This window comes from Streptomyces sp. NPDC048671 (assembly GCF_055587045.1).
On the sequence record NZ_JBVJHB010000007.1, the window covers coordinates 56,642 to 106,821 of the forward strand.

The window sequence follows — 50,180 nt, forward strand, 5'->3', positions numbered from 1 at the left end:
CGACGTCCGTCGCGTACATCGAGGAGCGCGACGCCTCCGGGGCGGCGGTGAAGCCGACCTGGTTGTTGATGACGACGTGCACCGTGCCGCCGGTGCGGTAGCCGCGCAGCTGCGACATGTTGAGCGTCTCGGCGACGACGCCCTGGCCCGCGAAGGCCGCGTCGCCGTGGAGCGCGACCGGCAGGACCGTGAAGTCCGTGCCCGCCTTGTTGATGATGTCCTGCTTGGCGCGGGCGATGCCCTCCAGGACCGGGTCGACCGCCTCCAGGTGCGAGGGGTTGGCGGCCAGCGAGACCTTGATCTGCTCGCCGTCCAGACCGGTGAAGGTGCCCTCGGCGCCCAGGTGGTACTTGACGTCGCCGGAGCCGTGCATCGACCGGGGGTCGAGATTGCCCTCGAACTCCCGGAAGATCTGCGCGTACGACTTGCCGACGATGTTCGCCAGCACGTTCAGCCGGCCGCGGTGGGCCATGCCGATGACGACCTCGTCGAGGCGCGCCTCGGCCGCGGAGTCGATGACCGCGTCGAGCAGCGGGATGACGGACTCGCCGCCCTCCAGCGAGAACCGCTTCTGGCCGACGTACTTGGTCTGCAGGAACGTCTCGAACGCCTCGGCGGCGTTGAGCCGGCGCAGGATCCGCAGCTGCTCCTCGCGCTCCGGCGCGGGGCGCGGACGCTCCACCCGGTCCTGGAGCCACCTGCGCTCCTTCGGGTCCTGGATGTGCATGAACTCGATGCCGGTGGTGCGGCAGTACGACTCACGCAGCACACCGAGGATGTCGCGGAGCTTCATCAGGGTCTGCCCGGCGAAGCCGCCGACGGCGAAGTCCCGCTCCAGGTCCCACAGGGTGAGGCCGTGCTCGGTGATGTCCAGGTCGGGGTGCTTGCGCTGGCGGTACTCCAGCGGGTCGGTGTCGGCCATGACGTGGCCGCGGACCCGGTAGGAGTGGATCAGCTCGAAGACCCGCGCGGCCTTGGTGACGTCGTCGTCGTGCGAGGCGTCGATGTCCTTGAGCCAGCGGACCGGCTCGTAGGGGATGCGCAGCGCCTTGAAGATCTCGTCGTAGAAGTCGTTCGAGCCGAGCAGCAGCTGGCTGAGGACCCGCAGGAACTCGCCGGAGGCCGCGCCCTGGATGACCCGGTGGTCGTACGTCGAGGTCAGGGTCATGACCTTCGAGATACCGAGCTTGTTGAGGGTGTCCTGCGACGTGCCCTGGAACTCCGCCGGGTAGTCCATCGCGCCGACACCCATGATGAGGCCCTGTCCGGGCATCAGGCGGGGCACCGAGTGAACGGTGCCGATGCCGCCGGGGTTGGTCAGCGAGGCGGTGACGCCGGTGAAGTCGTCCATGCCGAGCTTGCCGTTGCGGGCCCGGCGGACGATGTCCTCGTAGGCCTGCCAGAACTCGAAGAAGTTGAGCGTCTCGGCCTTCTTGATGGCCGCGACGACCAGCTGGCGGTCACCGTTCGGCTTCACCAGGTCGATGGCCAGGCCGAGGTTGACGTGCTCCGGCTTGACCAGGGTCGGCTTGCCGTCCTTCTGGGCGAAGGAGTAGTTCATCGCCGGCATGGCCTTGAGGGCCTGCACCATCGCGTACCCGATGAGGTGCGTGAAGGAGATCTTCCCGCCCCGGGCCCGCTTGAGGTGGTTGTTGATGACGATGCGGTTGTCGAAGAGCAGCTTCACCGGGACGGCGCGGACGGATGTGGCCGTCGGCAGCTCCAGCGAGGCGTTCATGTTCTTCGCGACCGCGGCCGAGGGGCCTCGCAGCGTCACGTACTCGGGCCCGGCGGGGGCCTCGGTGGCCGGAGCGGCGGCGGCCTTCGCGGCCGGAGCCGGTGCTGCCGGAGCCGCCGGGGCGGGGGCGGCCTTCGCCGGAGCCGCCGGAGCCGCCGGAGCTGCCGGAGCCGCCGGTGCGGCGGGTGCCGGAGCGGCAGGAGCGGGCGCCGGTGCGGCGGGTGCCGCCGGGGCCTGGGCCACGGGCTGCGCGGGCGCGGCCGGAGCGGTGTGGTTGGTGGCGGCGGTCGGTGCGGTCACGGCCGGAGCCGCTGGCACCGCAGCCCCCGCGGCTGCGGCGCCGGGAACGGGCTTGTCCGCCGTGCCGGACGTACCCGGCTTGTAGTCGGCGAAGAAGTCCCACCAGGCGCGATCGACCGAATTGGGATCTTGGAGGTACTGCTGGTAGATCTCGTCGACGAGCCACTCATTGGGGCCGAAAGCAGCAGCCGGGTTCGAACCCGGGCTGGCTTGGTCGGTCGAGATGCTCGAGTTACTGGGGGACTGAGACGACACGGCGGCAACCGCCCTCTTCCGCTTCACAAGGTGGTGGACAGCGGAAATCAAGGCTACGCCTCCCGGACCGTTCCATGCGGACCGGGCCGGTCTTCGTCGTGCAAGTCACATCGAAAGTCGGGTTTCGGCGCAGGAAATGGCGGGAAACAACCTTGGTTCCGCATTGCTCCGGGTACGCGAGGCCGCAGTTGCGGCCCCTTGGACCGTACCCCTTGAACAGAACACGCAGAACGTGCCCTTCCGGTTCGAACCCTATGTCAACCGCGCGGTTGATGGATCCCCGGAAGAGTGACGCGGATGCGGCATCCGCGAACTGATTCGGCCACACCGATCCGTCCGCCGTGCAGATCCACCGCCCAGCGGGCGATCGCCAGGCCGAGACCCGTGCCGCCGTCGCTGCCCGGACCGTGCGGCGATGTCACCTCTCCCCGGTTGAAACGCTCGAAGACCCGGTGCCGCTCGGACTCCGGAATACCGGGGCCCTCGTCCAGGACCTCCAGATCCAGTGACTCCGGCAGCGCCCCGCGCCGCGCGAGCACCGTCACCCGGCCGTGCGGCGGGCTGTGCTTCACCGCGTTGTCGATCAGGTTCGCCACCACCTGGTGCAGCCGCTCCGCGTCCGCGTGCGCGGTCAGCTCCGGCGGGGACACGTCCAGATGCAGATGGACGTCCTTGCGGGTGGAATTGCCGGAGCCGGAGGAGAGCCGGCGGTGGCCGGCGGCGAGGTTCGCCTCCTTCAGCACCCCCGACAGATACGGCCACACCTCGAAACGGCCGGCCCTCAGCGTCACCACGCCGTTGTCCAGCCGGGACAGGTCAAGGAGCGTTTCCACCAGCCTGCCGAGCCGCTCGGTCTGCTTGAGGGCCGTGCGCATCGTCTCGGGGTCGGCCGAGGACACCCCGTCCACGACGTTCTCCAGTACGGCTCTCAGCGCCGCGATGGGGGTGCGCAGCTCGTGTGAGACATTGGCCACCAGCTCCTTGCGGTGCCGGTCCACGGCCTCCAGGTCATCGGCCATCAGGTTGATCGTCTGCGCCAGGTCGCCCAGCTCGTCACGCCGGTCGGCGCCGCTCACCCGTCTGGTGTAGTCGCCGTGCGAGATCGACCGGGCCACGGCCCTCATCTCGTCCAGCGGCGCGGTCAGACCGTGCGCCACGAACTGGGTGATCAGCAGGGTCGCGATGACCGAGAACACCGTGATGAACCGGAGTTCGGTACGGGTGCGCAGGGCCACCATCAGCAGTCCGGTCGTGATGAACACCGAGACCACGACGAGCGTGCCCAGCTTGGCCTTGATCGAGAACGGCCGCAGCCCCGGTCCGGGCGCGGTCATGGCGCCGGAGTCTCCAGGGCGTAACCGACGCCGTGCACGGTACGGATCCGCTCCGCGCCGATCTTCCGGCGCAGCGCCTTGATGTGACTGTCGACGGTCCGGGTGCCCGAGGCGTCCGCCCAGTCCCAGACCTCGGCCAGCAGCTGTTCCCGGGAGAGCACCGCGCGCGGCGTGTTGGCCAGGCAGACCAGCAGGTCGAACTCGGTCGGCGTCAGATGGACGTCGTCCGCCCGCACCCGCACCCGGCGCTGTGCGTGGTCGATCTCCAGCTCGCCGAGGCGCAGTATGCCGCTGCGCGGCGTCACGGCGGCCAGCGCGGCCCGCTCGACCCGGCGCAGCAGGACGTGCACCCGGGCCGCCAGCTCACGCATGGAGAACGGCTTGGTCATGTAGTCGTCGGCACCGACCCCGAGGCCGACGAGCATGTCGGTCTCGTCGTCCCTGGCGGTCAGCATCAGCACCGGCACCGGGCGCTGGGCCTGCACCCGGCGGCAGACCTCCAGCCCGTCGAAACCGGGAAGCATGATGTCGAGCACCATCAGGTCCGGCTGCCAGGCCTCGGCCGCGTCCACGGCCGCGGGGCCGTCGAGCGCGGTCTGCACCAGGAAACCCTCGGCCCGCAGCCGGGCGGAAATGGCATCGACGATCGTCGCGTCGTCCTCGACCACCAGTACCCGGCGCTGCGCGCCAGGGGTGGCCGCGACACCGTTGTGGGTGGTGTGTGTCTGTTCCATCGCCCCGCCCCTGCCCGTTCTCACGGGGGACATTCCCCCGGACGCACGGTTATCGCTTGTGAATTTCGCGGGAGATCCCGTCATCGGTCAGCAGCGTAAAGGCAGCGGGCGGCTCCCGGCTACGCAGGGTGCAAGGGCGCGGGAGCGCGTTGACCGCGCGGAGGAGGCGGAGTGTCGCTCTTGTGGCGCTTGGCCCCCGGGCGTCCCAGGGGCCCGCATACCCGGCGGGGGGATCTCAGGCCGCACGAATTGCGAGATGGACCACGTCGGGCACACCTCGGGCAACGCCTACTTCTTCGGTTCGAACCCCATGGAATCCGGCATCGCGCAGGGCTTCTTCGAACTTCTCGGACGGCTGCGCGGACCACACCGCGAGCACTCCGCCGGGTGTGAGCCGCTGGTGGCAGTCGGCGAGACCGGCGGGGGAGTAGAGGTTCGCGTTGTCCTCGGTGACCGTCCAGTCCGGCCCGTTGTCGATGTCCAGACACAGCGCGTCGTAACGTTCCGTAGTCGTACGGAGGTGGGCGACGAGATCCGTCGTCAGGACCGCGGTCCGCGGATCGGCGAGCGCCACCGCCGAGATCCCGGCCAGCGGTCCGCCCAGGTGCCAGTCCACGATGGCCCGCTCCCGCTCCACCACCGCGATCCGCCCCCAGCGCGGCTCGGCGGCGGCCCGCGCGAGCGAGAACCCGACCCCGAGCCCGCCGATCAGCACCGCCGGGGCCGGCCGCCCGGCGGGCAGCGCGGCGAGCGCGGCGTCGATCAGCAGCCGCTCGGAGCGCCCGTCCGAGGTGTCCATCAGGAAGCACCCGTTGGCGATGATCTCGAAGTCGTCGCCCCGCCGGCGCAGGACTACCTCTCCGTACGGTCCCTCCCGGCGGTCAAGGGTGACGGGGGCGAGGGCGTCGGGGCCGTCGGTGTGGTGCATGGCGCGGGTCTCCGGTGGTTGGTCGACGGCTGGGTCACCGCCGGTCGGTGTCCCGGCCATCCTGGCCCGCCGCGCCGCGTCCGGGCCAGCGGATTGCCCGAACGGGCAGCGGTCCGCCCCTTTCGGGGACGGACCGGGCGCGGGCCCGGTCAGGGGGAGGGCCCTCCCGCGCGATCGTGCCGTCCCGCTCCAGTCCCCGGTCACCGCTCATGCGGGCACGCTGCCCTGCCCGCGGGCAGCCCGCGGGCAATGCTGTTCGGGCATCGGTGCGCGGGGCCTGAGCAAGCCCGGGGCCTCAGCGTGCCCGTGGCGGCGCGGCGAACGTCATGAAGGAGGGGGGACTACCCGGACCCCGTACGGCGTTGGACACGGGGCAGGCAGAGGCAGGCTCAGCGGTGGCCGCCACCTGATCGCTCACAGCGAACACGCCCCGGGGAACATTGAGCGGCTCAGAAGCATTGAGTCTTCATAGCTCAACTTGACTGCCGAAGGGGAGATCATGGCTACTGAGTCCAATGCGGTCACACCGCTCACCCTGCCTGTGCTGCCGCTCGACGACGAGGTCGTGCTGCCCGGGATGGTGGTGCCTCTGGACCTGTCCGACAACGACGTACGCGCCGCGGTGGAGTCCGCCCAGGCCGCGGCCCGCGAGGGCGGCGGCAAGCCCGAGGTGCTGCTCGTTCCGCGCATCGACGGCACCTATACCGGGATCGGTGTCATCGGCACCGTGGAGCAGGTCGGACGGCTCTCCGACGGAGACCCCGGCGCGCTCATCCGCGGCCGGGGGCGGGTGCGCGTGGGCGCCGGGACCAGTGGGCCCGGCGCGGCGCTCTGGGTGGAAGGGACGCGGGTCGACTCCACCGTCCCCGATCCCCTTCCCGGAGCCGCCGCCGAGCTGGCCAAGGAGTACAAGGCGCTCGCCACCAGCTGGCTGAAGCAGCGCGGCGCCTGGCAGGTCGTGGACCGGGTCCAGCAGATCGAGGACATCTCCACGCTCGCCGACAACTCCGGATACTCCCCTTTCCTCACCGTCGCCCAGAAGGTGCGGCTGCTGGAGACCGTCGACGCGGTCGCCCGGCTGAAGCTCGCCATCCAGTGGCTCGGTGAACACCTCGCCGAACAGGACGTCGCCGAGTCCATCGCCAAGGACGTCCAGGAGGGCGTCGACAAGCAGCAGCGCGAGTTCCTGCTGCGGCGCCAGCTCGACGCCGTACGCAAGGAGCTCTCCGAACTCAACGGTGACTCCGCTTCCGGCGACGAGTCCGACGACTACCGGGCCCGCGTCGAGGCCGCCGACCTTCCCGGGAACGTGCGCGAGGCCGCGCTCAAGGAGGTCGACAAGCTGGAGCGCTCCTCCGACCAGAGCCCCGAGGGCTCCTGGATCAGGACCTGGCTCGACACCGTCCTCGAACTGCCGTGGACCGAGCGGACCGAGGACGCCTACGACATCCGCGGCGCCCAGGAGATCCTGGACGCCGAGCACGCGGGCCTCCAGGACGTGAAGGAGCGCATCACCGAGTACCTCGCGGTGCGCAAGCGGCGCGCGGACCGCGGTCTGGGCGTCGTCGGCGGGCGGCGCGGCGGCGCGGTGCTGGCCCTGGTCGGACCGCCCGGCGTGGGCAAGACCTCGCTCGGGGAGTCCGTCGCGCACGCCATGGGCCGCGAGTTCGTCCGGGTCGCGCTCGGCGGTGTCCGGGACGAGGCCGAGATCCGCGGCCACCGGCGCACCTACGTCGGCGCGCTTCCGGGGCGCATCGTCCGCGCCATCAAGGAGGCCGGTTCGATGAACCCGGTCGTCCTGCTCGACGAGATCGACAAGGTCGGCTCCGACTTCCGGGGCGACCCGGCCGCGGCGCTCCTCGAAGTGCTCGACCCGGCCCAGAACCACACCTTCCGTGACCACTACCTGGAGGTCGAACTCGACCTCAGCGACGTCGTCTTCCTGGCCACCGCCAACGTCCTGGAAGCGATCCCGGAGGCCCTCCTCGACCGGATGGAGCTGGTCAGGCTCGACGGCTACACCGAGGACGAGAAGGTCGTCATCGCCCGCGACCACCTGCTCCCGCGCCAGCTGGAGCGGGCCGGCCTGGAGAAGGACGAGGTCACCCTCGACGAGTCCGCGCTGCGGAAGCTGGCCGGCGAGTACACCCGCGAGGCCGGCGTACGGAACCTGGAGCGCGCCGTGGCCCGGCTGCTGCGCAAGGTCGCGGCCCAGCACGAACTGGGCGACCGGGAGCTGCCGTTCACGGTGACCGACGAGGACCTGCGCGGCCTCATCGGGCGGCCCCACCACGTCCCCGAGGCCGCCCAGGACCCGGCGGAGCGCCGCACCGCGGTGCCGGGAGTGGCCACCGGGCTCGCGGTGACCGGAGCAGGCGGAGACGTGCTCTTCGTGGAGGCGTCGCTCGCGGACCCGGAGACCGGGGCGTCCGGACTGACCCTCACCGGCCAGCTCGGCGACGTCATGAAGGAGTCCGCCCAGATCGCGCTGAGCTTCCTGCGGTCGCACGGCGCGGAGCTGGAACTGCCGGTCGCGGACCTGAAGGACCGGGGCGTGCACATTCACTTCCCGGCGGGCGCGGTCCCCAAGGACGGCCCGAGCGCGGGCATCACCCTGACGACCGCGCTGGCCTCGCTGCTCTCCGGACGGCAGGTCCGTACGGATGTGGCGATGACCGGTGAGGTGTCACTGACCGGACGGGTGCTGCCGATCGGCGGCCTGAAGCAGAAGCTGCTGGCCGCCCACCGCGCGGGCATTACCACCGTGGTGATCCCCCAGCGCAACGAGGCCGACCTGGACGACGTCCCGGCCGAGGTGCTGGAGAAGCTGGACGTCCACCCGGTCACCGACGTCCGCCAGGTGCTGGACATCGCCCTCGCCCCGGCCCTGGCCAGGGCGGAGCGGAGGATCCCGGCCGCCGCGTAGGCGTCACGCAGTGACGGGCGTGGCACCACGGGCACGGCCGGTACGGACGGTCCGCCTCCCCGGCGACGGGGGAGCGGGCCGTTTCGCGTACCCGGACGCGGGGCGGCTCGGGTCGGTGGATCGCCCTCCGGGGCCCGCCCAGGGGGCCGCTCAGGGGCGGTAGATCGTGCCCGGGACCGGCTCGGCGGGCGCCATCAGCTGGGGCACCGTCACGAAGGTGTAGCCGCGCTTCTTCAGCTCGTCGATGATGCCGGGCACCGCGGGTACCGAGCCCTTGTAGATGTCGTGCAGCAGGATGATGCCGTCCTTGCTCGCCTGGTCCAGAATCCGCTTCTTGATCAGCGCGGAGTCCGTCGTCGAGTAGTCCTTGGCGGTGGCGCTCCACAGGATCTGGGAGAGCCCCAGATCCTTGCTTATCCCGGAGACGGTGTCGTCGGTGCGGCCCTGCGGCGGGCGCATCAGCCGCGGCTTCTTGCCGGTGATCGCCGCTATCGCGTCCTGCGTCTTCTCCAGCTCGGCGCGTATCTGCGCGGGCTTCTTGTCCGTCAGGATCTCGTGCGACCAGGTGTGGTTGGCCACCTCGTGCCCCTCGGCCTCGATCCGGCGGACGGTGTCGGGGTGCTTCTTCACATGGTTCTTGCCCAGCAGGAAGAAGGTCGCGTGGACCTTCTCCTCCTTGAGGATGTCCAGCAGGTGCGGCGTGTCCTCGGCCGGGCCCGCGTCGAACGTCAGGGCTATGCACTTGGCCTTGCGGCAGTCCACCGGGCCGAACGACCCCTTGGAGTCCGAGCCGGCGTCGGCGCGGGCGGAGCCGGGGGCGGTGGTCTCCATCGAGCAGCCGCTGAGCGTCAGGGTGAGGGCTGTCACAAGGGCGACGGCCAACCCCGCACCGATCGACTTCGTCCTACTGGGCAAGGCGGGTCACTCCCTCGTGGCTGAACGGCGCACACGGCGTGCGTCCGGGAGGACTATACACATCACGTATACATGCGGTGTATAGAGGGGGTGCCCGACTCTCCCGAAGGCTTGACGCCTGGTCAGGGGTGCGGAACGGGAAGAACCCGGCGACGGGGTGCGTCACCGGGCTCTCCTGCTGGAACGGCGTGCCGGGCGGCTTCCGGCGCGGCGGCTCAGCCGTTGGCCAGCGCCTGTACGCGGTCGAGGGCGCCGTTGAAGTGACTGTGGTCGCCGACCGTGGGGCCGGTCGAGGTGTACTGCCACATCGTGTAGAAGCCCCAGCCGGCCGGGAGCGCGCCGACCGTGCTGTCGTAGCGGGCCACCCAGAGCGGGTTGGTGGTGCCGAAGCCCGCGTTGTTGCCCGTGCAGGTCTGCCACCAGCTCGTCGCGGTGTAGATGACCGCGTCGCGTCCGGTGCGCGCCTTGTAGGTGTTCACGAAGTCGCGTATCCAGGAGACCATCGCGGCCGGGGACTTGCCGAAGCACTGGTCGCCGTACGGATTCCACTCGATGTCGAGCGCGCCCGGCAGCGTCTTGCCGTCCTTGGACCAGCCGCCGCCGTGGTCGACGAAGTAGTTGGCCTGGACGGCACCGCTCGTCGTGTCCGGGGTGGCGAAGTGGTACGAGCCGCGGATCATCCCGACGTTGTACGAACCGTTGTACTGCTGGGCGAAGTCCTCGTTGGTGTAGTACGTGCCCTCCGTGGCCTTGACGTAGGCCCACTTGACGCCACTGCCCCAGAGGGCCGCCCAGTTCACGGCGTTCTGGTGACCGCTGACGTCCACGCCCTCGGTCTGGACGGCGCGGGTGCCGACCGGCAGTGCGCCCCGGCCGTCGTGGGCGGCGACGCCCATGCCCATGGTGGCGGAACCCCGGGCGGGCTTCGTGGGATTCCCGGTGGCCGGGTTGCCCGTGGCGCCGGCGGCGCCGGGCAGGGCTATGAGGAGGGAGAGTGCTGCGAGCAGAGTTCCCGCGGCTGCGAGGCGCGAGCGGCGGACTGTTTTGGAGCCGGATCTGTGCACGGGCATTGCGTGCCTCCGAGGCTTCAGTGGGGGGATCTGCTGACTCAGGGACCGGCGAACCCACCCCTGATGGAACGACATGGTGTGAACATGCCATGCATGACGCTACGCACGTAGACCCGCACTGCGGAAGAGGGCCTGGGCGGTGCCGTTGGTCTACTCCTGCGAAATACTGACGGAGCTGCGGCGATGACCAGCGGTGAAAGAAACTTTCAGCGGCAGGAAAGCTCATGAGGGGTGTTGACGTGCACGGGAGCGAAAGCGGGAGTGAACCCGGCGCAGCCGGGGGGAGTGGTGTGGACCACGAATTCCTTGCCCTGGAGCTGGAGTTGGCGGTCTTCCTGCGCCGCGCTCGGGCCAATTCCGGCGAAATGGCGCGCGAGGTGCACCCGGAGCTGGAGGCGGCCGCCTACGGACTCTTCGTACGCCTGGAGTCGGCCGGCCGGCAGCGGGCCACCGACCTCGCCTCGTACTTCGGGGTCGGCAAGGCCACCATGAGCCGTCAACTGCGCGCCCTGGAAGGTCTCGGACTGGTGGCGCGCGAGCCCGATCCAGCCGATGGGCGGGCCTTCCTCGTCCATCTCACCGACGAGGGTCTCGACCGCTTCCGGCACGTCCGTGACGCACGCCGGGACCGGTACGTGCGCAAGCTCGCGGACTGGGACCGGGCCGAGGTGGCGGAACTGGCCCGGCTGCTGCACCACTTGAACGCCCGTGCGGAGGACTGACGGCGGCGCACCCCCGGGCGGGCCTCACAGCTCCGCGTAGAGCGCCGTCGCGTCGTCGTGCGTCTTGCCCCGCCGCAGCCGCGTGCGGTCCGTGTCCGCGTCCTCCAGGGCCCGGACCCGGTCGATCAGTCCCTGCGGGCCCTCCTTGCGCAGGACCCCGAGGCAGGCCGTCCAGTCGCCCTCGCCGAACATCTCCGTCCAGCGGCTCGCGCCGTCCGTCATCGCGGCCACGGCCCGCACCTCGGCGCGGGGCGTGCGCCCCGTCACCGCCCGGTGCGCCACGGCCGGATCGGCGGCGGCGGTGAAGAAGCCGCCCTCCTTGTTCCGGAACCCGTCGGCGATCTCCTCGGAGGCGAGCGAGCCCGGCGGCAGCCGGTCGAGCCGGTCGTCCAGCAGGGCGCGGACGGTCCCGTCGGGCGATTCGAGAAGCAGGACGGAATCGGACAGGATCAGGTGTTCGATCTCGGTTCCGTCCCAACGCACCAGGACGACGGTTGCCTGCGGTGTGCGTACGTGAGAAAGGTCACACAGGGAACGGTGCGTGTCGGCGGTGCGCCGGATGGACTCGGCCAGGATCTCCCGCAGGGTCAGATCCCGTCGTGAACCCGACAGTTCGACCAGGGCGCCGCCCAGCCGTGCGGTGAACCACGGGACCGAGTGCACACAACCGTCGTCCCCCGGCGGCGGGGTGACCCCGTCGAGCAGCACCAGCCCCCCGCCCTGGCCGGAAGCGGGCAGGGCGGCGGCGGCCCAGTCCTCGTTCGAGCGGCCGGGGATGCCGGCGGCGGTGGCGAGCTCCATACGCATGCGGCCAGTCTGCACGACGCCTTCACGAGGCCTGCACGGGGCGGGGTCGCCCCGTACCAGCAGGTCAGAAGGGCGGCTGGAGCGGAAGTAATCACTCCGTCAGGTGTGCGGGCGGGCATCCTGCCAAAGCCTGCCCGGAAGTTCCAGCCAGGCGTCCAGGTGTGCCGTCGGGGCCCCGCGGGGAGACTTGTTCGTCAACTCGGGAGTGTTGTTCACTCCTTCGAGTGGCGGAGCGGTTGATGTGCGCCCCCCTCTCAAAAGCACTGGAATGGTCAGAAGCCGTACCAGGGGTCGGGGCGCTCCTTCAAGTGGCCGTGCGTCACCTCTGCTTCAAGGGCGGACGAGTCAAGATTGCGAGCACCGGTGCAGAAGAAGCGGCCTCGGAGCAAGGGCGGCAAGAACAGCGGTTCCGAGGTGGCGCCTTCGGCGCCGGCTGAAGGCGGGCGCCGCGTGCGCGTACGCAGTCGGCTGGTCGCGGGAGTCGCGGTCGTCGGGATCACCGTCATAGCCGCGGGGGCCCCGGCAGCCCTCAGTGCCTCCTCCGATCTGACCGACTCACAGCGGCTGGTCACCCTCGCGGAGCTGAACCAGCAGGCCATCGCGCTGGCGCACTCCCTCGCGGACGAGCGCGACGAGGTCACCGCGTACATCGCGGCCGGCCGGCAGGGAAAGCCCGGCGGGACCGGCGCCACCGGGAGCCGGAGTGCCCGCGTCGACCAGCAGGTGGACGAGATCGGGGACGCGGCCCCGGACGTCCTGCGCCGCGACCTCTCCACCATCCCCTCGCTGCGCCGCGACGCCGTCAGCGGCAAGGGCTCCGCGCTGGAGGCCCATCAGTCGTACTCCGAGGTCATCGCCAAGCTCCACGGCCTCGCCGACGAACTCGCGGAGAAGACCCCGCCGCGCGCCGCCGGCTCCGGCCGCGCCCCGCTCGCCCTCGGGCAGGCCACCGAGCACGCCTCGGCCACCCGGGGGCTGCTGCTCGCCGCGCTCGCCGTGCCCCGCAAGGAGCCGGTGACGCAGACCGACCCGTTCACCGGGCTGCCCGTCCAGGTCCAGGACGAGGGCGACACCAAGGACGACCGCACCCGTGACGAGCTGAGCGCCGCCGCCCAGCAGTCCCGGGTCGGCGAGCTCTCCTCGCTCGCCGACTTCGACCAGGCGGCCGGGGCCGCCGCCCGCGACAAGCTCGCCTCCACCGTCACCGGCCCCGAGGTCAACAGCGCGGAGAAGTACCTCGCCGAGCTCACCGACCGCCCCGAGCTCTCCGACTCCGACCAGAAGGCCGACAGCAAGAAGACCGGGGCGGCGCTCTCCGCCCGGATCGACCGGATGCGGAGCGTCGAGTCCGCGCTCGGCACCGCGCAGGTCCACCGGCTCGAACAGCTGCGCGACGACGACGTCACCGCGCTCGAACTGCGGATCGCGCTGCTCGGCGGCTGTCTGCTGATCGCCGTCGGCGTGTCCACCGCCGTGGCCCGCACCCTCACCCAGCCGCTCGCCGTGCTGCGGATCGGCGCCGCCCGTCTCGCCGCGGAACCCGACACCGCCGAACCGGTCCGCTACACCGGCCGCAACGACGAGTTCGCCCAGGTCGTACGGTCCATCAACACCCTGCACGGCCGGCTGTACGGACTGCTCCACGAGTTCAACGGACGGTTCGACAGCCTGGAGAGCGAGCGCGCCGAGCTGATCGCCGGCCGCGAGGCACTCACCGTCCAGCGTGCCGAACTCCAGGTCCACACGGCCGATCTGACGGCCCAGCTGGAGAAGCTGAAGAACACCGTCCACCACACCTTCGTCAACCTCTCGCTGCGCAACCTCGGCCTCGTCGAGCGCCAGCTCGGGGTCATCGAGTCGCTGGAGGACCGCGAGCAGGACCCGGACCGGCTCGCCACCCTCTTCAAGCTCGACCACATGGCCACGGTCATGCGCCGTCACGGCGAGAACATGCTCGTCCTCGCGGGCGCCGAGCACGGGCACGGGCACCCGGGTCCGATTCCGCTGGTCGACGTCCTGCGCGCGGCGGTCAGCGAGATCGAGCGGTACGAGCGGGTCACCATCCAGTCCCTGCCGCCGCACGCCCAGATCGCCGGATTCGCCGCCGACGACCTCAGCCACCTCGTCGCCGAACTCCTGGAGAACGCAACCTCCTTCTCGCCGCCCGACTCCCGTGTCGAGCTCTCCGGCTGGCTGCTGGAGACCGGCGAGGTGATGCTCTCCGTGCAGGACGAGGGCATCGGCATGTCGTCCGTGCGGATGGGCGAGCTGAACACCCGGCTGGGCGACCCGTCGCTCTTCGAGGCGGGCGAACAGAACGCGGACGGGGCAGGTCTCGGCCTCCAGGTGACGTCGCTGCTGGCCGCGCGCCACGCCGTACGGGTCCAGCTGTGCGAGCAGAAGGGCAGCGGGGTGACCGCGGTTGTCGTACTGCCCAAGGCCCTGCTGCCGAAGGGGCCGCCGGCCGCCACCCCGCCGCCGGTCACCGCACACGGCGATGTACCCGCCCTGAATCTGCCGGGATCGGTCGCCGAGGCCAACTCCAACGCACTGCCGAGCCGCACCCCGGCGCTGTCCGGCGACCCGCTGATCGCGGCGGCCGAGCAGACGATCGCGGCGGCCGAGCGGACGATCGCCGAGTCCGGGGCCGCCGACGCGCGCTCCGCCGAGAGCCGTCCCCGGACCGTCCCCGACCACGCACCCCCCGCCGCACTCGCACCGGAACCGGAACCGGAACCGGCACCCGCACCCGAACCGGCACCCGAACCGGCACCCGAACCGGCACCCGAGCCGGAGGCCGCGCCCGAGCAGCCCGCCCGCCAGGAACAGCCCTCCCGCGCCGAGCAGCCCCCGGAGTCCGAGTCCGAGATCACGATGCAGGTCAGGCTGCCCCGGGTGCCCGAGTTCGACGACGCACCCGAGGACATCCACGCCCCCGCCTTCGGGGACGACCCCGAGCCCACGCTCGCCTCCGGCCCGTACGCCATCGGCCCCGACCGCCACGAGCGCGCCGCCGACGAGGGCCCGCAGCCGGGGGGCACCCCGGCACCCACCGCCCCGGCACCCACCGCCCCGGCACCCACCGCCCCGGCACCCACCGCCCCGGCACCCACCACCCCGGCACCCACCGCCCCGGCACCCACCACGCCGACCCCGGCCCCCGCCCCCGTCACCACCTCCGTGGCCGGCGCCGTGCCCGGCCCGCGCCACCCGGAGCCCGAGAGGATCACCGACAAGGGGCTGCCCAAGCGCACCCCCAAGGTCGTCACGCCCACCGCGGCCCCCGCGGCCGACCGCAAGGGCGGCGTGGACAAGGACGCGCTGCGCCGCCGGCTGGGCGGCTTCCACCAGGGCGCGAAGGACGGCCGCAGGGATGTCGAGGCGGAGATCGCCGAATCTGCCGCCACGCCGGAGTCCGCCGTTCCGGCCGACCGCACCGCCCGTACAGGCCACACTGAGGCGGCCGGCCGTACCGACGGTCGAACCGATGAGACGGGGGACACAGTCGAGGAGGCACGCAGTTGACTGCGCCCAGCACATTCGGGCTGAGCACCGAGGCCCGGAACCTTCAGTGGTTGCTCAGCAATCTGGTGGAGGAGGTGCCAGGGGTTCACTCGGTCACCGTCGTCTCGTCCGACGGCCTGATGCTCCTCTCCTCCGATCCCGGCCACCAGAGTGCCCCGGCGGAGGCCCGGAAAGAGGGCCCCCGAGGCTCCAGCGCCGACCTGGCGACCATCGTCTCCGGTATCGGCAGCCTCACCATCGGCGCCGCGAAGCTGATGGAGGGCGGCGGCGTCAAGCAGACCATGGTCGCCATGGAGGACGGCAGCGTCTTCGTCATGTCGATCAGTGACGGCTCACTCCTCGGTGTGCACGCCACCCCCGACTGTGACATGAGCGTCGTCGCCTACCACATGGCGCTCTTCGTCGGCCGCGCCGGCCACGTACTCACCCCCGAACTCCGCAGTGAGCTGCGCAAATCGATGGAGAGCGCCCAGTGACCCCAGCCGCCGCCGAACCCGCCCGCAGGCTCCCCGTCCGGGGGGCGGAGAAACGGCCCGCACGGGTCCGCCCGTACTCGCTCACCGGTGGTCGCACCCGGTTCGGCCACGTCCTGCTCGTCGAGACGTTCGTGGCCGCGCTCGAAGCACCCGACGAGCGTCGCGAACTGACCAACGGCAACCTCGCCTCGCGCGTCATGCCGGAGCTCCAGGCCATCGTCGAGATCTGCCGCCGGATGCGTACCGTCGCGGAGATCTCCGCACTGCTGAAGATGCCGCTCGGCGTGGTCCGGGTGCTGCTCAGCGACTTGGCCGACCAGGGAAAGATCCGCGTGTACGGGACCGGGCACGGCACCGGCCAGCCCGACCGCGCACTGCTCGAAAGGGTTCTCAATGGACTCCGCCGTCTCTGAGCCGACGCTCTTCGCCCCGCGTCAGCCGGGGCCCGCGAACCAGGCCGACGAAGGGCTCCAGGCCTGGCAGCTGGACCACACCAGGGCCCCGATCGCCACGAAGATAGTGGTCGCGGGCGGCTTCGGCGTGGGCAAGACGACCTTCGTGGGCTCGGTCTCCGAGATCACCCCGCTGAAGACCGAAGCGATGATGACCCAGGCCAGCGAGGAGACCGACGACCTCAGCGCGACGCCGGACAAGGTCACCACGACCGTCGCCATGGACTTCGGCCGTCTCACCCTCGACGACGACCTCGTGCTGTACGTCTTCGGCACGCCGGGTCAGCAGCGCTTCTGGTTCATGTGGGACGACCTGGTGCGCGGCGCGATCGGCGCGGTCGTGATGGCCGACACCCGCCGGCTCGACGACTGCTTCCCGGCCCTCGACTACTTCGAGAGCTGCGGACTGCCGTACATCGTGGCCGTCAACCACTTCGAGGGAACGCCGGGGTTCGAGGCCGAGGACGTCAGGGAGGCCCTGACCGTACCTCCGCACGTGCCTGTTGTGATCATGGACGCGCGTAACAGGATCGCCGTCGTCGAGGCGCTGTTGGCCCTGGTGGGCCACGCTCTCGACGCATCCCCATACTAGGCCGTCACACACAACGGAGAACCGCGATGCGGAAGATACTCATAGTCGGAGCCGGTCAGTCCGGGCTCCAGCTCGCTCTGGGACTGCAGTCCAGAGGGTACGAAGTCACCCTGATGTCCAACCGCACCGCCGACGAGATCCGTTCGGGCCGGGTCATGTCGACCCAGTGCATGTTCCACACCGCGCTCCAGTACGAGCGGGACTACCAGCTCAACTTCTGGGAGTCCCAGGCCCCGCGCATCGAGGGCCTCGGCGTCTCGGTCGCCGCGCCGGACTCCTCGCGCGCCGTCGACTGGGTCGGCAAGCTGGACGGCTTCGCCCAGTCCGTGGACCAGCGCGTGAAGATGGCCGGCTGGATGGACACCTTCGCCCAGCGCGGCGGACAGCTCGTCATCCACGGCGCGGCCGTCTCGGACCTGGACTACTTCTCCCGCACGTACGACCTGGTGATGGTCTCGGCGGGCAAGGGCGAGCTGGTCTCCATGTTCGGCCGGGACGCCTCCCGTTCGCCGTTCGACGCCCCGCAGCGCGCCCTGGCCGTCGCGTACGTCCACGGCATGGGCCCGCGCCCCGAGCACCCCGAGTTCGACGCGGTCCGCTGCAACCTGGTCCCGGGCGTCGGCGAGCTGTTCGTGATGCCGACCCTGACCACGTCCGGCCGCGCCGACATCCTGTTCTGGGAAGGTGTTCCGGGCGGACCGATCGACGCCTTCCAGGGCATCAAGGACCCCTCGGAGCACCTCGCCAAGACGCTGGAGCTCCTGGAGCGGTTCACCCCGTGGGAGTACGCACGCGCCACGAAGGTCGAACTGACCGATGCCAACGGCACCCTGGCGGGCCGTTACGCCCCGACCGTCCGCAAGCCGATCGGCCGGCTGCCCGGCGGCGGCCTGGTGCTCGGCGTCGCGGACGTGGTCGTCGCCAACGACCCGGTCACCGGACAGGGTTCCAACTCGGCCTCCAAGTGCGCGAACGCCTACCTGGACTCGATCATCGAGCACGGCGACGGTGAGTTCGACGCGGCGTGGATGCAGTCCACGTTCGACCGCTACTGGGACACCGCCCAGCACGTCACGAGGTGGACGAACGCCATGCTCGGCGCCCCGCCGGAGCACGTGCTGAACCTGATCGGTGCCGCCGGCCAGCTCCAGCCGGTCGCCGACCGCTTCGCCAACGGGTTCAACGACCCGGCGGACTTCGACAACTTCTTCTTCGAGCCGGAGAAGACGAACGCGTACCTCGCCTCGGTCGCGGGTCCGGTCGCCTGAGCGCCCCGTACCGCCTGAACGAACCGGCCGGGCCGGGCCCGTCGCCATCGCCGGCGGTCCCCGGCCCGGCCGGCGCGCGTGCGGCGGCGGCCGCTACCCGGTGGGGGCCGTGGAGACGCTGTAGCCCTCGTCGGAGCCCCCGGAGGCTCCCTGGGGGAGCTCCGGGGGCTTGTACGTACGCAGAGGGGCGCTCTCCGGGTCCGGCCGGACAGCGCCCAGCAGCGGATTCGACGCCAGCGGGGAGACCTTCACCCGGGAGCCCGGCCGGGGCGCCTGCACCACCAGGCCGTTGCCGATGTACAGCGCCACATGGGTGGCCTTCGGGAAGTAGATCACCAGATCACCCGGGCGCAGCGCGTTCACCGGGACCTTCCGGAGCTGGCGCCACTGCTCCTGCGAGGTCCGCGGAATGGGGCGCCCGGCGTTCGCCCAGGCCTGCGAGGTGAGTCCGGAGCAGTCGAACGAGCCGGGGCCCTCGGCGCCCCACACGTACGGCTTGCCGATCTGCCGGACCGCGTACCGGACCGCCTCGCCGCCCTCCTCGGACGGCGGCCGGGTCGAGGACAGGGCGCCCGAGGCGGCCAGCGCGCCCTGGGCCGCGGCGGTGCCCTTCTGTTCGAGGCCGGACAACTCGGCGAGCTGGCCGGCGGAGAGCGTGGCGAGCATCGCCTCGACCCCCTTGAGGCGCTTGTCCACCGCGTCGCGTTCCTTCTTCTGCCGTGCGGCCAGCACCTGCTGCCGGTCGAGCACCTTGCGGGATTCCTTCGCCAGCTCGTCGGCACGCTTCTCGGCGCCGGTGAGCCGCTTCACGGCCGCCACCCGCCCGGCGGCCAGCCGCTGGATGACCTGCCCCTGGTCCAGGGCCTGCCCGGGGTCGCGGGACAGCAGCAGTCGCAGGTACGAGGAGAAGTCGGAACGGCCCTGGTACTGCTCGCGGGCCAGCCGCCCGGCGGCGTCGCGGCCGCGGGACAGCGAGAGCCTGGCGGTGACGAGGGCGGCGTCCAGCTTCTCCGCCTCCGCCTTCCGTTTCTTCAGCTCGGCCACCGTCCCGTTGTAGGCCTCGGTGGCCTCCTCGGTCTGCTGGTACAGCTTCTGGAGCTCGCTCAGCAGCGCGGCGGGACTGCCGGCGGCCGCTTCCGGGGCGGCGGCGCCCGCGCTTCCGTTGCCGGGGTCCGCGGGTACGGGGGAGGGGGCGGCCACGGCGGCGGCCGGTGAGGTCACGACGACGGCTGCCAGCGCCGTCGTACAGATGGAGCGCAAGACGCTGCCCGGCACGACATCACCTCCGATAGCGGGGTGAATCGTCGGACTACCCCATAAGTGAGCGCAATTCCTCCATACGCTCACCTGCCGTCAGGTGATTCAAGGACCGGGCGGCGTGGCGGCGGCCCGATCCCCCGGAAGGCGGCGGATCCGCCGCCTTCCCGGCCCCGCGGTCAGTCGACCGGGAACGCGTAGAACACCCGGCCGCGCCGGACGACGGCGCTCTTCCCGGAGGCCAGCACCTGGTACTTGGTGGTGGCCGTCGCGCCCTTCGGGTCCTGCTCCCCGATGTCCTGGAACTTCCACAGCCGCCGCCCGTCGGCCGCCGAGAACGCGGTGACCTGGCCGGAGCTCGCCGCGAGCAGGGTCGCGCCGGTGGCGCTGACGGTGATCGCGGGAGTCACGTCGGTGCGCGGCCCCTCCGTCGACCGCAGCCAGCGCAGCCGCCCGGTCTCCCGGTCGACCGCTCCCACCTCCTGGTTGCTGTTGGTGGTGTGCAGCAGTGCGCCGGCCTCGACCGAGTTCCCGAAGTGGGAGCCGCGGCTGCCGTTGAGCGTCCACTTGGGCTTTCCGTCGGACGTCCCGAAGGCCCGGAGGTCGTCACCGACCGCCGCGTACAGCCGGCCGTCCGCATCGCCCACGGCCCCGCCGCCGGGTGTGACGCCGCCGAACGTCTCGGTCCACTTCGCCTTTCCGGTCTTCCGGTCGAAGCCGCGGAACCTGCCCTTGCCCTTGGCCGCCTTCACGTCCGCCGGGGTGAGCGACACCTGGCTCTGCCGTACGACGATGTCGTCCGGCCGCACCGCGATCAGCCGGTACACCGGCGCGGCCGGGCCGCGGCCGTTGGGCACGGGGGTGCGCCACAGCTCCTTGCGCTGCTCGATGTCGTACCCGAACAGGAACGACGTGACGACCTGCTTGTCCTTCCCGCGCTTCTTGCCCTTCTTCGGCTTGGGGGCCTTCACGGTGCTCTTGGTGGAGCCGGTGAACCAGACGGTCGAACCGGACGCGCCGACCAGCTCGGGCACCGTCAGGTGCGGGGCGCCCTCGAACTCGTCGGCGTACGCCACCCGGTGGGCCACCCGGCCGTCCTTCGCCGACAGCCACAGGAACTCGGCCGGACCCGCGATGAAACAGAACTCCTTGCCGGCCGGCAGGGCGGCCTGGCCCTTCGCGCCGTCCGCGCTCTCCCAGACCCGGCGGCCGGTGCGCAGGTCGAGGGCGGAGGCATGGGTCTCGTCGGTCACCACCAGCAGCCGGTCGTTCCAGACGGCGGCGGTGAGGGGGGCGGGTTCGGACTCCGGGTGCGTATGGATCCAGCGCGGCTGCGGAGGCAGCCCGGCGATGACGGGCCGGCTGCTGCTCGGGGCGGGCTTGGCGTCGTCGGTGGACTTCGCGTCGTCGCCCGGCCCGAGAGCCAGCACCCCGCCGCCCCCGACGAGGAGCCCGGCGGCCCCGGCCGCGGCCGCGATCAGCAGGGTCCGGCGGTCGGCCGCGGCGCGCTCGGGAGCGGCCGGGAGCGGGAGCGGGGCGGCGGGAAGGAGTGCGGCGGGGGCGGGCGCGGGCAGGGCATAAGGGGCCGGCGGCCCGGCGGGGAGGGCGGCCGGGGGGCCGGGCAGCTCACGCGGCATCGAGAGCTGGGCCGTCGCCAGATCGGGCCGCGGGGCGCGGTGGTCGATGATCCCGAACTGGGCGGTCCGGGTGTCCCGGCCGGGCGCGGGGGCCTCGGACCCGGCGGCGGGCACCACGGCGTCCTGCACGTCCTGCACGTCCGGGGCATCGGTGGCGGGGGCGCCCGCCGAGTCCTCGACGGCGGGCGGTGCGGCCTCCAACGCCTGGGCGCGTACGCCCTGTTCGGCCACGGCCGCCGACAGTGGAGCCGGCAGCCACTGGCCGCCCTTCGCGAGCCCGGCCGCGCCCTCCAGGGCCAGTTCCGCGGCCACCGCACCCGCCGTCGGCCGGTCGGCCGGGTCCTTCGCCAGACAGCGGGCGACCAGATCGCGCAACGCGTCCGGCACGGCGGCCAGCTCGGGGTCGGTGTGGGCGATCCGCTCGGCGGCCTCCGCCGCCGGACCGTCCGCCAGCGGGGTGCTGCCGGTCGCCGCGTACGCGAGCAGCAGGCCCAGCACGAAGAGGTCGGACGCCGGACCGGCCTCCTTGCCCTCGACCTGCTCCGGGGTCAGATAGCCGAGCCGCACGGAGAGCTGCCCGCCCGGCCGCGCCTCGGCGTCGGCCGCCGCACCCAGCGGGCCGAACGCGGTGAGCCGCGGCCCGTCCCCGGCCAGCAGCACCGTCCTGGGGGCGAGACCCTGGAGCACGGCCCCGGTGGCGTGCACGCGGGAGAGGGTCTCGGCGACGCCCGCGCCCAGTATCCGCACGGCACGCTCGGGGAGCGGCCCGGCGGTCTCGATCGCCTCGGCGAGGGTCACCGCCGGCACGTACTCCGAGGCCGTCCACAGCGGGTCGTCGGCCCCCGACCCGTCCGTACGGGTGTCGAGCCGCGCCGCCACCCAGCCGCCGGCCAGCCGGTCCGCGGTCCGCGCCTCCGCCTCGAAGCGCCGCCGGAAGGCGGGCAGCGCGGCCAGCGCGGGCCGCGCCGCGGTGATCACGGCGAGATCCCCCGGGGCCGTGCCGCGCGCCAGGTACTGCACCGCCGCGGCTGTCTCACGCAGCCGTGCCAGCGTCGCGTACGGGCCGAAGCGGCGTGGATCGTCCTGACGCAGCGCTTCCATGGCGCACCCCCTGTGTGACCTTCCTCGGACCGGATCGTCGATCTTACGGTCTCCCCCGAGGCCGGGAGCATCGCCCCGATTCACCCCATATGCGTCATCGCGGTTTAGACCAGGGCCACTTGGGGCTGTGCCGCTCACGGCCGCCGGGGGCGTACTCGTACAACCAGCCGCGCTGGATCCCCAGCCGCTTGGAGTGTCCGGCGGGGACCCGCCGGTACGCGTACACGGTGGCCGGCCCGCCGTCGGCGTCCGGGACCGGGACCTCGTACCACTTGGGCGGGTGGCCGGTCGCGCCGACGAGTACGGGCAGGACCCGTCCGTCCAGCGGGCCGCCGGTGAAGGGGGTGTTCTCGCTTCTCACCGCCCCAGTCTGACCGATCAGCCCGGCGGCAGCAGATGCGCGGCCTCGCCGACCACCGGGATCAGCCGGTCCGCCAGCCGGCCGGCCGGGCCCGCCGCGGTCTCCAGGGGCAGCAGCTCGGCCACGGCGGCCGCGGTCGCCGGGTCCGTGGCCGCGGTGACCGCGAGGAGTCCGATGAACTGGTCGACGAGCCAGTCGCGCAGCTCGGAGGCGGCGGGCTGCTTCCCCTCGTCCAGCCAGATCAGCGAGGCGGCCTCGACGGCCGCGATCCAGGTGCGCACCATCATCCGCAGCCGCGGTCCGGGATCAGTGCCCGCGCCCCGGCCCAGGTGCAGCAGGATCTGGTCGGCCGCCGCCCGCCGTACCTCGTCGACGATCGTGCCCGTACGGGACGTCTCCGCGACACTGCCGCCGCGCAGCAGTGCGCTGAAGCCGGCGTCGTGCTGGTCGACGAAGGCGAGATAGCGGTCCAGGACCCGCGTCACCCGCTCCGTGGGCGGGCCCACGGCCGGTTCCGCGAAGCACAGGATCAGTTCCTCGGCGGCCGACCTGAGCGCCGCCTCGTACAACTGCTGCCGTCCGCCGGGGAAGTAGCGGTAGACCAGCGGCCGGGACACCCCGGCCACCGTCGCGACCTCGTCGAGCGAGACCTCGTCGGGGGCCCGGTGCGCGAAGAGGGTGAGCGCCGCACCGAGGAGCTGGGCGCGCCGTTCCTCGACGCTGAGCCTTCGGTACGCGCGGTTCGGCGTCGCGGCTGCGGCAGGGGTCATACCGGCCAGCGTAACGAACTGGTGCGCGACAGGGAGCCCGCTCCCTGTCGCGCACCAGGTCGTAAGCGCTGGTGCCGTGTCCGGGGCCGTCAGGCGAGCAGGCCCGAGCTCTTCCACAGCCTGCGCCCCACTCCGTTGAGGACTCCGATGTCGTCGAAGAAGTCGGTCAGCCGCTTGGCGCCCGACTGCATGACCTCGGCCCGGTGCCCGCTCGCCCGCACCTGGGCCACGGCCTCCTGGGGGTCCAGCCCGACGCTCCCGTACACCTGCGGATTGACGAAGCAGACGGAGAAGACACGGGCCGCCTGGCCGCAGCTGACCCGGGTGAGCTCGCGCTCCCAGCGGGGCGCGGTCACCATCTGGCGGCGCAGCTCCTCGCGGGCGTACCGGACGTGCCGGGCCTCCTCGACCACATGGATGCGGGTCACGCCGCGCACCAGGGTCTGGACGCGCTCGTCGGGGAAGGTGAGCCGCTGCATCCAGTCGAGGATCTCCTCGCCGAGCAGGGTGGCCGCGAACGAACCGGGTGTGGTGGAGACGGTCTTCAGCACCCGGGCGAGGTTGTGGTACCTGCGCGGGACCGGGTAGCAGGGCGCCCCGCCCCAGGTGATCATCCGGCCGAACATCATCGAGTGCCGGCACTCGTCGGCTATCTCGGTGAGCGCGTAGCGGACGTGGTTGCTGGTCACCGGCTTGTCGTAGATGTGCCGTACCAGCAGCTGCATGAGGATGATCTCGAACCAGATGCCGAGCGAGGCCAGGGAGGCCGACTCGTGCCGGGCCAGGTCCTGTCGCTGCTCCTGCGACATCCTCCGCCACATCGGGGTGTCGTAGAGGGAGATCAGCTCGGGCGGCCAGAACCACTTGCCGTCCTCGGGCGCCGCGTCCCAGTCGAGCTCCTTGTCGGGGTCGAAGGAGTGCTTGGCCGAGGCCTCCAGCAGCCGTTCGGCGATCTGCTCGCGGTCCCGGAGCGGGCCGAGCGCGTCGCGGAGCAGCTGTACATCGTGTTCGGTCGCTGACGTCATGGCTGGAGGCACCTCACACATGGGTTACCGGCGGTCATCTCTTATGAGACCGTCTGTCAGCAAGCCCGTCAATCCCTTGCGCACGACTTGTTGACCCGGCGTCTACCAACGTGTGAACCTGCCAACTGAGCCAATCGACAGGTGACTTGTCGGAGCATGCGAGGCGAAGGAGCCGTCCATGTCGACCCACGACCTCTACACCACCGCCCCCGACCAGCCGCTGTGGACGGTGCCCGCCTCGGGCGCCGCCCGCTTCAGCTGGGACTACGACGACGGCCGCGAGCGCCTCCTCGCCCTGTACCAGAAGGGCAAGGACAAGCAGTGGGACGGCAACAAGCGCATCGACTGGAGCCTGGAGGTCGACCCCACCGACCCGCTCGGCACCCCCGACGAGGGCCTCACCCTGTACGGAACCCCGCACTGGGCGAAGATGACCGAGAGGGACCGGGGGGAGCTGCGCAAGCACTACACCTCCTGGCAGTTCAGCCAGTTCCTCCACGGTGAGCAGGGCGCGATGGTCTGCGCGGCCCGGATCGTGGAGTCCGTCCCCGATCTGGACGCCAAGTTCTACTCCGCGACCCAGACCATGGACGAGGCCCGGCACGCGGAGATCTACGGCCGGTTCCTGCACGAGAAGATCGGGATGCTGTACCCGGTCAACGACAACCTCCAGGGCCTGCTGGGCGACACCCTGCGCGACTCCCGCTGGGACATGCCCTACCTCGGCATGCAGGTCCTCATCGAGGGGCTGGCCCTGGCCGCCTTCGGCATGATCCGCGACACCACGACCAAGCCGCTGCCCAAGCAGATCCTCGCGTACGTCATGCAGGACGAGGCCCGCCATGTGGCCTTCGGCCGGATGGCGCTGCGCGACTACTACAAGCAGCTGAGCGACGCGGAACTGCGCGAGCGCGAGGAGTTCGTCATCGAGGGCTGCTACCTGATGCGCGACCGGCTCAGCGGAGTGGAGGTGCTGGAGAACTTCGGCATCGCCAAGCAGGAGGCCAAGGAGCTCTCCGAGCACTCCGAGTTCCTCCAGCTCTTCCGCAAGCTGCTGTTCAGCCGCATCGTCCCGTGCGTCAAGGACATCGGGCTGTGGGGCGAGCGGCTGCAGAAGGCGTACGTCGACATGGGCGTCCTCGAACTCGGTGACTCCAGCCTGGACCTGCTCATGGCCCAGGACGAGGAGATAGCCGAACAGCTGGACCGGGACCGTTTCGAGGCCGAGGAGCAGGCGCGGGTGGCGGAGGTCGCGGATGCGATCGCGGACGGCGGGGCGGAGAGCGCTGAGTAGGGTCGGCCGCATGAGTGAGCATGAGTGAGACCGATGATGCCGCCGGTCCGGTCGCCGCCGGGCCGGTGCCGGACCACCCGGACCGGCGGCGGCTCGCCCGCCGGGCCGCCCACGGGGCCGTGTCCACCCACCTGTCGCTGCTGAGCGACCGCCGGCTGGGCGACGCCGTCCGCGCGGCCACCCCGCTCGGATCCGGGATGGGCGGCAGGTCGGCGGAGCTGGAGGTGTGCGGGACCCGGGTCTTCGTCAAACGGGTACCGCTGACGGACCTCGAACTGCGGCCGGAGAACGTGCGGTCGACGGCCAACCTCTTCGGGCTGCCGACGTTCTACCAGTACGGGGCGGGCTCGGCCGGATTCGGGGCCTGGCGCGAGCTGGCCGCGCACACGATCACCACCGGCTGGGTCCTCGGTGACGCGTACGGGGACTTTCCGCTGATGTACCACTGGCGGGTCCTGCCGGACTCCGCTCCGCAGGGGTTCGCCGACGAGTTCGGGGGCGTCGACGGGGCGGTCGCCCACTGGGAGGGCTCCCCGGCCGTACGCGCCCGGCTGGACGCCGTCGGCCGGTCCCCGGCGAGCCTGGTGCTCTTCCTGGAACATGTGCCGCAGACCCTCGCGGCCTGGCTGGGCGATCGCCGGGCGGCGGCCAGGGAGGGCGGGGAGAGCCCGCCGTACGCGTGGCTGGACGAGACCCTGGCCCGTGGGGCGGACTTCATGAGCTCCCGCGGGTTCGTGCACTTCGACGCGCACTTCCACAACATCCTGACCGACGGCAGCTCGGTCCGCTTCGCGGACTTCGGCCTCGCCCTGAGCTCCGCGTTCGAACTCTCCCCGGAGGAGTCCGCGTTCCTGGCCGGGCACCTCGCGTACGACCGCCACTACGTCGCCGGCCATCTGGTCCGCCACCACCTGTTCGACGACGTGTGCGACGCCGCCTTCCTGCGCGGCTGGATCGCGGGCGACCGGCCCGGGGGCGTCCCGTCCGGGGCCGCCGCGGTCCTCGACCGGCACGCGGCGCCCGCCCTCGTCCTGGACGGCTTCCACCGCCGCCTGCTGACCGTGAGCAAGCGGACGCCCTATCCGGCGGCCGGGATCGACCGGGCCGCGGCTGCGTCGGCGCTACGAGGTCATCACACCGCACCACGGCCCCATGTGACGTGACGTCACTGCGGCGGAACGCCGTAGACCGGCCTCACGGAATGGGTGCCGGAACCAGGAAATGGCCAAAAGTGTCGCAGCTATCGATCTCCGGTCCACGCCAGGGTTGTTGGAGCTCGCCGGTCGGCGGCCCTGCAGCAGCGCGAGCTTCAACAACGGCTACCAGGCGTGGAACTACTGAGCAGGGTCCGGGTGATGGCGTGCTCGACGTCATGCCAGGGCGGCGGCCCGGTGCTGTCGAATGGGTGTTCGTGCCCATGACGTAACTTGGGCGCCATGACCACGCCGCCGCAGCCGCCGCAGGGCCCGTACGGAGCACCCCAGGGCCAGGGCCCGTACGGACCGCCGCCGCAGCCCCAGCAGAACCCGTACGGGCAGCAGAACCCGCAGTTCCAGCAGGGCCCTTACGGGCAGCCGAGCCCGTACGCCCAGCAGCTGGCTCCCGGTCCGCAGCCCTTCGGGTATCCGCAGGGGCCGCCGCCGTCCTTCGGGTTCCCGCAAGGACCGCCGCCGCCCCGGAAGAAGCGGACCGGGCTGATCGTCGGGATTGTCGTCGGCGCGCTGGTGGTGGCCGGCGGCATCGCGTTCGGGGTCTCGCGGCTGGCCGACGCCGGGGCGTCGGCGGTCAGCGGTGAGTTTCCCGCGGCCGAGTACCGGCTGACCGTGCCGAAGAAGCTGCTGGACGAGGAGTACACGCTGTTCGAGGACTCCTCGGCGACCGAGGGGCGGGAGGTCGAGGAGACCTACGACCCGAGCATCCGCGACGCGAAGGCCGTCGTCACCCAGTACACCTCCTCCGCCGGCGGCACCCTGGTCATCTCCGGTATGTGGGGACGGATCAAGGGACCGGCGTTCACCCGGGGCAAGATCCTGGAGGGGGCCGCTCAGACGGAAGGCATGACCATCGCCGTACCGGCCAGGGAGTTCACTCCCGACGGGTACGGGATCACCGTCTCCTGCCAGGTCGTGCGGTCCAAGGAAGGCGCGATCACCAGCACCATCCCGATGTGCGCCTGGGGAGACGACAACACGGCGTCCTTCGTCGCCGTCGTCACGCCCGAGACCGCGGCCCAGGACCCCGAGAAGGTCGACCTCGAAAAGGCGGCGCTGGACACCGCCCGGGTCAGGGCCGAGTCGCGCAAGCCGATCGGCGCCGCCCAGGCCGGCTGATCAGCTCGTCGCGCCGGGCGCCGGGCGCCGTGGATTCGGCGGCTGTCACGGCCGCACACCGGGCAGCGCCCTCTGTGCCGCACCGGCCATGGCGAGCAGCGGGACATCGGCTCCGCGCCGCGCCACGAGTTGGAGCCCGACCGGGCAGCCGTCCGGGGTGAATCCGGCGGGCACGCTCGCCGCGGGATGCCCGCTCAGGTTGAACGCCCAGGTCAGGGCGGTGGAGAAGAGCTCGCCCGGTCCCTCGTGGCCGTGGGGGCGGTTGGGGGTGACCGGGGTGAGGAGCAGGGGCGCGTCCGCGAAGAAGGCGTCCAGCCTGCGGTCGTTCTCCCGTCGGAGCTCCTCGTCGGGCGCCGCCGCCCGGCCGTCGCGTACCGCCTGCCAGACCGCCGCCGGGTCGAGCAGTTCGCAGCCGGTGTCCGCGAGCCGGATCACCCCGGCCGCCGCCAGCCGCCGCACCGCGCCCCGCACCACCGCCTCGACCTCCGGGTCGACGTCCGCGTACCCGAGGTCCGGGCTGTAGACGGCGCGCAGCGGCAGCTCCGCCACGGCGGGTTCGTACGTGTCCAGGACACAGCGCAGATACAGCTGCGCGTGCGCGGCGGACCGGGCCAGCACCCCGGCGGAGGCGAGCCCCGAGCGGTCGGGGGAGGGCAGCAGACCGCTGGTCGTCTTGAGGCCGAACACCCCGCACCAGGCCGCCGGGATGCGCACCGACCCGGCCCCGTCGCTCCCGGTCGCCAGCTCCACCAGCCCCGCCGCGACCGCCGCGGCGGAGCCCGCCGATGAACCGCCCGGAGTCCGGTCCGGCCGCCACGGGTTGACCGTCCGGCCGTGGGCGCCGAGACCCCAGGTCTGCCAGTGCGTGCCGGGGCCGGGCACGGAGGTCGAGCCGACCGGGACACCGCCCGCCGCGATCAGCCGCCGGGCCGCGTACGAGCGGATTCCGGCGCGGCCCTTCACCGCGAACGGGAGCCCGGCCAGCGGGAGCCGGGACGCGCCGGGCAGCCGGGCCAGCGCCTCCTTGCGCCAGACATCGAGGAAGGCACAGAGCCGCGGGTCCGCCCGCTCGATCGCGGCCAGGGCCGCGGGCACCCGACTGGAAGCCGTCATGCGCTCAGTCTCCCAGCGCCGCCTCCATGACGGAACGCGCGATCGGCGCGGCACTGCCGCCGCCGCTGATGTCGGCCCGGTCGGCGGCGGCGTCCTCGACGACCACGGCGACCGCGACGGCCGGCCGGGCGGAGTCCCGCGCCTGCGCCCAGGAGATGAACCAGGCATACGGCGTGCCGGTGTTGTCGATGCCGTGCTGCGCCGTGCCGGTCTTGCCGCCGACCGTGGCCCCGTCGATGGCCGCGTTGGTGCCGGTGCCGTCCTCCACCACGTCGGTCATCATCCGGCGCAGCCACGTCGCCGTCTGCGGGTTCATCGCCCGGTGGTAGGAGCGCGACCCCGTGGTGCGGACGGTGGAGCCGCTGTGCGTGGTCGTACGGTCCACCAGGTGCGGGTACATGAGTTCGCCGCCGTTCGCCACGGCGGAGGCCACCATCGCCATCTGCAGCGGGGTCGCCGTGGTGTCGAACTGGCCGATCGAGGAGAGGGCCAGCTGATCGTCGCTCATGTCGGTGTCGAAGTTGCTCTTCGCCACCCCGGACGGGATCTTCAGCCCCGTGTCGTTGAAGCCGAACTTGCCGACCGCGTCCACCATGCCGTCCAGGCCGACCCGCACCCCGAGGTGGGCCATCACGGTGTTGCAGGAGACCCGGATCGCCTCGGCCAGGGACGCCTTGGCGCAGCCGCTCGCCTCGTTGGGGAGCGTGGTCGAGGTGCCCGGCAGGACGTAGGGGGAGGGGGTGTCGGTCCCGGCGTCCGGGTCGGTGACGACCTCGGCGTCCAGCGCGGCCGCCGCCGTCACGATCTTGAACGTGGAGCCGGGCGGATACGTCTGCCGGATGGCCCGGTCGAGCATCGGCTGACTCCGGTCCGAGTTGAGCTGCCGCCAGGCGTCGGTGACGGACGAACCGGTACCGGACAGCCGCCCCGGATCGTACGAGGGGGTCGAGACCAGCGCCAGGATCTTGCCGGTCGTCGGCTCGACGGCCGCGACCGCGCCCCGCCGGCCGCCGAGCCCCTCGTACGCGGCGCGCTGCATGGAGTCCTTGATCGTGGTGACGACGTCGCCGCCGGGCTGCCGGCTCCGGGTGATCTCGTTCCAGAAGGGGAGCGGGGCGAGCATCGGGTCGGTGCCGGAGAGGACCGGGTCCTCGGCGTTCTCGATCAGGGTGGTGCCGTACGTCTGCGAGGCGTATCCGGTCACCGGGGCGTACAGCGGGCCGTAGCGGTAGGTGCGCTCGTACGCGAGCTGCTCGCCGGTGTCCTTGGAGCCGGTGACGGATCTGCCGTCGACCAGGATGTTGCCGCGCGGCTGGTCGTAACGGTCGATCGTGTTCCGGCGGTTGGCGGGGTTGTCGTCGAGGGAGGAGGCCTCGAAGACCTGGACGCGGGCGGCGTTCACCAGCAGCGCCACGAGCAGCAGCAGACAGAAGGCGGCGGCGCGCCGGATGTAGCGGATCACGGCCGGGCCTCCCGCACGGTCGGCGCGTACGGGATCACAGCTCGTCCTCCAGGATGGGCGCGATGACTCCGGTCTCCACCTGGTCGGGGTGGGGTCTGCGGGCCAGGTCGCTGATCCGGATCAGCAGCGCCACGATGATCCAGTTGGTGACCACGGACGAACCGCCCTGAGCGAGGAACGGCATCGCCATGCCCGTCAGCGGGATCAGCCCCATCACCCCGCCCGCGATCACGAACACCTGGAGCGCCAGGATCGAGGCGAGGCCGATCGAGAGCAGCCGCCCGAAGGAGTCGCGCAGGGCGAGCCCGGCCCGGTAGCCGCGCGCCACCAGCAGCGCGTACAGCATGAAGACCGCGGTCAGCCCGGTCAGGCCGAGCTCCTCGCCCGCCGTCGCCAGGATGAAGTCGGACTTGGCGGCGAAGCCGATGAGGATGGAGTGCCCGAGCCCGAGGCCGGTGCCGAGCATCCCGCCGGCCGCGAAGGCGAACAGCGACTGGGCGAGCTGGCCGGCCCCCCGGCCCGCGTCGATGGAGGCGAACGGGTCGATCCAGTCCCGTACCCGGCTGTGCACATGCGGTTCGAAGGAGCCGACGACGAACGCGCCGACGGCGGCGAGCAGCAGCCCGACTGCGATCCAGCCGGTGCGGCCGGTCGCCACGTACAGCATGATCACGAACAGGCCGAAGAAGAGCAGCGAGGTGCCCAGGTCGCGTTCCAGGACCAGCACTCCGACGCTGAACAGCCAGATCGCCACGATCGGGCCGAGCACCCGGCCGGTGGGGAGCTGGAGCTTCCAGATCTTGCGGCCGGTGTACGCGAGGGCGTTGCGGTTCGCCGCGAGGTAGGCGGCGAAGAACACGGCGAGCAGGATCTTGGCGAACTCGCCGGGCTGGAAGGAGAATCCGCCGACCCTGATCCAGATCTTGGCGCCGTTCACGGCGGGGAAGAAGATCGGCACGATCATCAGGACGAGGGCCGTGGTCACCGAGAGGTACGCGTAGCGCTGGAGCACCCGGTGGTCGCGCAGGAACACCACCACCGCGATGAAGAACGCGACGCCGAGCGTGGACCAGACCAACTGGGTGGGGGCCGCCTGGTCCTTCGGGGTCTCCAGGTCGAGCCGGTAGATCAGCACCAGGCCGAGGCCGTTGAGCAGGACGGCGATGGGCAGCAGCAGCGGATCGGCGTACGGGGCGCGGAAGCGGACGGCGAGATGGGCGAGCAGCGCGAGCAGCCCGAGACCGCCGCCGTACCCGGCGACATCGGGCGGGACCGCGTCGTTCCTGGCCAGACCGACGGCGGCGTAGCCGTAGACGGAGATGAGGACGGCCCCGACGAGGAGCGAGAGTTCCACGCCGCGCCGCTTGGGCAGGCGCAGCTCGGGCGGGGGTGCGTCCGCTGTCGTTGCGGTCATGCCACGCAACGTAGCAAGAGGCGGGGGGTATTTCCCTTATGTCATAGTGCGGAGGTTCGCGGGATTCCGGTGGCGGGCCGTCAGGGCCGGGGGCCGGGTGGCGGATCCTCCTCGCGGCCCACGTACTCCGGCAGCGTCAGCCGGGCCACCGCCCCGCCGTCCGCCGCGTTCTCGAAGACCAGCCGGGCGCCCATCACCCGGGCCTGCCCGGCGGCGATGGTCAGCCCGAGACCGTGTCCCCTGCTGCCGCCCTCGGTGCGGAAGCGCTGCGGACCTCCGGCGGTCAGATACTCCGGGAAGCCCTCGCCGTGATCGCGTACGGTCACCACCGGCCCGTCGACCGTCAGCACGACCGGCGGGCGGCCGTGCCGGTGCGCGTTGCTGATCAGATTGCCGAGCACCCGCTCCAGCCGCCGCTTGTCCGTCTCGACGCGTACCGGCGGCCCGTCCCGGACGACCGCGACCTCGGTGCCGGTGCCCGAGGCGGACGCCACTCGCTCGACGAGCGGCGCCAGTTCGTGCACATCCAGATCGGCCCGCTCGGTACGGGTGTCGAGCCGGGAGATCTCCAGCAGGTCCTCGGTGAGGGCGCGCATCGTCCGGACCCGGTCCTGCACCAGCTCGGACGGGCGGCCCGGTGGCAGCAGTTCGGCGGCGGCCGACAGGCCGGTCAGCGGGGTGCGCAGCTCGTGCGCCACATCGGCGGTGAAGCGCTGCTCGGTCAGCAGCTTGCGCTGGAGCGCCGAGGCCATCGTGTCCAGCGCACCGGCGACGATCGCCACCTCGTCCTGCCGGCGCGCGGGGCCGGCCGTACGGGGGTCGGCGACGCGGGCGTCGAGATCGCCGGCCCCGATCCGGCGGGCCACCCGCGCGCTCTGGTGCAGCCGCCGGGTGACCCGGGTGACGGCGAACCCGCCGGCCAGCAGTGTGGCGCCGATCGCCAGCAGCGAGGAGCCGATGATCGCCCCGTCCAGGCCGTTGATCGTGCGGGCGCTCTGGCTGTAGTCGATCCGCGTCGCCAGCGCGTGGCCGTCGGCCGGGGTGGCGGCCCACATCGTCGGCCGGCCGAGGTGGTCGGAGACCATGGTGCCCCGCTCCCCGCCGGCCGCCAGGGCGCGCAGCGACTCGGGCAGCCCCGGCGGATCGAGACCCGAGCGCGGCGGGAGCGCCGCGCCCGCCTCGTAGGCGGCGGTGACGTCCGCCAGCCGGGTCAGCGCCTTCTCGCGGGCGTGGCCGACCGTCTGACGGGTGACCGCGGTGTGCACCAGCACGCCCAGCAGGGCGGCGAGCACGCAGCACATCACGGTGATGAAGACCGCGGCCTTCCAGGTCAGCGAGGCGGTCCAGGCGGGCATCCGCAGCCCGCGCGGGCCCCACGAGGCCCTCGGCGGCCGGCGGCTCACCGGCGCTCCGCGGACACGGCGGCCGAGGGCGCCGCGGTGGGTGCGGCGGTCGGCCGCGCGGTGGGCGGCGGCGCCGTCGGCGCGGCGGAGGGCAGTTCGCTGGGCCGCTCGGAGGGCCGCGCGCTCGGGGGCTGCCGCCGGCCGGGCTTCGGCTGTGGGGTCATGCGCAGGATCCCGTCCTGGGTGGGCAGCATGGCGCGCTGCCTGCTGTCCCAGGACCAGGCCGTGCGGTACTCGTACCCGGTGATGGCCGACGGCGCCCGCATGATCAGGTCCCGGCCGGCCAGCTCCACGCTGATCACCGCGTCCGATGTGGACATGATCCGGGTCAGCCCGCTCGGCTCCGGCATGTAGACCCGTACGGAGAGCTGGCGGTCGGCCAGCTTGATGGCGAGGACCAGTTCGTCCTTGCCGTCACCCGTCAGATCGCGGTAGTACGGCGCGAGCACCGGGCAGTCGTCCGGCGCGGTCCGGCAGGCGTTGATCGCGCGGACCGCCGAGTCCGGGAGCTCGTCCGTACCGCTGGAGCGGTCGGGGCGGGCCCTCAGCCCCGCCTGCACCACCGCCACCGGGTCCAGCCGGCGCACATCGCCGCCCGGGACCGTGATGCCGGGGATGTGCGCGGTCTCGCCCTCGCCGTAGTCGTACGGGGCGGCGGAGGCGGGCGGCAGCTCCGGCCAGAGGTGGGCGGGCCCGATGGCGGCCGGGGCCGGCCCGGTGCTCTTCAGCCCGCCACCGGTGCCGCATCCGGCCAGCAGGGCGGCGCCGGCCAGCAGGGCCGCCGCGCGGGGCCCCGCCCGGTGCTGCGGACGCATGGCTCTCTCCGTTCCCGAGGTCCGTCGAGCCGGCGGGCTCGCGCACGGCCCCGGCTCCGTAGACCTTATTCGGACGGAAGTCTCTTATGCGTATTTAGTGCTGATACGGGTTCTGTCCCTGGCCCTGCGCTCCCGGCGTGAAGCCCGGCTGCTGCTGCGACTGCCCGAACGGGTTGCCGTCCTGCGACGCCAGGTGCTGGGCCAGCAGCTGTTCGGCCTGCTCCTTGGGTATCTTCTGCTCACCACCGCAGAACGTGCACTGGGTGGCGTACTTCGTCGAGAAGGGGAACAGCGGCACGAAGAACAGCGTGAACTTCGTGACCCGCTTGCGCAGGGTGTGCGCGGACGGATTCCCGCACCAGCCGCAGACCATCGTCATGACGGCCAGTTGGTAGAGATAGCCTCGCGTACCGAAAATGATCATGTCGTGGGTCCCTTCCCCGGATTACCCGTGAGCGCCCGGCGGCAGAGCGCCAGCAGCTTCTCGTCCTCGTATGTGTCATGGCTGCCGTAGCCGCCGTCCATCGCGTTGTGACGGCGTACGGAGGCGAGCTCGGCGCGCAGCACATGTACCGCGTCCGACCCCGCACCGGCGGCCCCCATCCGCGCCAGGCATCCGGCCACCCGAACCCTGACATGGCGGTTCTGCTCCCAGGCCGCCAGGAGCACCGGAACGGACTCCCCGGCCCGCCCGGAAACCTCCCACAGAGCGATCGCCGCGTCCACTCGCAGCCACAGCTCCTCGTGCCCCAGCAGCGCCCGCAGCCGCGGCGCGGTCACCACCGCCCGCGCACCGAGCCGGCCCAGCGCGCTCGCCGCCGCCCGCCGCTCGTGCGCGTGCTCCGCCTGGAGTCCCTCGATCAGCACCGGCAGCACGGCGTCGGCGTCCCCGTCGACCGCCCAGAGCGCCTCGGCGGCCTCCGTGGCCGCCGCGGTGCCGGGACGCCGGATCAGCGCCCGCAGCTCCGGCACCGCGCAGCGCGCCGCGGGCCCGAACGAGCCGAGCGCCCGCAGCGCCGCCGTGCGCAGCCACTCACCGCGGTACTCCGGGGCCCCGCGCAGCACCCGCAGCACCTCCGGTGCCGCCTCGCCCGCCCGCAGCGCGGTCAGCCCGGCCAGCAGCGGGCTCGCCCGGTCGTACGCAGCCTCGTCGAGGCCCACCTCGCCGAGCCTGCGCCGCAGCGCACCGGCCAGCGGACGGGCCGCCTGCCCCAGATAGCCGATGGCGAACCCCACGTCGTGCGGCACCTCGGGCCGCTCCAGCGCCGCGGCCAGCGCGGGCACGGCGCGGGCGTCGCCCAGCCGGGACAGGGCCTTCACCGCGCTGCCGAGCCCCGGCGGCCCGCTCGCCCACTCCTTCACCCAGGCCCCCGGATCCGCCGCGACCCGGGCCGCCAGCGCGTCCGCGGCCGGTGCGGCCAGGCCGAACAGCTCCTCCAGGACATGCGAGGCGGCCTCGGCCAGCCTCGGCTCGGCCGCGCCGAGCTGCTCGCCGACCAGCCGCACCAGCTCCCCGTAGGAACCGCGCCAGGCCCGGATCAGCCCGCTGCTCATCCGGACCGCGTCGATACGCTGCCAGCGGTCGGGGCTGCACAGCTGATCGGTCAGCAGCGCCGTCCGCTCGGCGACCCGGTCGTCGAGGCCGACATGCAGGGTCCGCAGCAGATCGGCCGTCCAGGGCGCCGCGCGCCCCGCGCTCTCCTCGGCCGACAGCGCCCGCAGCTGCCCCACCAGGGTCACCGGCGCGGCCCGCTCCTCGACCCCGGCCGGCTCCGGCTCGCTGAGCGCCTCGGCCGGCCGTGGCCCCGGCTCCGCGGCCACCGGCGAGGAGCGCAGCTGCCGCAGCAGCCCCGCCACCACCCGCACCACATCGCCCGGCAGCGCCTGCGGGGCGCACCGCGCCAGCTGGGCCAGCGCCGCCAGCCGCAGCCCCGGCGGATACGCCTCGGCGGCCAGCCGGCTCAGCCAGTCGGCGATCTGGTCGGTCAGCGGCCGGTGGCGCAGGGCCACCCGCCCCGCCGCCTCGACCAGCGCGAGCCGCACCTCGTCGTCCGGCTCGACCGCCAGCCGCTCCCGCAGCAGGGTCAGGACCCGCGCGGGGTGGCCGTGCAGGGTGGCCAGCGCCAGCGGGGCGGAGACCCGTACGCCCGGGTCGTCGTCGGCCATCAGGGCGAAGAACACCCCGGCGCCCGCGGTGACCGCGGCCGCCGCCATCGCGTAGTTCGCCGCGCCCTCGATCTCCTCCTCGTCGATCTCGTCCTCGTCGTCCTCGTCGAGGTCGATGCCGCCGATGCTGGTGAGCAGCTCGACGATGCCTCCGCGGTCCGGGACCGCCGGATCCACGACGAGCTCGAAGAGGAAGGGAATGCAGGCGAGGGTGCACGCGTAGACGTCACCCTGGTGGTGCACGGCCCCGTACATCCCGTCCAGCGCTCCCTCGCGCTCCGCCGGATCGGCGGACGCGAGGCCCTGGAGCAGGCCGGGCACATCATCGGCAGGCCCGTAGGCATGCTCCATCGAGGCCCAGTCGACCTCGTCGATCCCCGCGAACACGTCATCGCCTCCCCACGCGTCACCACGAAGCAGTGTCTGCGCAGAGTGTGCACCACCGCTCTGACAATCCACCCGCCGCATGCGGCCTTTTGCCTTTGGGCATGACAACAAAGGCGGCGGTGCGGTATGCCCCGCGGCGGGAGGGCCCGGCGGCTATGCCGTGTCCGGAATCGGACGCCCCCGGCCCGGTTCGTTGAGCGGCCCGAGCAGATCCCCGTACCGCCCCAGCCGCTCCGCCATGTCACCGGCCAGGAAGACCAGCTCCCCAGGGTCGCGGCACTCCCCGATCTCCGCCCAGGTGACCGGGGCGGAGACGGAGGGCTCGGCCCGCGCGCGCAGGGTGTAGGGGGTGGCGGTCGTCTTGGCCGCGGCGTTCTGGCTGAAATCGACGAACACCTTTCCCGGCCGGAGCGCCCGCCTCATCCGGTGCACCACCAGATCCGGAAGCTCCAGCTCCGCCTGAACGGCCAGCCCCTTCGCGTACGCCGACACCCGCTCGGACGCCGTGGGCTCCAGCGGGACGAGCAGATGCAGCCCCTTGGACCCGGACGTCTTCCCGTAGGCCTCCAGGCCGTCCGCCGCCAGGCGTTCCCGCAGCCAGAGGGCGACCTCGCAGCACTCCACGACGCTCGCGGGCGACCCGGGATCCAGGTCGAACACCAGCCGGTCGGCCACCCCCGGCGTACCGGCCCGCCACTGCGGGGTGTGGAACTCCACCACCAGGTTGGCCGCCCACACCAGCGAGGCGAGATCCCCCACGACGATCTGCCGGGCCCCCTCGTTCTCGCGGTGCGGCACCGTGGCCGTCCGTACCCAGGACGGCGTACCGGGCGGCGGGTTCTTGGTGAAGAAACGCTGTCCGTCCGGCCCGTCCGGGTAGCGCAGGAAGGACACGGGCCGCTCCCGCAGATGCGCCAGCAGCGCATCGGCGGCCGTGGCCGCGTAGTAGTGCAGCACCTCGCCCTTGGTGGTGCCGGTGGCCGGATACAGCACCTTGTCCAGATTGCTGAGCGTCAGGCGCCGCCCCTCCACTTCGGTGATTGGCGACATACGATAAGAATCACACGCAAAACGGATCTATAGGCATATGAGGGCTGTAAGGGGTGACCGGTGAGGTCCATCTGGAACGGCGCCATCTCCTTCGGGCTGGTCAGCATCCCGGTCAAGCTGGTCAACGCCACCGAGAACCACTCGGTCTCCTTCCGCCAGATCCACCTCACCGACGGCGGCCGGGTCCGCTACCGCAAGGTGTGCGAGCTGGACGGGGAAGAGGTGCCCGCGGCCGAGATCGGCAAGGCCTACGAGGACGCCGACGGCTCGATGATCCCGATCACCGACGAGGACCTCGGCTCACTGCCGCTGCCGACGGCCAAGACGATCGAGATCGTGGCGTTCGTGCCGGCCGATTCGATCGACCCGCTCCAGATGGACGCGGCCTACTACCTCTCCGCCAACGGCGTCCCGGCCGCCAAGCCGTACACCCTGCTGCGCGAGGCGCTGAAGCGGAGCCGGAAGGTCGCCGTCGCGAAGTACGCGCTGCGCGGGCGCGAGCGCCTCGGGATGCTGCGGGTCGTCGATGACGTGATCGCGATGCACGGCCTGCTCTGGCCGGACGAGATCCGGGCCCCCGAAGGCGTCGCCCCGGACGCCGGAGTGAAGGTGCGCGACGCCGAACTCGACCTGGCCGACGCCCTGATGGCCACGCTCGGCGAGGTCGACATGGACTCGCTGCGCGACGACTACCGGGAGGCGGTCGAGGAGCTCGTCGCCGCCAAGGCCGCCGGCGAGGTGCCGCGGACGGCGGAGCCCGAGGACTCCGGCGGCAAGGTGCTCGACCTGGTCGCGGCCCTGGAGAGCAGCGTCCGGGCCGCGAAGGAGGCCCGGGGGGACGGGCCGGAGGGGGGTCGGCCGGAGGAGGACGGCGAGGAGGCGCCGGTCGCCGAGGTCACCTCGCTCGCGGACCGCAAGGGCGCCACCCGCGGTGCCCCGGCCGGCAAGTCCGGCTCGCGTACGTCGTCCGGTTCGGGATCCGGATCCGGTTCGGGTTCAAGTTCCAGATCCGGTTCGGGTTCCGGTTCGGGCTCCGGGGCCCGGAAGTCCACCGGCTCCTCGCCCGAGTCGTCCGGGACGTCCGGGACGAAGAAGTCCCCGGCCGGGGCCGGAAAGACGGCCGCGAAGAAGAGCACACCGAGCGGCGGGACGGGCTCGAAGAAGACGACGGCGAAGAGCACCGCCGCCAGGAAGAAGAAGAAGACGACGACGGCGAAGAAGACGACGGCGGCGAAGAAGCGGAGCGGCACGAAGAGCGCCGCGCGCAAACGCGCCTCGGCCTGACCGCCGGCCCCGGCCGCGCGGGGTGCTGGACATCGCCGCCTCGGAGAAGGCCGCCCGCTACGCGCGGACCCGCGACGCCTTAGACCTCTCGCTGGTCACTGAACGGCCCGGACCGGCCGCTGTTCACCGTGGTGCGCGGCTCCGGACCGCCGAACGGCCGTCCCGGGGCTCGCGCCCCGGGACGGCCGTTCGGTCCGTTTTCGCCTACCGCGTCACTGCTCCGGGGATCAGTGCCTGCGGTAGGAGCTCACGTATCCGGGGGCCGGGGTGCCGACGCCCGTCACATCGTCGTAGCCCCGCACCGCCGACAGCGAGGCGTCCTTGCCCAGGCTCCGCACCGAGGTCAGCAGACCGTCCGTCGCGTCGTAGCCATTGGCGAAGTCCACCCGGGCGACGGCCAGGTCATGGCGCTTGCCCAGCGGGTGGTCCGTCACGTCGTGGTACGCCTTGGACTGGTAGCGGGCGTAGATCGCCGGGTTGGCGAAACCGATGGGCCGGCCGTGCTGCGCCTGCTGTGCCAGGGCCTGGACACCGGCGATGACCGGCGCCGCCAGCGACGTGCCGCCGATGCGGTACTCGTCGTAGCCCAGCGATCCGTCGGGCAGCGTCTGGGTCTGGCCGACCAGGAAGCCGGTGTTCGGGTCGGCGACGGCCGCGATGTCCGGAGCCGTACGCATCCGGGTCTTCCCGTTCGCCTTCGCCAGCGAGTCCGGCACGATGCCGCGCTGGTAGGACGGCTGCTTCACGGTGGAGCTGGTGCCGCCGCCCGCGCCCGAGGTGTACGCGCCGGGGAAGCCGGTCCAGCTCTTCCCGTCCGCCGCCAGGGGAGCGTTCGTGGTCCCCCAGCCGGTCTCCCACTGGTACGTGTCGTGCTTGCCGACGGCCAGCGACGTACCGCCGACGGAGGTCACCCAGGCGGAGTTCGAGGGGACGTCGATCTGCTTGGTACCGGTGGACGCGACGTTGTCGCCGTCGTCGCCGGAGGAGAAGTAGAAGCCGATGCCCTCGATCGCGCCCATCTTGAACACCTGGTCGTAGGCGAGCGCCAGATCAGGGGTCTGGTTGGCCTCGATGTCGCCCCACGAGTTGGAGACGATGTCCGCGAGCCGGTGGTCGACGACCTTGTTCAGCGAGTCCAGCAGATCGTCGTCGTAGCAGGACGCGCCGCCCACGTACACGATGTCCGCGGCGGGCGCGACGGCGTGCACGGCCTCGACGTCGAGGGTCTCCTCGCCGTACCAGCCGGAGGCCCCGCACTCCTCGGTCCTCGTGTAGTCGTCCGGCAGCACCTGGCGGAGCTGCCCGCGCTTGTACCGTGCGTCGCCGTTGCGCTTGGCGTACTCGGCGGCGTCCTTCGCGATGGTGGGGGAGGCGTACGCGTCGGTGATGGCGACGGTCACGCCCTTGCCGGTGAAGTTCCCGGCCCCGTAAGCGGCGCGCAGCTGCTTGCCGGTGTAGCCCTTGACCGCGTACGGCACCTTGGAGCCGTACGCGCTCGGCAGGGTGGAGGCGGTCTTCGAGCCGAAGTACGAGGAGGTCGGGCCGGAGTTGCGGAACACCGCGTCCGGCGGCGGCAGCACCTCGTCGTGGGTGGACTTGTGCGGTGCGTTGTCCAGGCCCGAGACGGCGAGCACGTCGCCGCTCAGCTCGGCCGGCACCGATGCGGTGGAGGCCGGGGCGCGGTAGGTGTGGCCGCCCTTGCGGTAGTTGCGCAGCTGGGTGCTGAACGCCTTCTCGGTGCCGGCGACTTCACCGGTCGCCGACACGTAGTGCTGGTTGGTGCCGGTGACGGTCAGCCCGGCGGCCTTCAGCCACTTGCTGACCCGGTCGATCTGCTGCTGGGTGGCCCCGAACCGCGCCTGCGCCTGCGCGGCGCTCAGGTACTTCCCGTACGACGGCGACCGCGGGTCGGAGACGGCGGCCGCGTAGGCGGCCAGCCCCTTCGCGTCCCGTCCGGCGAGGTGGACCCGGACGGCGACCTTTCCGCTGTCGGCCGTGGCTCCCTGGTCGGCCGTGGCGGTGGCCCAGGCCGGCTTGGTGCCCTGGAGCGCGTCCCGGCCGACCGGTGCGGTGTCGGCGCTGGCGTTGGGTATCCCGAGGGCGAGCGCACCGGCGAGCAGTGGCAGTGTCACTGCCATGCTCAGCCCGGCGCGTCGTCCGGCGCGGCTGATTCTCAAAACAACCCCCTGCGATGTGGGTCTCGCGTGCGGAGCATGTGCCGAATGATGTGCACATGTAATCCGACACTCTGGCGAGGAACACCTCATGTACGGGGCATGCGTTTCCCAAGAATCTGCCAAGTGGACGCGCGTAGAGGCGGGTTCGCAACGAATCGCCGAGGATCGGGCGCCCCGCCCGAAGGCTCCCGGTAGATCCGGGAAGCTCCGGATGTTACTGGACGGGCTGGGCGGACTGGGCGGGCTGGGTGGACTGGACGGGCTGCCGGGCTGCCGGGCTGCCTGGCCGTCAGGTGCCGGCGGTCAGATGCCCGGCTGCCGGATGCCCTGCTGTCAGGTGCCCGGTGAACGGGCGGCGGAATGCGGCGAAACGGCTTCCGGCTGCGAGACCTTACCCTTACCCGTCTCGCAGCCGGAAGCCGTTTCGCTCTGGTCTCATTTCCCTTCGCCTCTCCTGAATGGAATCGAATCCGTGGAGAACCGTGAATCCTTTCCCAGGGGTTATCGGTCGTCCCGGAAAACTCTGATTCATGGTCCGGCGGAATCGTTTGTTCAGGCGGAAGGTGCTTTTCGGGAGAGGAATACGGAAGCCAGTACGGCGGCCGCGAACGATACGCCGGCCACGACCCACAGGCCGGTGTGAATACCGACGGTGAATCCCGAGGCGATGGCATCGGTCACGCCGGGCGGCGAGGGGCGGCCGCTGCCGCTGCTGCCGCTGCGGGCCACGTCCACCACCGCCGTGGCGATCTGCGGCGGGACATGGGCGTCCGCCAGGGTCCGCGGCAGCGCCCCGACGAAGCGGACGGCCAGCACGGCGCCCAGCACCGCCGTCGCCAGCACCGAACCGACCTGCCGGAACGCGGTGACCGCGTTCGACGCGGAACCCATCTGGGCGGGCGCGACCACCGCGAACGCGGCCGCGGTCGACGGCGCGACCACCAGCCCGCTGCCCAGACCCACCAGCGCCAGGCCCACCGCCGTGACCATGTACGAGCTGTCCGGCTCCTGGCGGACCAGCAGCACCGCCGCGACCGCCGCGATCAGCGAACCGGCGGCCAGCAGCCGGCCGGGGCCGATCTTCCCGGAGAGCTTCTGGGCCACCAGCGTCGACAGCACGAAGAAGACCATGGCCGGCAGCAGCCGTACCCCCGTGCTCAACGCCGTGACGTCCTGGACCCGCTGGAGGAAGAGCACCTCCAGGAAGACCACGCCGACGAACGTGAACAGCGCGGACGCCGCCACCAGCAGCGTCGCCGAGACCCGGATCGAGCCCATCATCCGTACGTCCAGCATCGGCACGGCCACCTGCCGCTCCACCCGTACCAGGGCGAACAGCGAGACGGCGGCGACCACCAGCGAGGTCAGCACGACCGGGTCGTCGTAGCCGGCCCGGCCACCCGTCGCGATCCCGTACACCAGCGTCCCGAGACCCAGCACCGAGAGGAACTGGCCACGCAGGTCCAGCGGCCTGTCCGGCACCTTGGACTCGGAGACCGCGTACAGCGTCACCGCCACCGTGACCACGGCGACCGGGGTGTTGACCAGGTAGACCGCCTGCCAGTCGAAGGCGTCCAGCAACGCCCCGCCGAGCAGCGGGCCGACGGCCAGACCGATGCCGGAGACCGACACCCACACCGTGATGTACCGCAGCATGCGCGGCAGATCGACGAAGAACGTGGTGGTGATGATGGCCAGTGAGGTCGGCAGCACCAGCGCGCCGCCGATCCCGCTGACGGCCCGGCCCACGAGCACCTGGGGGAAGGCGCCCGCCGTCGCCACGATCAGCGAGCCGACCGCGAGTGTGACCACGCCGATGACGAACACCCGACGCCGTCCGTACCGTTCGCCCAGAGCCCCGCCCGACAGCACGCACGCCGCCACGACCAGGGTGTACGTGCTGGACACCCAGCTCAGGTCCGCCGGGGCGATGTTCATGTCGACCTGGAGGGCACGCAGCGTCGAGATCGCCGACGTCACCTCGATGAACGACATGAACAGACCGAGGCACGCGGCGGTCAGGATCAGCTTGCCGTGCGGGATGACCGGCTTCGCGGGCGCGGCGGCGGCCGTGGTCTCCGTCTCCGCGCTCATCACTTGCCCCGCTTCTCGGCGATGCGCCGCGCGGCGTCGTCCCACGACAGCGGGAGCTCGCTCCGGGCGGCGCCGTAGAAGACGAAGGTCGAGCGGTCCATCGTCGGAATCAGCTTCGCGACCACCTTCGCGTGCGGGTCGCTGCGGGAGAAGGTCTCCAGCGACTCCTGGTCCTGCCACGCGGACAGCGTCCAGAACGTCTTCTTGAACGGTTCGGCGCGCAGCGACGCGCCGATGGTGCCGGGCGCGGAACGGACCTGCTTCCACACCACCAGCGACAGCAGGAAGAATCGCGGCACGTTGAGCAGCGACTTCACCTCGAACTTCGATGCCATGACCACGGCCTCGCCTGAGTCGGGGGACTCGGTGGCAGCGGCCCCGGGCATCCAGGGAATGGTGGGCATGGGGGATATCTCCTCTTCGGCATGGGGCGCGTGATCACAGCAGGGAATACCCGCTACCCACATGAGACACGCGCGACGGCGATCCGGACATGTGGTGGTGCACAACCGCTCCGGAGTGGCGGGGTTGGCCTGTTCGTGCCGCTGGTGTCCGGTACCCGTTGATCCGGACACCCCCTTTGAGGGCCATCGACGCATTCGATGGAACACCCATGTTCGGCGATGCGGTGTTTGACCCTCCGCCATGGCCCGAATTACTTTCCTTGCACGTCGCAGCCAGCCGGCTCAATCGGAGCGATGCACCAACGACCAAATGCTTTCCGAGGGTTCGCCCTCGCGCTCCAGCGGCCGTCGCACCATAGCGACTCCTTCCTTTTCCGGAGAACTGCCCGAACCCGAGGGGCCACCCTTCATGACAACTCGTGTCGCCGTGATCGGAGCCGGTATATCCGGCCTTTCCGCCGCCTACCATCTGCCGGACGATGTCGATGTCACCGTGTACGAGAAGGAGAACCGGCCCGGTGGGCACGCCCTGACCGTGGAGGTCGAGGAGGACGGCGGCACCATCGGGATCGACACCGCCTTCGTGGTCTTCAACTCCCGTACGTACCCCCAGCTGACCTCCTTCTTCCAGGAGGTGGGGGCCACCGCGCTGGACCACACCGGCGGCTTCGACTTCTTCGACCTCGACCGGGGACTCGACTACGGCACCGCCGAGTTCGAGCTCGCCGAGGAGGAGATCGCCCGGCGCTACCCGGCCGACTTCATGCCCCTGTGGCGGGACGCCGAACGCTTCCACAAGGAGGCGCCCCGCGACTTCCTGCGCAAGCGCACCGACATGGCGCTCGGGGAGTACCTGGACCGGGGCGGCTACTCCGACGCCTTCAAGTACGGATACGTCGTGCTGCTCGCCACCGCCGTCTGGTCGGTGCCCGCCGAACTGATCTGGGAGATGCCGGCCACCACCGTCATCGCCTTCTTCATGTCGCACGACCCCGGCGGCCTCGGCGGCCGCTCCGTCGCCTGGAAGACCGTCTCCGGCGGCAGCATCGAGTACGTGCGCCGCGTCGTCGGCGCCCTCAACGGCACGGTGCGCACCTCCAGCCCCGTCACCCGCATCCGGGAGGAGGGCGGCGAGAACGCCGGAGTCGTCGTCACCACGGCCGACGGCGAGGAGCGTTACGACTACGCGGTCGTCGCCTCGCACGCCGACCAGACACTCGCCCTGCTGGACAGCCCCACCCCGCTCCAGGCCGACATCCTGGGCAAGGTCCGCTACAGCTCCACCAAGGCGGTACTGCACACCGACCCCTCCAGCATGCCGCCGGACCGCTCCCGCTGGCAGAGCTGGAACTACGGGCTCAAGACCGTAGACGGCACCCCGCGCACCTGGGTCGCGTACTACATGAACTCCCTCCAGGGCTTCACCGCCCGGAAGGACTACTTCGTGACCCTCGACTCGCCGATCGTCCCGCGCGAGGAGACGGTCATCCGCGAGATCCCCTTCACCCACCCGATCATCGACCTCGACGTGCGCTCCATGCAGCGCACCATCTACGCGGTCAACGACACGGGGCGGGTCAAGCTCGCCGGATCGTACTTCCACTCCCCGAAGATCGGCCACGACCTGATCGGCTCGCACGAAGCCGGATACGTCTCGGGGCTCAAGGCCGCCGAGTCCATTGCCCGCGACATCAAGAAGTGAGGGAACTCCCATGCAGCGTGTCACCGCTCTGGAAGCACAGGCCTGGCTGGTCGAGAAGCTCGCCGTCCGGCTCGGGGTGGAGAAGGACCTGGTCGACGTCGAGCGCTACTTCGACGAATTCGACCTCGACTCCACCGAGGCACTGATTCTCGCGGGCGAACTGGAGAAGTGGCTCGGCTTCGAACTGGAGGCGACGGCGCTCTGGTACCACCCGACCATCGCCGCCCTGTCCGAGCACATAGCCGAGGAGAACGCCCGCCATGCCGCAGCGGCCTGACCCCTCAGCCGGCCGCCCGGTACTGACCCCGCTGACCTCCCCGGACACCGGGGCGGCCCGCCGGCTCTACGCCGTCCACCCGGGGGCGCTGGCGCCCGCCGCCTGGCAGCCGCTGGCCGAGCGGCTGCCGGCGGACACCGCACTGTCCCTGCTCGACCTGGGCAACATCCCGGCCTTCTTCACGGCGGCCTTCGACCCCCGGGCCGAACCCGCCACCGTGAGCGAACTGGCCGGCCGCTGCCTCGCCGAGATCGACGCGTCGGCACCCGGCGACGCGCCGTTCTCGCTGGTCGGCTGGTCCTTCGGCGGCGTGGTGGCCTTCGAGATCGCCGCCCGGCTCGAAGCCGAGGGCCGCGCCGGGCAGCTGGACGAGCTCGTGCTGCTCGACAGCATCGCACCGGTCCCCGCCTTCAAACGCACCGACGAGGTGCTGGAACCCCGGATGCTGCTCGACTGGTTCGCGATGTACCTCGGCGCCAAGCGGGACCGCCCGTTCACCGTGAGCGTGCCTCCGGTCGCGGCGGCCGAGGACGGGCTGCCCGTCGTACTGGCGGCGGCCACCGCGCAGGGCCTGCTGCCCGCCGACACCGAGCTCGCCGGACTGCGGAAGCTGTACACCGCCTACCACGGCGGCCTGACCCGCAACAACCGCTGCACCGCCCCGTACGAACCGGCCCCGCTGGACCGGTCGATCACCCTCGTCAAGCCCGAACGGTCGCTGCTTCCTGACAGCGGCGACCTCGGCTGGAGCCTGCTCAGCAACCGCCCCGTACGTCGGCTGGCGGTCGCGGGCGATCACTACACGATGCTCCAGGACCCGCGTACCGCAGCCGTGCTGTCCGGACGGCCGGCCGATTCCGCCGTCGCCTGACCGACCACCGCACCAGCGCTGCCCCGCCACCCGGCGCATCTGACCGAGAGGACCGTCGTGCACTACTCACGTCTGGCCGAAACCCCCATCGCCATCGTCGGGCTGGCCGGCCTGTTCCCCAAGTCCCGTAACGTGCGCGAGTTCTGGCGCAACATCGTGGACGGGAACGACTGCATCGAGGACGTTCCGTCCAGCCACTGGAACACCGACGACTACTACGACCCGGACCCCACCGCCGAGGACAAGACCTACGCCCGGCGCGGTGGCTTCCTCCCGGAGACCCCGTTCAACCCCATGGAGTTCGGCCTGCCGCCGAACACCCTGGAGGTCACGGACATCCTCCAGCTGCTCTCCCTGACCGTCGCCCGCGATGTGCTGCGCGACGCCGGTACCGAGGGCTCGGGCTGGTACGACCCCTCGCGCACCGGTGTCATCCTCGGCGTGACCGGGGCCAACTCCCTCACGCAGCCGCTCTCCGCGCGCCTCCAGACCCCGGTGATCAAGGAGGTCGTGCGCAGCGTCGGACTCAGCGAAGCCGAAGCGGACGAGATCGCGCGCCGCTTCAAGAAGGCGTACATCCCCTGGGAGGAGAACTCCTTCCCCGGGATGCTCGGCAACGTCGTCGCCGGACGCATCGCCAACCGCTTCGACCTCGGCGGCACCAACTGCACCGTCGACGCCGCGTGCGCCAGCTCCCTCGCCGCGACCAAGCTCGCCGTCAGCGAGCTCATCGAGGGCCGCGCCGACCTCATGCTCACCGGCGGCTGCGACGCCGAGAACACGATCCTGATGTACATGTGCTTCAGCAAGACCCCGGCGTTCTCGAAGAGCCAGGTCATCCGGCCCTTCGACGCCTCGGCGGACGGCACCCTGATCGGCGAGGGCATCGGCATGCTCGCCCTCAAGCGGCTCGCCGACGCGGAGCGCGACGGCGACCGCATCTACTCCGTACTCCGGGGCATCGGAACCTCCAGCGACGGCCGCTTCAAGAGCATCTACGCCCCGCGCGCCGAAGGACAGCAGCTCGCGCTGCGCCGCGCGTACGAGGACGCGGCGCTGCCCGTCGGCGCCATCGAGCTGTTCGAGGCCCACGGCACGGGCACCGCGGTCGGCGACCACACCGAGCTGTCCGCGCTCGGCTCCTTCGTCACCGGCGACCGGGCGGATGACGCCCCCGCGGACCTGGGCTACGCGGCCGTCGGCAGCGTGAAGTCGCAGATCGGCCACACCAAGGCGGCCGCCGGCGCGGCCGGCCTGATCAAGCTGTCCCTCGCCCTGCACCAGAAGGTCCTGCCGCCCACCATCAACGTCGACAGGCCCAGCGAGGCCGTCGACCCGGCGAGCACCCCCTTCTACGTGAGCTCCGAGGCCCGCCCCTGGGTCCTCGACCCGGCCCGCGACCGGCGCCGCGCCGCCGTCTCCTCGTTCGGCTTCGGCGGCACCAACTTCCACATGGTGCTGGAGGAGCACGACGGCGCCGAGGCGCCCAAGGTGCTCGGCCCGACCGCCCGCACCGGCATCTGGCACGCCGCCGACCCCGAGGCCCTCGCCCGCTCCCTGGAGCGCGGCGCCGCGGCCGACCCGGTCGGCTGGGTCCCGGCGGGCGACGCGCGCGTCGGCATCGTGGCCCGGAACGACGAGGAGTTCGAGGAGCTGCGCACCGTGGCCGTGGGGCTGCTGCGCGCCAAGCCGGACGCCACGTCCTGGCAGCACCCCAAGGGCATCACCTACCGCCGCGCCGCCCTGCCCCAGGGCGCGAAGACGGCTGCCGTCTTCGCCGGCCAGGGCAGCCAGTACGTCGGCATGGGCCGCCGCGCCGCCCTGACGCTCCCCTCGGTACTCGCGGCCTACGACAAGGCCAACCAGCTCACCGGCGGCGCCGAGACACTCGGCAGGACCGTCTTCCCGCCGCCCGCCTTCACCGACGAGGTGCGCAAGGAGCAGGAGGAGCGGCTGCGCCGCACGGAGTTCGCGCAGCCCGCGATCGGCGCGCTGTCGGCGGGCCAGTTCGCCTGGTTCAAGCAGCTCGGCTTCACCCCCGACGGCACGATCGGCCACTCCTTCGGCGAACTCACCGCCCTCTGGGCGGCGGGCGCGCTGGACGACGACCGGTTCGCCGAGCTCGCCCGCGCCCGCGGCCTCGCCATGGCGCCGCCCGCCGGCGCCACCGGCTTCGACCCGGGCGCGATGGCCGCGGTCCGCGCCGAACAGACCGCCGTCCAGGAGCTCGTCGCCGGCTACCGCGACGTGAGCGTCTGCAACATCAACGCCCCCGGCCAGATCGTGGTCGGCGGCCCCACCGCCGAGATCGACCGCCTGGTGGCCGACGCCTCGGGCCGCGGCGTCCACGCGAAGCGCCTTCCGGTCTCCGCCGCGTTCCACACCCGTTTCGTCGCCCACGCCGCAGACGCCTTCCGCGAGGCCGTCGACCGCGTCGGACTCGGCACCCCGACCGTCCCGGTGTACGCCAACACCGCGGGCGCGACGTACGGCACCGACCCGGCCGCCAACGGCCGCACCCTCGTCGACCAGCTCCTCCGGCCCGTCGACTTCGCCGCCCGCATCGAGCAGATGTACGCCGACGGGTACCGCGTCTTCGTCGAGTTCGGGCCCAAGCGGGTGCTGTCGGACCTCGTCGGCCGCATCCTGGAGGGCCGTGACGACGTCGTGTCGCTCGCGGTCGACGGCGGCCCCGCCAAGGACAGCGAGGTGGCCCTCAAGCGGGCGGTCGTCGAGCTCGCCGTGCTCGGCCTGCCGGTCACGGGCATCGACGACCACACGGAGCCGGAGCTGGTGGTACCGGTCCGCAAGGGCCTGACGATCCCGCTGCGCGGCATCAACTACGTGACGGACGCGCGCCGTTCGGCGTACGAAGAGGCCCTGGCCGAGCCCACGGCGACACAGCCGGCTGCGGCTCCGGTCCCGGTCCCGGTCCCGGCACCGACTCCGGCTCCGGCCGCCGTCGCCCCTGCCGGTGCTGAGCTGAGCGATGTCGTGCGGGAGGGGCTCGGCCTCCAGGCGGAGATCCTCGACTCGCACGTCACGACGATCCGGCAGGCGGTCCAGTCCCTGGAGGACTCGGTCCGCTCCGGAGCCCACCCCGACACGGACGCCGCCCTGCGCCTGATCCAGGAGCACGGCACGTCCATCGCCTCAAGCCACGAGCGCGCCACCCGACTGCTGATCGACGCACTGCGAGGCACCGAGGAGACCCCGGTGGAGGTCGCGGCGGAGACCCCGGTGGAGGTCGCGCCGGAGGCCACGCCGGCTCCGGTGGAGGTTGCTGCGGCGGCTCCTGTGGCTGAGGTTGCTCCGGTTGAGGCTGCTCCGGTTGTGGTCGAGGAGCCTGTCGCCGCCGCTGTCGATGGCGCGGTGTTGGAGGCGCTGTTGGGTGTGGTGGCGGAGAAGACGGGTTATCCGGCGGAGATGCTGGAGCCGGGTATGGATCTTGAGGCGGATCTGGGGATTGACTCGATCAAGCGGGTTCAGATCCTGGGTGCGTTGCAGGAGCGGTTCCCGGTGTCGGGTGATGTCGACCCGGAGCGGTTGGGTGAGCTGCGGACGCTCGACGATGTCGCTGGTTTCCTGAGCTCGGCATCCGCGCCCGCTGCTGTCGCACCTGCTGCTGCTCCGGTTGCTCCGGTTGTGGTTGAGGAGCCTGTCGCCGCCGCTGTCGATGGCGCGGTACTGGAAGCGCTCCTGGGTGTCGTGGCGGAGAAGACGGGATATCCGGCGGAGATGCTG

General features: G+C 71.8%; 38 protein-coding genes (1 of these 38 cut by a window edge). 15 read left to right on the forward strand and 23 right to left on the reverse strand.

The window, feature by feature from the left end; translation table 11 throughout:
- The 4 genes from ACZ6S6_RS15605 to ACZ6S6_RS15620 all read right to left on the reverse strand — a co-directional run.
- On the reverse strand, positions 1–2,293 hold the 5' portion of the coding sequence (locus ACZ6S6_RS15605) for a multifunctional oxoglutarate decarboxylase/oxoglutarate dehydrogenase thiamine pyrophosphate-binding subunit/dihydrolipoyllysine-residue succinyltransferase subunit (protein WP_469705971.1). The gene continues 1,577 nt to the left of window position 1, outside the view; the window shows 2,293 of its 3,870 coding nt (coding positions 1–2,293); it begins with the start codon at positions 2,291–2,293; its stop codon lies beyond the left edge, outside the window.
- A 257-nt stretch (positions 2,294–2,550) separates the two neighbouring features.
- Positions 2,551–3,627, reverse strand: coding sequence for a HAMP domain-containing sensor histidine kinase (locus ACZ6S6_RS15610; protein ID WP_362960882.1), 1,077 nt, complete (start codon positions 3,625–3,627; stop codon positions 2,551–2,553).
- Positions 3,624–4,361, reverse strand: coding sequence for a response regulator transcription factor (locus ACZ6S6_RS15615; protein ID WP_014154105.1), 738 nt, complete (start codon positions 4,359–4,361; stop codon positions 3,624–3,626). Before ACZ6S6_RS15615 ends, ACZ6S6_RS15610 begins: the two co-directional genes overlap by 4 nt.
- Positions 4,362–4,596: 235 nt before the next feature.
- Positions 4,597–5,289, reverse strand: a complete 693-nt coding sequence (locus ACZ6S6_RS15620; protein WP_469705972.1) for a spermidine synthase family protein — start codon at positions 5,287–5,289, stop codon at positions 4,597–4,599.
- Between the two features lie 499 nt (positions 5,290–5,788).
- On the opposite strand from ACZ6S6_RS15620, the gene lon reads away from it, so the two are divergent.
- Positions 5,789–8,215 (forward strand): endopeptidase La, encoded by a 2,427-nt coding sequence (gene lon, locus ACZ6S6_RS15625; protein WP_362960876.1) that lies wholly within the window; start codon positions 5,789–5,791, stop codon positions 8,213–8,215.
- A gap of 150 nt (positions 8,216–8,365) precedes the next feature.
- Here lon and ACZ6S6_RS15630 read toward each other — a convergent pair whose 3' ends face one another.
- Positions 8,366–9,046 (reverse strand): polysaccharide deacetylase family protein, encoded by a 681-nt coding sequence (locus ACZ6S6_RS15630; protein ID WP_362960922.1) that lies wholly within the window; start codon positions 9,044–9,046, stop codon positions 8,366–8,368.
- A gap of 299 nt (positions 9,047–9,345) precedes the next feature.
- Positions 9,346–10,200: a lysozyme gene (locus ACZ6S6_RS15635; RefSeq protein ID WP_362960873.1), complete on the reverse strand. Its 855-nt coding sequence runs from the start codon at positions 10,198–10,200 to the stop codon at positions 9,346–9,348.
- A gap of 224 nt (positions 10,201–10,424) precedes the next feature.
- Between ACZ6S6_RS15635 and ACZ6S6_RS15640 the strand changes: the two genes are divergently transcribed.
- Complete coding sequence (locus tag ACZ6S6_RS15640) at positions 10,425–10,922, forward strand: MarR family winged helix-turn-helix transcriptional regulator (protein WP_469705973.1); 498 nt, start codon at positions 10,425–10,427, stop codon at positions 10,920–10,922.
- 24 nt (positions 10,923–10,946) lie between these two features.
- Here the strand turns inward: ACZ6S6_RS15640 and ACZ6S6_RS15645 are convergent, their stop codons facing one another.
- Positions 10,947–11,729 (reverse strand): protein phosphatase 2C domain-containing protein, encoded by a 783-nt coding sequence (locus ACZ6S6_RS15645; RefSeq protein WP_362960870.1) that lies wholly within the window; start codon positions 11,727–11,729, stop codon positions 10,947–10,949.
- Between the two features lie 363 nt (positions 11,730–12,092).
- Here ACZ6S6_RS15645 and ACZ6S6_RS15650 point away from each other — a divergent pair, with 363 nt between their 5' ends.
- The 5 genes from ACZ6S6_RS15650 to ACZ6S6_RS15670 are packed head-to-tail and all read left to right on the forward strand — an operon-like array spanning position 12,093 to position 18,042.
- Positions 12,093–15,254, forward strand: coding sequence for a sensor histidine kinase (locus ACZ6S6_RS15650; protein ID WP_469705974.1), 3,162 nt, complete (start codon positions 12,093–12,095; stop codon positions 15,252–15,254).
- Positions 15,251–15,730, forward strand: coding sequence for a roadblock/LC7 domain-containing protein (locus ACZ6S6_RS15655; RefSeq protein ID WP_469705975.1), 480 nt, complete (start codon positions 15,251–15,253; stop codon positions 15,728–15,730). The genes ACZ6S6_RS15650 and ACZ6S6_RS15655 overlap by 4 nt, the downstream gene beginning before the upstream one ends.
- On the forward strand, positions 15,727–16,143 hold the full coding sequence (locus tag ACZ6S6_RS15660) for a DUF742 domain-containing protein (protein WP_362960863.1): 417 nt from the start codon (positions 15,727–15,729) through the stop codon (positions 16,141–16,143). The genes ACZ6S6_RS15655 and ACZ6S6_RS15660 overlap by 4 nt, the downstream gene beginning before the upstream one ends.
- Complete coding sequence (locus ACZ6S6_RS15665) at positions 16,124–16,774, forward strand: GTP-binding protein (protein WP_469705976.1); 651 nt, start codon at positions 16,124–16,126, stop codon at positions 16,772–16,774. The genes ACZ6S6_RS15660 and ACZ6S6_RS15665 overlap by 20 nt, the downstream gene beginning before the upstream one ends.
- Before the next feature lie 26 nt (positions 16,775–16,800).
- Positions 16,801–18,042 carry a styrene monooxygenase/indole monooxygenase family protein gene (locus ACZ6S6_RS15670; RefSeq protein ID WP_469705977.1) on the forward strand — a complete coding sequence of 414 codons (1,242 nt, stop codon included), beginning with the start codon at positions 16,801–16,803 and terminating at the stop codon, positions 18,040–18,042.
- 93 nt (positions 18,043–18,135) lie between these two features.
- Here ACZ6S6_RS15670 and ACZ6S6_RS15675 read toward each other — a convergent pair whose 3' ends face one another.
- From ACZ6S6_RS15675 to ACZ6S6_RS15695, 5 genes are all read right to left on the reverse strand, one after another.
- Positions 18,136–19,317, reverse strand: coding sequence for a C40 family peptidase (locus ACZ6S6_RS15675; protein WP_469705978.1), 1,182 nt, complete (start codon positions 19,315–19,317; stop codon positions 18,136–18,138).
- A 161-nt stretch (positions 19,318–19,478) separates the two neighbouring features.
- A complete protein-coding gene (locus ACZ6S6_RS15680) occupies positions 19,479–22,037 on the reverse strand; it encodes an outer membrane protein assembly factor BamB family protein (protein WP_469705979.1) in 2,559 nt (852 codons plus the stop codon).
- A 94-nt stretch (positions 22,038–22,131) separates the two neighbouring features.
- Positions 22,132–22,398, reverse strand: coding sequence for a hypothetical protein (locus ACZ6S6_RS15685; protein WP_362960848.1), 267 nt, complete (start codon positions 22,396–22,398; stop codon positions 22,132–22,134).
- 17 nt (positions 22,399–22,415) lie between these two features.
- Positions 22,416–23,168, reverse strand: coding sequence for a TetR/AcrR family transcriptional regulator (locus ACZ6S6_RS15690; protein ID WP_362960845.1), 753 nt, complete (start codon positions 23,166–23,168; stop codon positions 22,416–22,418).
- Between the two features lie 89 nt (positions 23,169–23,257).
- A complete protein-coding gene (locus ACZ6S6_RS15695) occupies positions 23,258–24,193 on the reverse strand; it encodes an AurF N-oxygenase family protein (RefSeq protein ID WP_362960842.1) in 936 nt (311 codons plus the stop codon).
- Positions 24,194–24,371: 178 nt separating this feature from the next.
- Between ACZ6S6_RS15695 and ACZ6S6_RS15700 the strand changes: the two genes are divergently transcribed.
- The 3 genes from ACZ6S6_RS15700 (at position 24,372) to ACZ6S6_RS15710 (ending at position 27,817) form a co-directional block, all read left to right on the forward strand.
- Positions 24,372–25,487 (forward strand): ferritin-like domain-containing protein, encoded by a 1,116-nt coding sequence (locus ACZ6S6_RS15700; RefSeq protein WP_362960839.1) that lies wholly within the window; start codon positions 24,372–24,374, stop codon positions 25,485–25,487.
- Positions 25,488–25,507: 20 nt separating this feature from the next.
- Entirely contained in the window at positions 25,508–26,650 is a 1,143-nt protein-coding gene (locus tag ACZ6S6_RS15705; protein WP_469705980.1) for a protein kinase family protein, read from the forward strand.
- A 273-nt stretch (positions 26,651–26,923) separates the two neighbouring features.
- Positions 26,924–27,817: a hypothetical protein gene (locus tag ACZ6S6_RS15710; RefSeq protein ID WP_469705981.1), complete on the forward strand. Its 894-nt coding sequence runs from the start codon at positions 26,924–26,926 to the stop codon at positions 27,815–27,817.
- Between the two features lie 45 nt (positions 27,818–27,862).
- On the opposite strand, the gene ACZ6S6_RS15715 is transcribed toward ACZ6S6_RS15710, so the two are convergent.
- From ACZ6S6_RS15715 to ligD, 8 genes are all read right to left on the reverse strand, one after another.
- Positions 27,863–28,930: an amidase family protein gene (locus ACZ6S6_RS15715; protein WP_469705982.1), complete on the reverse strand. Its 1,068-nt coding sequence runs from the start codon at positions 28,928–28,930 to the stop codon at positions 27,863–27,865.
- A gap of 4 nt (positions 28,931–28,934) precedes the next feature.
- Positions 28,935–30,392 carry a peptidoglycan D,D-transpeptidase FtsI family protein gene (locus ACZ6S6_RS15720; protein WP_362960824.1) on the reverse strand — a complete coding sequence of 486 codons (1,458 nt, stop codon included), beginning with the start codon at positions 30,390–30,392 and terminating at the stop codon, positions 28,935–28,937.
- Between the two features lie 34 nt (positions 30,393–30,426).
- The gene (locus tag ACZ6S6_RS15725) at positions 30,427–31,806 is read right to left on the reverse strand and encodes an FtsW/RodA/SpoVE family cell cycle protein (RefSeq protein WP_362960821.1); all 1,380 of its coding nucleotides are present in this window, start codon (positions 31,804–31,806) and stop codon (positions 30,427–30,429) included.
- Between the two features lie 80 nt (positions 31,807–31,886).
- Positions 31,887–33,209 carry an ATP-binding protein gene (locus ACZ6S6_RS15730; RefSeq protein ID WP_469705983.1) on the reverse strand — a complete coding sequence of 441 codons (1,323 nt, stop codon included), beginning with the start codon at positions 33,207–33,209 and terminating at the stop codon, positions 31,887–31,889.
- Positions 33,206–34,024, reverse strand: a complete 819-nt coding sequence (locus ACZ6S6_RS15735; protein ID WP_362960818.1) for a hypothetical protein — start codon at positions 34,022–34,024, stop codon at positions 33,206–33,208. Before ACZ6S6_RS15735 ends, ACZ6S6_RS15730 begins: the two co-directional genes overlap by 4 nt.
- 94 nt (positions 34,025–34,118) lie before the next feature.
- Positions 34,119–34,448 (reverse strand): zinc-ribbon domain-containing protein, encoded by a 330-nt coding sequence (locus ACZ6S6_RS15740; protein WP_469705984.1) that lies wholly within the window; start codon positions 34,446–34,448, stop codon positions 34,119–34,121.
- On the reverse strand, positions 34,445–36,577 hold the full coding sequence (locus tag ACZ6S6_RS15745; protein WP_469705985.1) for a PBS lyase: 2,133 nt from the start codon (positions 36,575–36,577) through the stop codon (positions 34,445–34,447). The genes ACZ6S6_RS15740 and ACZ6S6_RS15745 overlap by 4 nt, the downstream gene beginning before the upstream one ends.
- A 153-nt stretch (positions 36,578–36,730) precedes the next feature.
- On the reverse strand, positions 36,731–37,627 hold the full coding sequence (gene ligD, locus ACZ6S6_RS15750; protein ID WP_362960809.1) for a non-homologous end-joining DNA ligase: 897 nt from the start codon (positions 37,625–37,627) through the stop codon (positions 36,731–36,733).
- Between the two features lie 60 nt (positions 37,628–37,687).
- Between ligD and ku the strand changes: the two genes are divergently transcribed.
- Complete coding sequence (gene ku / locus ACZ6S6_RS15755; RefSeq protein WP_469705986.1) at positions 37,688–38,911, forward strand: non-homologous end joining protein Ku; 1,224 nt, start codon at positions 37,688–37,690, stop codon at positions 38,909–38,911.
- Between the two features lie 227 nt (positions 38,912–39,138).
- Here ku and ACZ6S6_RS15760 read toward each other — a convergent pair whose 3' ends face one another.
- From ACZ6S6_RS15760 to ACZ6S6_RS15770, 3 genes are all read right to left on the reverse strand, one after another.
- A complete protein-coding gene (locus ACZ6S6_RS15760) occupies positions 39,139–41,049 on the reverse strand; it encodes a S53 family peptidase (RefSeq protein ID WP_469705987.1) in 1,911 nt (636 codons plus the stop codon).
- Between the two features lie 591 nt (positions 41,050–41,640).
- Positions 41,641–43,182, reverse strand: a complete 1,542-nt coding sequence (locus tag ACZ6S6_RS15765) for an MFS transporter (protein ID WP_469705988.1) — start codon at positions 43,180–43,182, stop codon at positions 41,641–41,643.
- Positions 43,182–43,586 (reverse strand): DUF3291 domain-containing protein, encoded by a 405-nt coding sequence (locus ACZ6S6_RS15770; protein ID WP_362960797.1) that lies wholly within the window; start codon positions 43,584–43,586, stop codon positions 43,182–43,184. Before ACZ6S6_RS15770 ends, ACZ6S6_RS15765 begins: the two co-directional genes overlap by 1 nt.
- A gap of 409 nt (positions 43,587–43,995) precedes the next feature.
- On the opposite strand from ACZ6S6_RS15770, the gene ACZ6S6_RS15775 reads away from it, so the two are divergent.
- The 4 genes from ACZ6S6_RS15775 to ACZ6S6_RS15790 all read left to right on the forward strand — a co-directional run.
- Positions 43,996–45,288, forward strand: coding sequence for an NAD(P)/FAD-dependent oxidoreductase (locus tag ACZ6S6_RS15775; protein ID WP_362960794.1), 1,293 nt, complete (start codon positions 43,996–43,998; stop codon positions 45,286–45,288).
- Between the two features lie 10 nt (positions 45,289–45,298).
- Positions 45,299–45,565: an acyl carrier protein gene (locus ACZ6S6_RS15780; protein ID WP_250967641.1), complete on the forward strand. Its 267-nt coding sequence runs from the start codon at positions 45,299–45,301 to the stop codon at positions 45,563–45,565.
- Positions 45,549–46,436, forward strand: coding sequence for a thioesterase domain-containing protein (locus tag ACZ6S6_RS15785; RefSeq protein WP_362960791.1), 888 nt, complete (start codon positions 45,549–45,551; stop codon positions 46,434–46,436). The genes ACZ6S6_RS15780 and ACZ6S6_RS15785 overlap by 17 nt, the downstream gene beginning before the upstream one ends.
- Before the next feature lie 57 nt (positions 46,437–46,493).
- Positions 46,494–50,180, forward strand: a 3,687-nt coding sequence (locus tag ACZ6S6_RS15790) for a beta-ketoacyl synthase N-terminal-like domain-containing protein (RefSeq protein ID WP_469705989.1), incomplete at its 3' end; no start/stop codon positions are given.

Excerpts from the sequence above, each read along its gene's own strand:
- ACZ6S6_RS15610 (WP_362960882.1), bottom strand. The coding sequence starts at position 3,627 with ATGACCGCGCCCGGACCGGGGCTGCGGCCGTTCTCGATCAAGGCCAAG.
- ACZ6S6_RS15615 (WP_014154105.1), bottom strand. The coding sequence starts at position 4,361 with ATGGAACAGACACACACCACCCACAACGGTGTCGCGGCCACCCCTGGC.
- ACZ6S6_RS15620 (WP_469705972.1), bottom strand. The coding sequence starts at position 5,289 with ATGCACCACACCGACGGCCCCGACGCCCTCGCCCCCGTCACCCTTGAC.
- lon (WP_362960876.1), top strand. The coding sequence starts at position 5,789 with ATGGCTACTGAGTCCAATGCGGTCACACCGCTCACCCTGCCTGTGCTG.
- ACZ6S6_RS15630 (WP_362960922.1), bottom strand. The coding sequence starts at position 9,046 with ATGGAGACCACCGCCCCCGGCTCCGCCCGCGCCGACGCCGGCTCGGAC.
- ACZ6S6_RS15635 (WP_362960873.1), bottom strand. The coding sequence starts at position 10,200 with ATGCCCGTGCACAGATCCGGCTCCAAAACAGTCCGCCGCTCGCGCCTC.
- ACZ6S6_RS15640 (WP_469705973.1), top strand. The coding sequence starts at position 10,425 with ATGAGGGGTGTTGACGTGCACGGGAGCGAAAGCGGGAGTGAACCCGGC.
- ACZ6S6_RS15645 (WP_362960870.1), bottom strand. The coding sequence starts at position 11,729 with ATGCGTATGGAGCTCGCCACCGCCGCCGGCATCCCCGGCCGCTCGAAC.
- ACZ6S6_RS15665 (WP_469705976.1), top strand. The coding sequence starts at position 16,124 with ATGGACTCCGCCGTCTCTGAGCCGACGCTCTTCGCCCCGCGTCAGCCG.
- ACZ6S6_RS15670 (WP_469705977.1), top strand. The coding sequence starts at position 16,801 with ATGCGGAAGATACTCATAGTCGGAGCCGGTCAGTCCGGGCTCCAGCTC.
- ACZ6S6_RS15680 (WP_469705979.1), bottom strand. The coding sequence starts at position 22,037 with ATGGAAGCGCTGCGTCAGGACGATCCACGCCGCTTCGGCCCGTACGCG.
- ACZ6S6_RS15690 (WP_362960845.1), bottom strand. The coding sequence starts at position 23,168 with ATGACCCCTGCCGCAGCCGCGACGCCGAACCGCGCGTACCGAAGGCTC.
- ACZ6S6_RS15695 (WP_362960842.1), bottom strand. The coding sequence starts at position 24,193 with ATGACGTCAGCGACCGAACACGATGTACAGCTGCTCCGCGACGCGCTC.
- ACZ6S6_RS15700 (WP_362960839.1), top strand. The coding sequence starts at position 24,372 with ATGTCGACCCACGACCTCTACACCACCGCCCCCGACCAGCCGCTGTGG.
- ACZ6S6_RS15705 (WP_469705980.1), top strand. The coding sequence starts at position 25,508 with ATGAGTGAGACCGATGATGCCGCCGGTCCGGTCGCCGCCGGGCCGGTG.
- ACZ6S6_RS15710 (WP_469705981.1), top strand. The coding sequence starts at position 26,924 with ATGACCACGCCGCCGCAGCCGCCGCAGGGCCCGTACGGAGCACCCCAG.
- ACZ6S6_RS15715 (WP_469705982.1), bottom strand. The coding sequence starts at position 28,930 with ATGACGGCTTCCAGTCGGGTGCCCGCGGCCCTGGCCGCGATCGAGCGG.
- ACZ6S6_RS15725 (WP_362960821.1), bottom strand. The coding sequence starts at position 31,806 with ATGACCGCAACGACAGCGGACGCACCCCCGCCCGAGCTGCGCCTGCCC.
- ACZ6S6_RS15735 (WP_362960818.1), bottom strand. The coding sequence starts at position 34,024 with ATGCGTCCGCAGCACCGGGCGGGGCCCCGCGCGGCGGCCCTGCTGGCC.
- ACZ6S6_RS15740 (WP_469705984.1), bottom strand. The coding sequence starts at position 34,448 with ATGATCATTTTCGGTACGCGAGGCTATCTCTACCAACTGGCCGTCATG.
- ligD (WP_362960809.1), bottom strand. The coding sequence starts at position 37,627 with ATGTCGCCAATCACCGAAGTGGAGGGGCGGCGCCTGACGCTCAGCAAT.
- ACZ6S6_RS15760 (WP_469705987.1), bottom strand. The coding sequence starts at position 41,049 with ATGGCAGTGACACTGCCACTGCTCGCCGGTGCGCTCGCCCTCGGGATA.
- ACZ6S6_RS15765 (WP_469705988.1), bottom strand. The coding sequence starts at position 43,182 with ATGAGCGCGGAGACGGAGACCACGGCCGCCGCCGCGCCCGCGAAGCCG.
- ACZ6S6_RS15770 (WP_362960797.1), bottom strand. The coding sequence starts at position 43,586 with ATGCCCACCATTCCCTGGATGCCCGGGGCCGCTGCCACCGAGTCCCCC.
- ACZ6S6_RS15775 (WP_362960794.1), top strand. The coding sequence starts at position 43,996 with ATGACAACTCGTGTCGCCGTGATCGGAGCCGGTATATCCGGCCTTTCC.
- ACZ6S6_RS15780 (WP_250967641.1), top strand. The coding sequence starts at position 45,299 with ATGCAGCGTGTCACCGCTCTGGAAGCACAGGCCTGGCTGGTCGAGAAG.
- ACZ6S6_RS15785 (WP_362960791.1), top strand. The coding sequence starts at position 45,549 with ATGCCGCAGCGGCCTGACCCCTCAGCCGGCCGCCCGGTACTGACCCCG.